At 47.0% G+C, this 57,671-nt stretch carries 51 protein-coding genes, 1 tRNA gene, 1 other RNA gene and 1 pseudogene (1 of these 54 running past the window's edge); 32 read left to right on the top strand and 22 right to left on the bottom strand.

Annotated features, from left to right (window positions below; genetic code table 11):
• From gmtZ to LSG37_RS04335, 3 genes are all read right to left on the bottom strand, one after another.
• Positions 1-1,413, bottom strand: a 1,413-nt coding sequence (gene gmtZ / locus LSG37_RS04325; RefSeq protein WP_233078709.1) for a gamma-mobile-trio integrase GmtZ, incomplete at its 3' end; no start/stop codon positions are given.
• Positions 1,410-2,885, bottom strand: a complete 1,476-nt coding sequence (gene gmtY / locus LSG37_RS04330; protein ID WP_233078710.1) for a gamma-mobile-trio recombinase GmtY — start codon at positions 2,883-2,885, stop codon at positions 1,410-1,412. The genes gmtZ and gmtY, both read right to left, overlap by 4 nt.
• Positions 2,886-3,083: 198 nt before the next feature.
• Positions 3,084-3,160: transfer RNA gene (locus tag LSG37_RS04335), tRNA-Arg, on the bottom strand.
• Positions 3,161-3,347: 187 nt separating this feature from the next.
• Between LSG37_RS04335 and ybaK the strand changes: the two genes are divergently transcribed.
• The gene (gene ybaK, locus LSG37_RS04340) at positions 3,348-3,824 is read left to right on the top strand and encodes a Cys-tRNA(Pro) deacylase (RefSeq protein WP_233078711.1); all 477 of its coding nucleotides are present in this window, start codon (positions 3,348-3,350) and stop codon (positions 3,822-3,824) included.
• A gap of 16 nt (positions 3,825-3,840) precedes the next feature.
• Here the strand turns inward: ybaK and LSG37_RS04345 are convergent, their stop codons facing one another.
• Positions 3,841-4,773 (bottom strand): ZIP family metal transporter, encoded by a 933-nt coding sequence (locus LSG37_RS04345; RefSeq protein WP_233078712.1) that lies wholly within the window; start codon positions 4,771-4,773, stop codon positions 3,841-3,843.
• A 276-nt stretch (positions 4,774-5,049) separates the two neighbouring features.
• Positions 5,050-5,565: an aldolase/citrate lyase/malate synthase family protein gene (locus LSG37_RS04350; RefSeq protein WP_233078713.1), complete on the bottom strand. Its 516-nt coding sequence runs from the start codon at positions 5,563-5,565 to the stop codon at positions 5,050-5,052.
• 145 nt (positions 5,566-5,710) lie between these two features.
• Between LSG37_RS04350 and LSG37_RS04355 the strand changes: the two genes are divergently transcribed.
• Complete coding sequence (locus LSG37_RS04355) at positions 5,711-7,219, top strand: DUF3612 domain-containing protein (RefSeq protein WP_269836467.1); 1,509 nt, start codon at positions 5,711-5,713, stop codon at positions 7,217-7,219.
• A 57-nt stretch (positions 7,220-7,276) separates the two neighbouring features.
• Here LSG37_RS04355 and pyrC read toward each other — a convergent pair whose 3' ends face one another.
• Positions 7,277-8,317, bottom strand: a complete 1,041-nt coding sequence (gene pyrC / locus LSG37_RS04360) for a dihydroorotase (protein WP_233078715.1) — start codon at positions 8,315-8,317, stop codon at positions 7,277-7,279.
• Between the two features lie 189 nt (positions 8,318-8,506).
• Between pyrC and LSG37_RS04365 the strand changes: the two genes are divergently transcribed.
• The gene (locus tag LSG37_RS04365) at positions 8,507-10,447 is read left to right on the top strand and encodes a sensor histidine kinase (protein ID WP_233078716.1); all 1,941 of its coding nucleotides are present in this window, start codon (positions 8,507-8,509) and stop codon (positions 10,445-10,447) included.
• 99 nt (positions 10,448-10,546) lie between these two features.
• Here LSG37_RS04365 and LSG37_RS04370 read toward each other — a convergent pair.
• Positions 10,547-11,499, bottom strand: a pseudogene (locus LSG37_RS04370) (porin).
• A 323-nt stretch (positions 11,500-11,822) separates the two neighbouring features.
• On the opposite strand from LSG37_RS04370, the gene LSG37_RS04380 reads away from it, so the two are divergent.
• Positions 11,823-13,463 (top strand): methyl-accepting chemotaxis protein, encoded by a 1,641-nt coding sequence (locus LSG37_RS04380; protein WP_233078718.1) that lies wholly within the window; start codon positions 11,823-11,825, stop codon positions 13,461-13,463.
• 39 nt (positions 13,464-13,502) lie between these two features.
• Here LSG37_RS04380 and dolP read toward each other — a convergent pair whose 3' ends face one another.
• The 4 genes from dolP to LSG37_RS04400 are packed head-to-tail and all read right to left on the bottom strand — an operon-like array spanning position 13,503 to position 16,881.
• Positions 13,503-14,069 carry a division/outer membrane stress-associated lipid-binding lipoprotein gene (dolP, locus tag LSG37_RS04385; RefSeq protein WP_233078719.1) on the bottom strand — a complete coding sequence of 189 codons (567 nt, stop codon included), beginning with the start codon at positions 14,067-14,069 and terminating at the stop codon, positions 13,503-13,505.
• Complete coding sequence (locus LSG37_RS04390) at positions 14,069-14,656, bottom strand: D-sedoheptulose-7-phosphate isomerase (RefSeq protein ID WP_233078720.1); 588 nt, start codon at positions 14,654-14,656, stop codon at positions 14,069-14,071. Before LSG37_RS04390 ends, dolP begins: the two co-directional genes overlap by 1 nt.
• Positions 14,656-15,006: a YraN family protein gene (locus LSG37_RS04395; protein WP_233078721.1), complete on the bottom strand. Its 351-nt coding sequence runs from the start codon at positions 15,004-15,006 to the stop codon at positions 14,656-14,658. The genes LSG37_RS04390 and LSG37_RS04395 overlap by 1 nt, the downstream gene beginning before the upstream one ends.
• The gene (locus LSG37_RS04400; protein ID WP_233078722.1) at positions 15,007-16,881 is read right to left on the bottom strand and encodes a penicillin-binding protein activator; all 1,875 of its coding nucleotides are present in this window, start codon (positions 16,879-16,881) and stop codon (positions 15,007-15,009) included.
• 80 nt (positions 16,882-16,961) lie between these two features.
• Between LSG37_RS04400 and rsmI the strand changes: the two genes are divergently transcribed.
• From rsmI to lpxC, 20 genes are all read left to right on the top strand, one after another.
• Positions 16,962-17,810, top strand: coding sequence for a 16S rRNA (cytidine(1402)-2'-O)-methyltransferase (rsmI, locus tag LSG37_RS04405; RefSeq protein WP_233078723.1), 849 nt, complete (start codon positions 16,962-16,964; stop codon positions 17,808-17,810).
• Positions 17,811-18,007: 197 nt separating this feature from the next.
• An RNA gene (gene rnpB / locus LSG37_RS04410) (RNase P RNA component class A) lies at positions 18,008-18,367 on the top strand.
• A gap of 77 nt (positions 18,368-18,444) precedes the next feature.
• On the top strand, positions 18,445-19,788 hold the full coding sequence (chrA, locus tag LSG37_RS04415) for a chromate efflux transporter (protein ID WP_233078724.1): 1,344 nt from the start codon (positions 18,445-18,447) through the stop codon (positions 19,786-19,788).
• Entirely contained in the window at positions 19,788-20,414 is a 627-nt protein-coding gene (locus tag LSG37_RS04420) for a flavin reductase family protein (RefSeq protein ID WP_233078725.1), read from the top strand. The genes chrA and LSG37_RS04420 overlap by 1 nt, the downstream gene beginning before the upstream one ends.
• 570 nt (positions 20,415-20,984) lie before the next feature.
• Positions 20,985-21,449, top strand: coding sequence for a division/cell wall cluster transcriptional repressor MraZ (gene mraZ, locus LSG37_RS04425; protein ID WP_233078726.1), 465 nt, complete (start codon positions 20,985-20,987; stop codon positions 21,447-21,449).
• Positions 21,449-22,387 carry a 16S rRNA (cytosine(1402)-N(4))-methyltransferase RsmH gene (gene rsmH, locus LSG37_RS04430; RefSeq protein ID WP_233078727.1) on the top strand — a complete coding sequence of 313 codons (939 nt, stop codon included), beginning with the start codon at positions 21,449-21,451 and terminating at the stop codon, positions 22,385-22,387. The genes mraZ and rsmH overlap by 1 nt, the downstream gene beginning before the upstream one ends.
• Positions 22,384-22,692, top strand: a complete 309-nt coding sequence (ftsL, locus tag LSG37_RS04435) for a cell division protein FtsL (RefSeq protein ID WP_233078728.1) — start codon at positions 22,384-22,386, stop codon at positions 22,690-22,692. Before rsmH ends, ftsL begins: the two co-directional genes overlap by 4 nt.
• Positions 22,689-24,443, top strand: coding sequence for a penicillin-binding transpeptidase domain-containing protein (locus tag LSG37_RS04440; RefSeq protein ID WP_233078729.1), 1,755 nt, complete (start codon positions 22,689-22,691; stop codon positions 24,441-24,443). Before ftsL ends, LSG37_RS04440 begins: the two co-directional genes overlap by 4 nt.
• The gene (locus LSG37_RS04445; protein WP_233078730.1) at positions 24,433-25,902 is read left to right on the top strand and encodes a UDP-N-acetylmuramoyl-L-alanyl-D-glutamate--2,6-diaminopimelate ligase; all 1,470 of its coding nucleotides are present in this window, start codon (positions 24,433-24,435) and stop codon (positions 25,900-25,902) included. Before LSG37_RS04440 ends, LSG37_RS04445 begins: the two co-directional genes overlap by 11 nt.
• Positions 25,899-27,275: a UDP-N-acetylmuramoyl-tripeptide--D-alanyl-D-alanine ligase gene (locus LSG37_RS04450; RefSeq protein WP_233078731.1), complete on the top strand. Its 1,377-nt coding sequence runs from the start codon at positions 25,899-25,901 to the stop codon at positions 27,273-27,275. Before LSG37_RS04445 ends, LSG37_RS04450 begins: the two co-directional genes overlap by 4 nt.
• The gene (mraY, locus tag LSG37_RS04455; RefSeq protein ID WP_233078732.1) at positions 27,269-28,351 is read left to right on the top strand and encodes a phospho-N-acetylmuramoyl-pentapeptide-transferase; all 1,083 of its coding nucleotides are present in this window, start codon (positions 27,269-27,271) and stop codon (positions 28,349-28,351) included. The genes LSG37_RS04450 and mraY overlap by 7 nt, the downstream gene beginning before the upstream one ends.
• A 3-nt stretch (positions 28,352-28,354) precedes the next feature.
• Positions 28,355-29,680, top strand: coding sequence for a UDP-N-acetylmuramoyl-L-alanine--D-glutamate ligase (gene murD / locus LSG37_RS04460; RefSeq protein ID WP_233078733.1), 1,326 nt, complete (start codon positions 28,355-28,357; stop codon positions 29,678-29,680).
• Between the two features lie 20 nt (positions 29,681-29,700).
• The gene (gene ftsW, locus LSG37_RS04465) at positions 29,701-30,876 is read left to right on the top strand and encodes a putative lipid II flippase FtsW (protein WP_436286415.1); all 1,176 of its coding nucleotides are present in this window, start codon (positions 29,701-29,703) and stop codon (positions 30,874-30,876) included.
• A complete protein-coding gene (gene murG, locus LSG37_RS04470) occupies positions 30,869-31,984 on the top strand; it encodes an undecaprenyldiphospho-muramoylpentapeptide beta-N-acetylglucosaminyltransferase (RefSeq protein ID WP_233078735.1) in 1,116 nt (371 codons plus the stop codon). The genes ftsW and murG overlap by 8 nt, the downstream gene beginning before the upstream one ends.
• Entirely contained in the window at positions 31,981-33,429 is a 1,449-nt protein-coding gene (murC, locus tag LSG37_RS04475) for a UDP-N-acetylmuramate--L-alanine ligase (protein WP_233078736.1), read from the top strand. The genes murG and murC overlap by 4 nt, the downstream gene beginning before the upstream one ends.
• A 3-nt stretch (positions 33,430-33,432) precedes the next feature.
• Positions 33,433-34,347, top strand: a complete 915-nt coding sequence (locus LSG37_RS04480) for a D-alanine--D-alanine ligase (protein WP_233078737.1) — start codon at positions 33,433-33,435, stop codon at positions 34,345-34,347.
• Positions 34,344-35,120: a cell division protein FtsQ/DivIB gene (locus LSG37_RS04485; RefSeq protein ID WP_233078738.1), complete on the top strand. Its 777-nt coding sequence runs from the start codon at positions 34,344-34,346 to the stop codon at positions 35,118-35,120. The genes LSG37_RS04480 and LSG37_RS04485 overlap by 4 nt, the downstream gene beginning before the upstream one ends.
• Positions 35,098-36,333 (top strand): cell division protein FtsA, encoded by a 1,236-nt coding sequence (gene ftsA, locus LSG37_RS04490; RefSeq protein WP_053424145.1) that lies wholly within the window; start codon positions 35,098-35,100, stop codon positions 36,331-36,333. The genes LSG37_RS04485 and ftsA overlap by 23 nt, the downstream gene beginning before the upstream one ends.
• 37 nt (positions 36,334-36,370) lie before the next feature.
• Complete coding sequence (ftsZ, locus tag LSG37_RS04495) at positions 36,371-37,558, top strand: cell division protein FtsZ (protein ID WP_233078739.1); 1,188 nt, start codon at positions 36,371-36,373, stop codon at positions 37,556-37,558.
• Between the two features lie 103 nt (positions 37,559-37,661).
• Complete coding sequence (lpxC, locus tag LSG37_RS04500) at positions 37,662-38,573, top strand: UDP-3-O-acyl-N-acetylglucosamine deacetylase (RefSeq protein WP_233078740.1); 912 nt, start codon at positions 37,662-37,664, stop codon at positions 38,571-38,573.
• Here the strand turns inward: lpxC and LSG37_RS04505 are convergent.
• Positions 38,570-39,046 carry a DUF721 domain-containing protein gene (locus LSG37_RS04505; RefSeq protein WP_233078741.1) on the bottom strand — a complete coding sequence of 159 codons (477 nt, stop codon included), beginning with the start codon at positions 39,044-39,046 and terminating at the stop codon, positions 38,570-38,572. The genes lpxC and LSG37_RS04505 overlap by 4 nt on opposite strands.
• A gap of 29 nt (positions 39,047-39,075) precedes the next feature.
• Between LSG37_RS04505 and LSG37_RS04510 the strand changes: the two genes are divergently transcribed.
• The 3 genes from LSG37_RS04510 to mutT all read left to right on the top strand — a co-directional run bounded on the left by LSG37_RS04510 (position 39,076) and on the right by mutT (position 43,210).
• Positions 39,076-39,990 carry a M23 family metallopeptidase gene (locus LSG37_RS04510; RefSeq protein WP_233078742.1) on the top strand — a complete coding sequence of 305 codons (915 nt, stop codon included), beginning with the start codon at positions 39,076-39,078 and terminating at the stop codon, positions 39,988-39,990.
• Positions 39,991-40,090: 100 nt separating this feature from the next.
• A complete protein-coding gene (gene secA / locus LSG37_RS04515; RefSeq protein ID WP_233078743.1) occupies positions 40,091-42,802 on the top strand; it encodes a preprotein translocase subunit SecA in 2,712 nt (903 codons plus the stop codon).
• Between the two features lie 3 nt (positions 42,803-42,805).
• Complete coding sequence (gene mutT / locus LSG37_RS04520) at positions 42,806-43,210, top strand: 8-oxo-dGTP diphosphatase MutT (protein WP_233078744.1); 405 nt, start codon at positions 42,806-42,808, stop codon at positions 43,208-43,210.
• A 68-nt stretch (positions 43,211-43,278) separates the two neighbouring features.
• Here mutT and yacG read toward each other — a convergent pair whose 3' ends face one another.
• The 10 genes from yacG to LSG37_RS04570 form a co-directional block, all read right to left on the bottom strand.
• Complete coding sequence (yacG, locus tag LSG37_RS04525; RefSeq protein WP_233078745.1) at positions 43,279-43,509, bottom strand: DNA gyrase inhibitor YacG; 231 nt, start codon at positions 43,507-43,509, stop codon at positions 43,279-43,281.
• Positions 43,510-43,679: 170 nt separating this feature from the next.
• A complete protein-coding gene (zapD, locus tag LSG37_RS04530; protein ID WP_233078746.1) occupies positions 43,680-44,426 on the bottom strand; it encodes a cell division protein ZapD in 747 nt (248 codons plus the stop codon).
• 38 nt (positions 44,427-44,464) lie between these two features.
• A complete protein-coding gene (coaE, locus tag LSG37_RS04535; protein ID WP_233078747.1) occupies positions 44,465-45,088 on the bottom strand; it encodes a dephospho-CoA kinase in 624 nt (207 codons plus the stop codon).
• Between the two features lie 18 nt (positions 45,089-45,106).
• Positions 45,107-45,988, bottom strand: a complete 882-nt coding sequence (locus tag LSG37_RS04540) for a prepilin peptidase (RefSeq protein ID WP_233078748.1) — start codon at positions 45,986-45,988, stop codon at positions 45,107-45,109.
• On the bottom strand, positions 45,988-47,208 hold the full coding sequence (locus tag LSG37_RS04545) for a type II secretion system F family protein (RefSeq protein ID WP_233078749.1): 1,221 nt from the start codon (positions 47,206-47,208) through the stop codon (positions 45,988-45,990). Before LSG37_RS04545 ends, LSG37_RS04540 begins: the two co-directional genes overlap by 1 nt.
• 31 nt (positions 47,209-47,239) lie before the next feature.
• Positions 47,240-48,937 (bottom strand): type IV-A pilus assembly ATPase PilB, encoded by a 1,698-nt coding sequence (gene pilB / locus LSG37_RS04550; protein ID WP_233078750.1) that lies wholly within the window; start codon positions 48,935-48,937, stop codon positions 47,240-47,242.
• A 97-nt stretch (positions 48,938-49,034) separates the two neighbouring features.
• Complete coding sequence (locus LSG37_RS04555) at positions 49,035-49,409, bottom strand: pilin (protein WP_233078751.1); 375 nt, start codon at positions 49,407-49,409, stop codon at positions 49,035-49,037.
• A 172-nt stretch (positions 49,410-49,581) separates the two neighbouring features.
• A complete protein-coding gene (locus LSG37_RS04560; RefSeq protein WP_233078752.1) occupies positions 49,582-50,244 on the bottom strand; it encodes a DUF1294 domain-containing protein in 663 nt (220 codons plus the stop codon).
• A 116-nt stretch (positions 50,245-50,360) separates the two neighbouring features.
• Positions 50,361-51,230, bottom strand: a complete 870-nt coding sequence (nadC, locus tag LSG37_RS04565) for a carboxylating nicotinate-nucleotide diphosphorylase (protein ID WP_233078753.1) — start codon at positions 51,228-51,230, stop codon at positions 50,361-50,363.
• 49 nt (positions 51,231-51,279) lie between these two features.
• Positions 51,280-51,798, bottom strand: coding sequence for a retropepsin-like aspartic protease family protein (locus LSG37_RS04570; protein WP_233078754.1), 519 nt, complete (start codon positions 51,796-51,798; stop codon positions 51,280-51,282).
• A gap of 77 nt (positions 51,799-51,875) precedes the next feature.
• Here LSG37_RS04570 and ampD point away from each other — a divergent pair, with 77 nt between their 5' ends.
• From ampD to aceF, 5 genes are all read left to right on the top strand, one after another.
• The gene (gene ampD / locus LSG37_RS04575) at positions 51,876-52,430 is read left to right on the top strand and encodes a 1,6-anhydro-N-acetylmuramyl-L-alanine amidase AmpD (protein ID WP_233078755.1); all 555 of its coding nucleotides are present in this window, start codon (positions 51,876-51,878) and stop codon (positions 52,428-52,430) included.
• Positions 52,431-53,321: a beta-lactamase regulator AmpE gene (gene ampE / locus LSG37_RS04580; RefSeq protein ID WP_233078756.1), complete on the top strand. Its 891-nt coding sequence runs from the start codon at positions 52,431-52,433 to the stop codon at positions 53,319-53,321.
• Between the two features lie 344 nt (positions 53,322-53,665).
• Entirely contained in the window at positions 53,666-54,427 is a 762-nt protein-coding gene (pdhR, locus tag LSG37_RS04585; protein WP_233078757.1) for a pyruvate dehydrogenase complex transcriptional repressor PdhR, read from the top strand.
• Positions 54,428-54,495: 68 nt separating this feature from the next.
• A complete protein-coding gene (aceE, locus tag LSG37_RS04590) occupies positions 54,496-57,162 on the top strand; it encodes a pyruvate dehydrogenase (acetyl-transferring), homodimeric type (protein WP_233078758.1) in 2,667 nt (888 codons plus the stop codon).
• Positions 57,163-57,173: 11 nt separating this feature from the next.
• A protein-coding gene (gene aceF / locus LSG37_RS04595) for a pyruvate dehydrogenase complex dihydrolipoyllysine-residue acetyltransferase (RefSeq protein ID WP_233078759.1) crosses the window boundary here: on the top strand, positions 57,174-57,671 show its start. It continues 1,122 nt past the right edge of the window; only the first 498 of its 1,620 coding nucleotides appear in the window; it begins with the start codon at positions 57,174-57,176; its stop codon lies beyond the right edge, outside the window.

Raw genomic sequence — 57,671 nt, forward strand, 5'->3', positions numbered from 1 at the left:
TAGCAGCTTAGATAAAACTGGAGTGGGTATTTCCCCCTCTATCGTATAGCAGGTGATTAAAGAAACCCTCAATGAGTGCAGGGGAAAAAGCGTTTTTCGGGGATTAATAGGATCAACGAAAAGCACTTTGCGTCCATCAGATAAACGGTGACCTTTTTCATAGACGTCACTTTCCAATTGTCCCATTAACTCCGCCCAGAGCGTGTGTAAAAAACCTGTGGTCACAGGCATTGCTCGATCACTGCGAGTAGGTGCAGCCGCATGTCGAAAGAGGAAACATATATCGCCAATCTCATTACGTTGAGTCTTCGTTTTTGTGCTGCCAAAGTGCTTGAAATCTAATTCATAGATCGATGTTGGCTTGGAGATAGGATTGTATTTTTCCTGCCAGTTCCTTAGCTTCTCTAGCCAGTACAATACGAGTTCATGCTGCCATGGAATAATGTACCCGCGTGTTAACTCGTCTTTGTTCCTGTCCGCTGTTTTGTTAGTATTGATGTAAAGTCCAGTCATCAAGTCACCAATATCTGGTGTTGTAATACGGCGAAATACTCCCTTTTGCCAAGGTCTTTTCTCGTTACCTTCGACAAAGCTGTTAACTGTGTTTTTAACCCATCTACTTTGGTGATACCGCCATGTATCTGCTTCACCCGAATCAAGCATTCTGACCTGGAATGTACGTAAAGGTAATTGAAGCTTGATATAAAGTGCCATAGCCCGCACTGGTGACCAGATGACAAAAACACTATCTCCTGCTTTATAGGACTTAAGCACGCCGTTGATTCTAATGTAGCGTCCACTTTCTAATTTTATTTCCCGCCAAACACAGTCAGGGTCCGCTTTGTTAATAAAGTCTTCATCAACCACAATCCAATCTCTTGAATGACGGCCATTCTCCATAAATACATCACACCGCTTAATGGCCCATTGCCAGTCAGAGAAATGACCTCGATCAACCGGACATAGCGTGTTTCGAAGCTGTTTGATGTAAGTATAAGGGAGTGCGTTATAGACCGTTTCTTGCTCTTTAATAGGGTTAATACCCTTCTCAAAGGGATTTCGAAACATAGCGACCATATTGCCGTTATCGTCAGGTTGGGAGTAGTAAGTTCCAATCACCCAGTCAATGAAATTACATACTTCATTATTTTGTCGGACACGATATGCCTCAGATAAGTTAAGTGTACTGAGGAATTGCTCATAATCCTGTTTCTCAGTTTCAAATAGCTCTACAGGGTCAGTAATAAAGTGGCTGACCAAATATTTATCCAGAAATCGGTTTAAGGCATTACGTTTGTGATCGATCCCATAGTCTGTTTGCTTCAACCATGTTGCAGCAAGTTCGCGCCATGTGTCCCAGCCGGAACCATTCTTCTTTGTAAACCAAAGAAACTCATAATCTGTCGATTTCATAATGATGGCTTCCTGAACCTTGGAGAACGTCCAGAAAACAAACCGTCAGGGTCAATATCTTCAAACCCTCGCTCCATGATGGCACTCCAGCTTAGCTCGACATCTTCACGAAATGCGGTGTGATGGTTTCCTTCAAGATTTTTGGTTGCACGCTCACAAGCTAATGAGACTTCACGAACACTTGGTTGGGTATACACGGTTTGAGACAGAAGAGATGAATGGTGAAGAGCCTTTTTAATAAATCTGGGGTCAATGCCAGCGTTTGCCATACGTCTCCCATAAGCGTGTCGGTGGCCATGAGGTGATCTACCTTCAGACTTTGATACTACGTGGTTGACTCTCGCTAAAGCAGATTTATAGCTCTGGTTGAAAGCATTCAGAGTTAATGGCTTACCTAAAGATTCCTTAGAAAATGACACAAATGCATAAGGATGGTTTCGTTCCAGAGGTAATAGATACAATAGATATTGCCTCCATAGGTATGCAAAAATCTCTCCGTAATAAGATGGAAACCAGTGCAATTGAATATAGTTATCATCGTGATCGACAACCCGTGTTTTCCAACCTACCCGCGATGTACCTGTTAGCCTGTTTCTTGGGATCAAATGATATTTTTCAGCAAGATAAGCTGCGCGTGTACTCTGTTTTTTTCTGCCAATCCACTTATTGGGTGCTTTACCATCTTCAGGATGGTATAGCCGAACAATGACGCTTTCACTGTTCATTGGGTCTTCAAACACATCATCGACCCATAGATGCAGAGTATCGCTTTCACGAGTGCCTGCTCCATGCATTAACAGCAGAATTAGTTGTTCTCTTATTGCAATACGACGGTCTTTCGCACGACCAATCCCATCAATGAAAAATGTCTTAAATAACTGTTCTGGAAAAGAAATAGCATCGCTATCAACTTTTATGACATCCTTTTTCCCTCGGACTTTCCGAGCCTTTCGCATTAAGTCTGACAGACCTTGAGGTTTGATATGACCAAGAAAGTTGTACTGGTTTTTCTTATGCCAAGAAGCATAGTTAAGGCGCTCTTGATGAGAGGATACTTCTTCAAATGGGTTTAAAGTTTCTGTTTTGTTATGTCTTACTAACCAGTCTGTTAAACCGTTTAATGAGGAAAGGATCTGATTTACGTTTGATGCTTTTCGTGGCAACCAAAACAGACCGGAAGGATCATAACCAAACTCATCAATGGTGCCATTAGACAAACGCTGTACAAAATATTGGAAAAGTAGGCTGGGTTCAGAAAACAAACCCCGATTAGCTTCCATGTACTCAAGTAACAACTGACATGAAAAGACTACCCGATTCATCCAGGGAAGGCTACGGTTGTTGAATTGGCTAATAATGTAGTCAAGTAAAGGCTCAAAGACACCATGCTCAGTGAGCAATACTGGCACATTCAACAATGCCCCAGTATTATCAACTCTGATTTTTGCCTGAGTCTTAAGCAACGTGATCATCTTGCACCATGCCTAACCAGTGGTAATTAGTAGATATAGTGCAAATTCTGCTATTGATCTAGTTTGTAAGATTATTGAAGTAATGACTAATTAGGGCAGTAATGTTTAGTATTGGTATAGCTTTTAGAGCTATAGATATAACTTATGCTTAAAACGACAAACACAAAAACCACCTAAAAAGGTGGTTTTAATGTTTTGTGGTGCACCCGCCGCGATTCGAACGCGGGACCTCTGCCTCCGGAGGGCAGCGCTCTATCCAGCTGAGCTACGGGTGCGCAACGGCGGCCATTTTATGGGGCTTTGTGATTATTGTCCAGCCAGCATTTGGCCTAATTCTGTTGCTGGGGTTTAACGGCACAAAAATTGACCAATAGTATAAGTTGCGGCGAAAAAACGCTGGTTGTTTGTGTGTGCATTTCGTAGATTAATGAACGAACTATAAGGGTTGTACCGGAGAAATTGATGACTCCCGCTGTTTTGCTGCTGAAAAAACTCAAAGTGCCGCATCAGGTGCTGGAGTATCAGCACGACCCTCACGCTGAATCTTATGGTCTGGAAGCTGCGACTAAATTGGGTTTGGCTCCGGCTCACGTCTTTAAAACCTTAGTGGCGGCTTTGGATGGCAAAGAACTTGTTACCGCCATAGTGCCAGTTGATCAACTGCTGAATATGAAACAGCTGGCCAAAGCTGCGGGTGCCAAAAAGGCTGCTATGGCTGCAGCTGCTGATGTCGAGCGCAGTAGTGGTTATGTGTTGGGTGGTGTCAGTCCGCTTGGGCAAAAAAAGCTGTTACGCAGTTTCATTGATCAGTCGGCTGCGGCTTTTGAAACTATTTATGTCAGTGCTGGTAAAAGAGGGCTGGAGATAGGGCTGAAGCCTGCGGATCTGCAGGCTTGCCTGAAAGCTAAGCTGGTGAGCTTATGTCAACACGACGGTTAAGAGTTAAGCCTAAGTCTTAACCGAGCGTGGTATCTAACACCATCATCACTGCAAAGCCGACCATTAAGCCTAAAGTGGCTGCAGTTTGATGACCGTTGCGGTGAGTCTCAGGGATCACTTCGTGAGACACCACAAAAATCATAGCGCCTGCGGCCAAGCCTAAACCCATAGGGTAAGCTATGGCAAAGCCGCTGGATAAACCTACGCCTATTAAAGCCCCTATAGGCTCTAAAATACCGCTTGCTGCTGCAACAAAAACGGCAAAACCTGGTTTAAAACCTGCAGCTCGCAAGGATAAAGCCACAGCTAAACCTTCTGGAATATCCTGCAGCGCTATGGCTGTGGCCAGCGGTAAGCCAACCGACATATCACCATTGGCGAAGCTTACGCCTACCGCCATACCTTCGGGTAAGTTATGTAGGGCTATGGCAAATACGAATAACCAGATACGGTCACAGGCTTGGAAACCCGGACCACAAGGGCCGGTTTTGTCGTGTTCGTGTGGGGTGAAAGCGTCAAGGCCCAGCATCAGCAATACGCCTAACGACATGCCAAAAACTACCACCAAAGCGCCTAAAGTGTCGCTTTGAAATAACTCGGTGCCTGCTTCAATACCGGGTAATAACAAGGAAAAAGCACTGGCAGCCAGCATCATGCCGGCTGCTATGCCTAATAAACTGTCTTCCATGGCCTGAGGCAAACTGCGTAAAAACAAAGCGGGTAAAGCACCTAAAGTGGTGGCAACAAAACCTGCAGTGCCGCCCAGTAGGGCCATTTGTAAATTGTCGGATGAGGGGGAGTTGGACAAGTGCACTATGCTCTGCGCCAGCAGCACCAATACGGCGAATAAACCTAAAGCTAAACCCACAGCGGCCAACTTGTGTTCGCTGGCATGTTGTTTGAGTTCACTTAGCCAGTCTGAACTTATGGATAAGGTTTTTTCGTTCATGCTCTGCCCTTTAGTGAATTAGTGTCTTAGTTAATCAAGTTCGGTTTTAAACTGCAATAAGACTTTGTTCAGAGTATGGTTTCGGACTTAAGTTGCTGCTGTGCTTAAAGAAAAATAAAAAAGGCCAGCGATTTGCTGGCCTTTTTCTCCCCGTCGACGTCTATCGTCCCCTGTTGTTTTTATTCGTTTTGCCCCTGATTTTTATCAGGTTTGGCAAATTTGCATACCCGTAAGGCAAGCTGCCCAGAGTTTAAAAATCAACTGTGTTAGTTATAACTAATTTAAGCGGTAATCGCCACCATCTTTTGCACGAAAACATGGACTATTTTGTGTACTGGCTACACAAGGCTGAGCCTGAGCATTACCGCGGATCATGCTGAACCAGCCAGCCTGCTCACCTGTCAGCTGCAACTGAATATCTTCAATACCAGCTTTATCCAGGGAACCATGAGCTCCTTTATGGCAAAACAATAATTCGACATGGCGTTCGCCATCTTTTAACAGCAAGGACTGAGGCTGCTCTGGATGACCACCAAAAGCGACAAACTGCGCTGGTGTTTTTAAACCGCTGTTGCTGCCGTCGGCAAAAAACGCCAATACATGCTGGTAATACACCACATAACTGCAAACGTCTTTGTGAGAGCCGCGGTCTAGTGGAAAAACTTTATCAAGGAAGGCTTTGGAGTAATCCATGATCTGACGGACATGACTCTGGTTCAGCCCGGCGATGTAGCTGATCTCTTCCCGGATATCATGGTCCTGGTGTGAGTTTTGGGTTGCTGTCATGTTCATGATTTCTGTCCTGTTGTTTGTTGCTTTTAATAAGTTCTTAAGGCTGTAGGGCCAGTAAAGCAGCATTGATGTTGCTTGATATTTAGTCTATGTTAGTTTTCTGAATAATTTCACAATAAAAACTTCACAGTGTGAATTTTACAAAATGACAGCTAATAAAAGTTTACTCAGAAAGTCGCATTTCCTTGGTACTAAGATCAGAAACTTGCGGAAACGGAATAATTTAACAATGGAAGACTTGTCGACCCGTTGCATCAGAGTGAACTCTGAGTACGCGCCGTCTGTGTCTTATTTGTCGATGATTGAGCGCGGAAAACGGGTTCCAAGCTTGGATATGTTGCAGGTGATTGCCGAAGTGTTTCAAAAAGAAGTCGAATGGTTTCTGGATGGCGAAGAGCAGCAACTGGATATCACACCACAAAAAGGTAGCAGGGGCGGCGTATCTGGTATGGCGCTGGAGCCTGGCTTTTTGTTTTCCAATGACATTCTGCAAATTGCTATTCCGGAGATGTTGTCCCAAACCGGCATCAGTGGTCGCCAGTTTGCCCAGCTGCTTATTCGCGCGCATCAGGAGCATCATCAAAACCATTTCCCTGAGCTGGAAAGGGCTGCTGAAGAAGTAGGGCTGAAACGAATGCCTTTGTCGGTAGAAGATTTAATGCAGATAGTGCAGCAACTTGGTTTGAAGGTGTGCTGGTTTGAGCAAACGCCAAAAGAAGTACTGGATGAGCTGGGTGTCTTGTCGAAAAACGTACCCACTTCGTATTTCTTACCGCCCGCAACTTTGCATTTAAATAAGTTGCTGCAGCAGTGGCCTACCCGGCTGAAGTACGAGCTGGCCGTGCATATTGGTCATGCGGTGTTGCATAACAAAGATGGTGTGAAAAGCGGCATGATGGTAGGTGGTGCTTTTGAATCCGTGCCAACGGACGATAGCGCCGTAGCACCACAGGATATTTTGCATGCCTGGCGTGACTTTGAATCAAGCTTTTTTGCTGGTGCTTTGTTGTGTCCTAAAATGCCGTTTCGCCAGTTGCTGGATAAACAAGGCTATGAAATCAGTTCACATCATTTAGCTGGTGTGTCTGCCTCTGTTGCTATGCGTCGTATGACGGCGGTGTCACCTTATAGTCATTGGCATTATTTTGATGCTTATACACCGGGTAAATTGAAGGCAGTGTACCGTGGTAATGGAATTCCGCTGCCTTGGGGCAATATGCGGCAGGTGGAAGATCCTTGTCAGCACTGGGCAGTATTTCGCATGTTTGAGGCGGCTGAGTCGGCGCATTCAGCACAGTTGTCTATTTTGGACGTACAGGGTCAACCGAGGATTTATTGTTGCGAATCAACCAAAGTGTCGGATTTAGCGGGCAATGCCCATGTACTTTGTGCCGGTATAGATTTAAATCCGGCTATTGAAGCTCAGGGTATGGATGTGGACACTATGGCGCAGGAGTTAAAACAATTGTGCCGCAGTCAGGGAGGATCTGCTGTGGTGCCTAAAGCTATTCGGTCTACTTTAACTACAGTGTCGAATATTTTGAATATTAACTGGGTGGCCCGCAGTTTAGATAAACCAGCCCAGCTGATTTGCTCACGCGGCAATCACTGCCCACGCGAACCTGGCTGTTATCAGCACTGCTCTGCGAAATAAAACCTAGAAAAAAGTAAGTGAGCAGAAAAAAGGGGCCAAACTGGCCCCTTGATAAGTTTATAAACCTTTCTTCAACTGCCAGCTTAATTGCTGCTCAGCGAAAAACGGCACTATAGGGCTGCCATCAGGTAAGGTGATTTCCGCTGGCACTGTCCAGTCTTGTTTCACTAAGGTGATGGTACCGCTGTTGCGTGGCAGGTTGTAAAAGTCCGGGCCATAGTGGCTGGCGAAACCTTCTAACTTGTCTAGGCAACCTAAGTCTTCAAATACCTGAGCGTACAGCTCAATGGCACTCCAGGCGCTATAACAACCGGCACAACCACAAGCAGCTTCTTTACGGTGTTTGGCGTGTGGGGCTGAATCTGTGCCTAAGAAAAATTTGCTGTTGCCACTGGCAACCACAGCACGTAAAGCTTCCTGATGCGTGCGGCGTTTGAGTACCGGCAGGCAGTAGTTATGCGGCCGTACACCACCCACTAACATATCGTTGCGGTTTAGTAATAAATGCTGAGGCGTAATGGTGGCTGCAACACGATCTGGCGCTGCTTTAACAAACTCAACCGCATCGGCTGTGGTGATATGTTCAAACACCACTTTTAAGCCAGGAATGGTGTTTATCAGCTGAGTTAAATGCTGATCGATAAAGACTTTTTCACGGTCAAAAATATCGATATGGCTATCTGTCACTTCACCGTGCACCAATAACAGCATTTGTTGTTCTGCCATCACTTCCAGCACAGGATAAAGTTTGCTTAAACTGCTGACACCAGAATGAGAATTGGTTGTCGCGCCTGCCGGATACAATTTAGCAGCCACTACACCTGCAGCTTTGGCGGCTTTGATGTCTTCAGCTGACGTTTGGTCTGTTAAATACAACACCATCAGCGGCTCAAAACTGCTGCCTGCAGGGCGGGCGGCCAGAATACGTTCTTTGTAGGCTAAGGCTTCAGAGGCATTGGTTACTGGAGGCACAAGGTTTGGCATCACTATAGCGCGTTTGAAACAACGGGCAGTGGCTGCCACTGTCTCTTTAAGCATATCGCCATCGCGAAAATGTAGGTGCCAGTCGTCCGGGGTTTGCAGAATTAATTCAGTCACAGCGCTCTCCTCTACTGATGCAGTGTCATGCCGTCAGGGCGTGGCAGTTTAACACGGCTCTGCGGGATACTCAGCACAGCAGGCTAAACTTTTATTCTGTTGTTCTCTGTGATTGAGGCATAGAGTAATAGTTGCTGTATGGGTTATAGTCACTGACGATAACAGAAGATGTTCAACAGGTTACGAACCATGGAACAGAGCAATGCATTAAAACAACAATCTCACTGGCTGCTGCCATGGCAATGGGTAGTGCCGCTTTTTTGTTTGTTTTGTGCCGCAATTATTACCGAGTATCAGGCCCGGCAACTGGTGGAACAGCGGCAAAATCAGGCGCTGCAGCAATTAGTTGGCTTATCAGGTCAGCTCCGTTCTTTTGTCGAATCTGAATTAAATACCTCGCTGTATATGAGCCTTGGTTTGGCCTCTCATATCCGGGCCAGTGACGGCAAGCTGGCCGAGAAAGAAATGTTATTTTTGCTGCAAAGTTTGCTGGAGCAGGGCAAGCACATCCGCAACATAGGTTTGGCTCCTGGTAATGTGTTAACCCTGATTTATCCGGTGCAGGGCAATGAAAGAGCTTTGGGCCTGAACTACCAGAATTTAACGCAACAATGGCCTGACATTAAACAACTAATAGACGCCAAAGAACCCAGATTAGTTGGTCCTGTAGCTCTTGTTCAGGGCGGGGATGGTTATGTGTACCGACTGCCGTTATTTCTGAACGATGGAAGTTACTGGGGCATTATCAGTACAGTATTGGATTTATCTGCTTTTAATCAGATGCTGCTACAGCAAGCCAACAGTTATCAGGTTCAGGTGGGGATCCGGGAAAAAAGCGCTGGCTCTGGTCAGGCGTTATTTGGTTATTCGGATTTATTCAGTGAAGAAGCGCTGATCCTGGATTTAAATATCAAAGGCGCACAATGGCAAATTGCGGTGCGCTTTATGGATGAAGCTACAGGTTGGGGCTTGTGGCAATGGCGTTTATCAGGGGCATCGCTGTCCATCGTGTTTTGTCTGATGCTGGCCTGGTTACTGCACTCTTACCGGCGCAGTGCTTTATTCGCCGATGCCTTACAAGACAATGAAATGTACTCTCGCCGAATTATGAACAGTGTATTGGATGTCATAGTGACCACTGATCTGGATGGCACTATAGATAGGGTCAACAGCGCTGTCAGCACTGTGTTTGGTTATTTACCTCAGCAACTAACCGGGCAACCTTTTAGTATGCTGTTAGCGCCCGGACAAGCCGGGGTATTGGCAACTCTCAGTCCGGGCGAAGGTGCTGCAGTGGAATTGCAGGGGCTACGTTACAGCGGTGAGATTTTCGCTATGGACTTATCACGTAACAGCACCGAACATCAGGGAAAATCACGTTATGTCTGGCTTATTCGTGATATTTCGGAGCGAAAAAAAGTAGAACAGTTAAAAAACGATTTTGTCTCTACCGTCAGCCACGAATTGCGCACCCCCTTGACCGCCATCAGTGGGGCTTTAGGTTTGGCTGTAGGTGGCGCTTTAGGGGCGCTGAATGACAAGCAGCTGCATATGCTGACTCTGGCACAGCAAAACAGTCAACGATTAGGCAAACTTATCAACGATTTGCTGGATATCGAAAAACTTGCCGTCAACAAAATGCAGTTTAAGTTAAGGCTCTGGCCTTTGGCTGCATTACTCAGGCAAGCTATAGAGTTGAACCAGCCAGTCGCCTTTCAGCGCCAGGTCGAACTGAAGTTGTTGTCTGCTGAGCAAGATGATTTATGGGTGGAAGTGGACGAAGTCAGAGTGCAGCAAGTCATGGCCAATTTACTGGCTAATGCGATTCGGCATTCACCTGCAGGCGCTTCGGTGCAGGTGACTATGGAGTTGTCTGCCAAAACAGTCAGAGTCTCTGTCATTGATCAGGGGCCTGGTGTTTCTGAAAGCTTTGAACCCAGATTATTTGAGAAGTTTTCTCAGGCCGATTCATCGGATCGCAGGCAAGTGGCAGGTACCGGACTTGGCCTGGCTATTTGCAAAGATCTGATTAAAGCCATGCGGGGGGATATTGGTTACCAGCGTGCTAATTCCGGTGGCGCTTGTTTTTATTTTACCTTACCGCTGGCCACAGAATTGTCTCTGGAATAACAGTTGTACTTCTGATTTTTCTCTATGTGATGGCTTATAAAAAAGCATGTATGACGGTTGTCAAACATGCTTTTTTAAACTGGGGGAGCGAACAGGGTTTTAAAAATGATACTTAAAGCCTAAAGCGGCAGAGCTATCATTTTCCGATTCAAAATCAAGGGCTGATATCATGGTGTAAACCGTCAGCTCCTTGCTCCATGCGAAGTCTAAACCAGCGCTGACCAAAGTGCCTGTCTCGGGATGACGTAGTTTGCTGTCATCACGTTGCCACTGCAGTTTATAAGTCATAGCCTCAAGCTGGTAAGCCAGTTGCGCCATAATCGCATCTCCTTCAACATTGCGGGTGACGTGTTCAGTGCGCTGTAATAATAAACCTGCGGACAATTTACCATTATTCAATTCGGCAATTTTGCCATTGATCAGAACTCGCTGTGCATCCAGATTGTTGAGTTCATGTGTCTGGCTATAGGCAATGTAATAAGGATAGTTTTTGAAGCTGGCATCACCATAACTCAGGGTCCAGTCATAACCACCAGCTATTTCATCACTGACTCCTGTCTGGTAAGTGGCAGACCACTGAAAGCCATTGATCACCGGACTCTGATAACCAATGATGTTTTCCAGCCGGTCCTGACCCGCAGTTAATTGCCCTATGTCATTTAAGGTTTCATTAAATAAATCAATTTTGCCTTCGGACTTTTTAAAGCGGGTATCATTTTTACCAAAAACCAGCTCCCCCAGTTACCTGCGACGCCGATATAAGTATTACGACTACCGAGTCTGTGATCTTTGTTGGCGTCATCCAGGCCATTGACCTGCCATTCGTACACCATAATCAGTTTCAGGTTGTCGGTTAGATCATGGCTGGCTTTAAATCCAAGCCGGGTAAAGGGAGCTTCAAGTTGTAGGCCTTGATCTGAGTAGCGATACAAGCCTTCATCAACATATAAAGCCTGGAGATCAAGCTTGCCATAAACATCCCATTCAAAAGCCTGGGTATTGTGACTGAGCAGCAATAAACAACTAATAGCACTGTAATGTTTTATGTTCACAATTCGTCTCCAAAATCACTTTGTTTTTATAGGTTAGGCAGGTCTGATGCGGCCTGAATCAAAAAATGTATAAGTTACCCTGTTACCTGTAAAAGTGAATAGCTTTATAGGGTTCTAGCGGATAAAACGAACTACGTCAAAGTTTTGCAGTTTTTTTCAATAAAATAGATAAATAGCGGATACGAATTTATATTGTCCAACTTTATGTTCTATATTTCCAATACTTTACCATTCTTTGTGCCTGCCCAGCGTCAGGCTATACAGCTCAATGATAGTTATTCAGTGCAAAAATCTTTTTGTGTTTAACGGTTTTACTCACAGTTATGGGATCCAAAATTTTCAAAAATATATCTTTAAAAAACATTATCTTATCTATTCTTCTTCTGTTCACTGTAGGTCTGGTTGTCTTGAGTTTTTACTCATGGAATAGTGCGAAAGCCAGTGAAAAAGGTATGGTTGATTTATATGAACTTTCAGCATTGCAGGTCAACCCTATCAGCGATGTGTATGGTTTGATTTTACGCAGCAGGTTAGCCTTGGCTGGTGGCTTTATTGAAAAAGAAGGTGGCCAAAACGACAAGGCTCAGGTTAGTGCGCAGCGCGCTGAAAAGTTTCTGAAAGAAGCGGTTGATAAGTTCAATACATTTGCAGAGTTAGGTTTAAAAGGCGAGAAAAAAGAGCTGGTCAGAGAAATGCAAAGCGCTTTTGCTATCTATTTCGCTAGTGTGGAAAAAACCGCAAAAGAACTGCAAACCGGTACCAGCGAAAGCTATGTGATAGCCAATCTGGAGGCCAGAGATGCCAATGTGAAAGCTCAGGAGCTGGTTGCTCAGTTTGTGGAAAGGGCAAACACGATGAACAGTAATCTGATGAATGTTGCATCACAGCGATACACTGCGACTGCTGTGCTTTGTGCAGTGTTTCTTGTGCTGTCACTGATTGCATTAGTGATGAGTTGGTATCTTGTTAAAACCATGTTGATACAACCGCTTGAACAGGCAGGTGTGCATTTCCAGCGTATGGCGCAGGGTGATTTAAGCAGCCAGATTGTCGTAGAAAGTACCAATGAAATAGGTGTGTTGTTTTCCGGCTTACAGTTTTTGCAGCAGAGTCAAAAAGACACCATCGGTCAGATCAACAACACTGCCACTCAGCTTGCATCAGCTGCTGAGGAACTAAGTATAGTCACGTCACAAAGCACCGAAGGGCTGGATTTACAAAGTGCCGAGTTGCAACAGGCAGCTACTGCAGTCAACGAAATGACAGTTGCGGTGGAAGATGTAGCACAAAATGCGTTGTCCACTTCTGATGCTTCCAGAGCTTCAAATGAACTGGCAAGTCGCAGCCTTGACGAAATGAAGCAAACCATAGCTCAGACTCGTAATATGGCAACAGAAATGAAAACCTCAGCTGTACTGGTGCAGGAACTGGCAGTGCAGGCTGGCAATATAGGCACAGTGCTGGATGTGATCCGGGCCGTTGCAGAGCAGACAAATTTACTGGCATTAAATGCTGCGATAGAAGCAGCCAGAGCAGGAGATGCAGGTCGCGGCTTTGCAGTAGTGGCTGATGAAGTAAGGGCTTTGGCACATCGTACTCAAAACTCAACTCAGGAAATTGAACAACTGATTAGTCAAATCCGTCAGGGCACTGCGAAGGCTGTGCACTCTATCGAAGCCAGCACAGGTTTGGCTGACAATACGGTCGAGATGGCCAATAAAGCGGGTTTAGCTTTTGAGCAGATTTGTAGTTCTATCAGCCATATCAACGAACGTAATATGTTGATTGCTACTGCATCAGAAGAGCAGGCACACGTGGCCCGTGATGTAGACCGCAGTCTGGTGGCTATTAAAGATTTGGCTGTGCAAACCTCTGCAGGCGCCAATCAGACCAATGCCGCCAGTCAGGAGTTGGCAGGTATGGCGTCACGTTTGATGGATCTGGTCAGACGCTTTAAAGTTTAAGTGCTTAACAATGGGGGGGATTTTTCACCCCCCATTTAATTAGTCTTTGTATTCAAAAGCTTTTATAACACGAGCTACGCCGTCGACGTTACGTGCTAAGTTGACTGCTCTGTCCGCTTCTTGCTGACTGACTAAACCCATTAAAAACACTTCACCGTTTTCCGTCACGACTTTGATATTTAAACCACTGACATTTTTATCAGCCAAAAATTTGCTTTTAATACGGGTGGTGAGCCAGCTGTCTTTGCTGCCTGTACCAAAGCTGATTTCGCTGCCAACACGCAGTTGGTTATGCACGTCTTTCACACCTTCCACTCTGGATATCTCGGCTGCCACTTCACGCACACGTTCATTGGGCACCTGACCTGTTAACAGCACTATGCCGTTATAACTGGTCATATTGATATTGCCTTTGTCCTTGGTCTCCGCGTTTTCACTCAGTAAGCGGCTTACTTTGATTTGAATACTTTTATCGTCAATTTGGCTGCCCAGGGTGCGTGGATCGCCTGCTGATTTAACGGCTGTAGCTCCGCCTGCCAATACTGCAGCAGCACAACCTTGTAATAACCAGCTCGTTAGTAACACCAGCATTATTTTATTCAACATCAGAGATCTCCTTGTTGCGGAAACAGAGTTATGTCGATAAGTTCGCATAACGCATGCAGTAAAAAGGTATAACACTCAAACACCCGGGCCGGTCTGTGTGCCGGCACCTTCAATTCAGTATCCTGATTGCCCAGCAAACCAGACAATTCCCCACTGTTATCTACAGTTAAAGCCACCACTGTCATATCTTTGGTTAAGGCGGCTTCAACAGCTTTGATCAGATTATGTTCTTCACCTGTCATTGAAATAGCCACCAGCACATCGCCGGCCTGGCCTAAAGCCCTGACCTGCCTGGCCAAATGATCAGGGTTCTCCTGATTACCAGGTTGTAAGCTGGAATTATTAGTTAACAAGGCAAAAGCCGGTAAACAAGGCCGTTCTGCTTCAAACTGATCCAATAACAGCTGAGCAAAATGCGTGGCTAAAGCTGCAGACGCACCTTCACCACAACAAATCACTTTGCCGCCATTGATCAGGCAGTTCACCAGACTGACGGCGGCGTTTTCGATAGGGGCAGACAAAGCTTCGCCTGTCGCTATCATGGTTTGAATATTTTCAGTAAAAAGTTGCCTGATATGGTCTTGCATTAGTTAGCTGTTCCTGCAAAAGCGTTTTTAATCCAGCGAATATCTGCTGGCTGTTCGGTAATGGCCACTACATCAAAACGACAATGCTGCTGGCCATTACTTTGTAAATAACATAAAGCGGTGCGGCTCAATTTTTGCTGTTTGGCTGAAGTGACGGCTGCTGCTGCACCACCAAAGTGGGTGCTGCGCCTGAATTTCACTTCAACAAATACCAGCGTCTGTTGTTCTCGCATCACTAAATCAATTTCACCAAAGCGACAACTGTAGTTTTGCTGCACCAGCTGTAAGCCTTGTTGCTCTAAAAACACTAAGGCTTGTTGTTCATAAAACTGCCCTGTGCTTTTGCTCATTTAAGGCGTCCGTGGGGTCAGCAAACCATCCTTACTGTATTTACCCCAGGTTAACTGTCGCTGAACCTGTCCGCCTGTAGACAAGGCCAGATTCCCCGTTAAGCCCTGATAACGCAGAGCCGGAAATTGTTGCTGCTGCTTTAAACGGTACACTAAGTGGTAGGCGTCGTAACCCATAGCAAATAAACGTTGCAGGGTTTCATCCTGTTGTGGAAACAGCTGTTCAAATTGCTGACGAAACTCTTGTTGTTGGCCTGTACTGAGCATCCATGGCATTTCGGTAAAAGTTAAACCCTGTAAGTCGCGCCTATCGGTAAACTCTGCCGATTTCTGATGACTGCGTGAACTGGCGTAAACCGGCAAAGTCACCTTGGTTGGCGCTACAGACACGTCGATATAAGGTTTCAGCAAACGGGTTTGCGCCGGGTCGGCCAGCAAATAAATGGCATCTATATCCTGACGGCTATGAGGTTCAGCTTTGACACTTTCGCCAGCAAGTTTACTGATGTCACGAATACGTTGCTCGCTGGCTGCTGTTTCCAGTAACTGCTTTATGGTGCTTTCAATGCCAGCCTGATCGGCAAACCAATAGGTTTCAGGTTCTTTACCTGCTATTTGTTTCCAGTCACGGCTGAATTGTTCGGCCATACGCTGACTTAACGGGTTACGGGAAGCCATCAGAACAGGCTGTTTATAATTTTTCTGTTTAAACAGCATCGCCATTTGGTGCGCTTCATCTTCCACACTTAAGGAAAAATAAAACTTATCGGCAGATTGTTGCACCAAATCGGTTTTACCATTTAAAAACAGCGTAGGGATGGTCCAGTCCGCTTGCTGTGAAATGGCATCCACTTGCTCTCTGAGCAAAGGCCCTATGACAAAATCCACTTGTTCAGCCGCCAGTTGTTGCTGCAGTGCTGCAGTATCTGTCTGGCTGTCGATAAAAATTAAACGGGCTTGCTGGTTGGCAGATGCGGCCAGAATACCTTGTTGAATAGCTTCGGCGTGCTGGCGGAAGTTGCTGCTAAAAGGCAGCAGGACTGCAATAGTTTTAGGTGAAAAGGCATCTACTGCACTTAATTGCTGAATGTCATCTGGTAACTGCTGCAGAGACGGCAGGTTTGGGTATTGCTGCTGCCAGTCGCTAATCGCCTGAGTTAAAGCTGCTCTGTTGCCCAAATGCTGTTGATGCAATTGCAATAACTTAGCCCAGCCTTGTGTGGTGTTATCACCGCTTTGGCTCAGACTTTGTAATTGATCCGGTGTCAGCATACCCAGCTGTTGCCACAATGCACTTTGATACGAACTTTGTTCAGGTTGCAAAACCAGCAACTGCAGATAGGTTTTTACCGCATTCTCCGGCTCTCTTCTGCTGCTTTGATACTGCGCCAGACTTTGTAAATAAGCAGTTTTATCTGCAGCTCTGAATGAGTTTACCGCATACTGATTGCTGAATTTCTGAATATCTTCATGATTATCAGCTGCGATCAGGCCCTGAAAAAAAGGCAACAAATTGGCTTGTTGCACTTCAGCAGTGGCTTGTTGCGCCAGCACACGGCTTATCGCTAAGGCCTGTTCAATTTCACCTTGTTGCAAATGCGCTTTGGCCGCTTCAAGCAATTGCCATTGCTGCTCTGAACCTTGTTGCTGGCCGGCTTGTTCAATAAAGTCAGCACCGGACAAAGGCCGTTCGATTTTAACGATTTCCACGTCATCTTCTGCCTCAACCGCAGGCTGGACTACTGGAGAACGTTTTACCGGAGCAGTCTGCTCTGGTGTGGAAGAACAACTGGCTAACGCTATGGCGCTGCCCAAAAGAATAAGTGGCTTCAGTTTGCTGGATTTCACAATGCACAGGTACAATGAAGGAAACATGCAGGTATCTTACTCAGTGCCGTGCCTAAGCTCAATGAATTCCAGCCAAAGTAATTCAAGTACAACGGAATAAGCGCCATATGACTGCACAAAGCGGAAATTTATATATAGTAGCCACGCCCATAGGTAATTTAGACGACATCAGTCAACGCGCTATTAAAACCTTAAGCACTGTGGCCTGGGTGGCAGCGGAAGATACCAGACACAGTGGTAAGTTGCTCAGCCACTTAGGTATTTCAGCCAAAATGCTGGCGCTGCATGATCACAACGAAAAGCAACGTGCCGCCACTTTATTGCAAAAACTGCAGGCCGGTGAAGATGTTGCTTTGATTTCAGATGCAGGCACACCGCTGATCAGCGACCCAGGTTACAGCCTGGTGCGGTTATGCCGTGACGCCGGTGTTCGTGTTGTGCCTATCCCTGGTCCTTGTGCTTTGATCAGCGCCTTGTGCTGCGCTGGTTTACCTACAGATAAATTCCACTTTATTGGCTTTTTACCGGCGAAAAGTCAGCAACGCCAAAATGTGCTAAGCGCCATTCCACAAGGTGTTGGCACTTTAATTTGTTATGAAACGGCACGTCGTATCAAAGACTGTTTAGAAGATGTAGTGAAGGTGTTTGGTGCAGAACGTGAGCTGGTTCTGGCCAAAGAGCTGACTAAAACCTTTGAAAACTTTGTCTATGGCACAGCTGCAGAGATCACAGCCTGGTTAGATGAAGACCCGGCCCGTTGTCAGGGCGAAATGGTGTTAATGATAGCGCCAACTTTAGCTGCCGAAGAAGAAATTAACCCGGCAGCTCAGCAAACTCTGAAGCTGCTGATGAGTGAGTTACCACTGAAAAAAGCAGCGGCTTTAACAGCAGAGATCCACGGTGAAAAGAAAAATGCCTTGTATAAATTGGGGTTGAGTTGGGGCGCTGAAGACTAATTTTTTGGCTTTGGAATTAATGCCGGGCGATTAAACCTTATTCCCCTTTAGCCAAATTCATCGGAGTTGCAACGCGACGGTTTTGTAGGGGCGTGGGCTTGTCCCCGCCCGTGCCGGTGATTATATCTACACCCGTATAGTCATAACGCAGCCAACAACCTTGCAGCTTCGGGGAAGAAGGGTATAATGCGCGCCGTGAGTTGGCCCAGACAATCGCTGCCTGCGCAAGCAGGGGGAGGAAAGTCCGGGCTCCATAGGGCAGAGTGCCAGGTAACGCCTGGGCGGCGCGAGCCGACGACTAGTGCAACAGAGAGCAAACCGCCGATGGCCCTTGCGCAAGCAAGGGATCAGGTAAGGGTGAAAGGGTGCGGTAAGAGCGCACCGCGCGGCTGGTAACAGTTCGTGGCACGGTAAACTCCACTCGGAGCAAGACCAAATAGGCCCCCTTTGGCGCGGCCCGCGTTGGGGGCGGGTAGGTTGCTTGAGGCGTGCGGTGACGTACGTCCTAGAGGAATGATTGTCCACGACAGAACCCGGCTTAACGGGCCGACTCACACCTTCTTTTTAATCAGACTAGCAAGCCTTTCGCAAAGTTTGCTAGTCTGGACGCCTTACTTCTTTAGTTCTGATTGTTATGTCCCCTATAAATTCAGCTTCACCGAATGCCATCCCTTTCTGGCAAGCCTTTTGGTTTTGGCTCAAGTTGGGTTGTATCAGTTTTGGTGGGCCTGCCGGGCAGATTGCCCTGATGCATACTGAGCTGGTGGAAAAACGCCGTTGGATCAGTGAAGGCCGGTTTTTGCATGCGCTGAATTATTGCATGTTGTTGCCCGGGCCTGAGGCGCAGCAACTGGCAACTTATTTAGGCTGGCTGATGCACCGCACTTTAGGTGGTGTGGTGGCGGGGTTGTTGTTTATTCTGCCGTCTTTGCTGTTGTTGGTGCTGCTTTCCTGGGGTTATCTGGTGTACGGCGAGCACCCTTGGGTGGCTGCTTTGTTTTATGGGATTAAACCTGCCATAGCCGCCATAGTGCTGCATGCCGCCTGGCGTATCGGCGGGCGGGTGATGAAACACCCGTTGTTATGGGCTATAGCTGTTGCCGCTTTTGTCGCTATTTTTGCCTTTCAACTGCCATTCCCGCTTATTGTTTTGTCTGCTGCTTTGATTGGTTTTATCGGCAGCAAAGTTGCACCTGTAGTGTTTTCATCTGGCGGTCATACTGCTTCCCAAAAAAGTTATGGTCCGGCTTTGATTGACGATACAACGCCCACTCCTGACCATGCGTTGTTTCGTTGGAGCCGCTTTGTGGTTGTGGTGGCTTGCGGTTTAGTGCTTTGGATTGTGCCTATGCTGGCATTGACCTTCAGTTTGGGCTGGCAACATCAACTTACCCAAATGAGCTGGTTTTTTACCAAAGCAGCCTTACTGACTTTTGGTGGTGCTTATGCTGTTTTGCCTTATGTCTATCAGGGCGCTGTGGATAAATTTGGCTGGCTAACACCTGGGCAAATGATGGACGGTTTGGCTTTAGGGGAAACTACGCCTGGTCCGCTAATTATGGTGGTGGTTTTTGTCGCTTTTGTTGGTGCTTATGTACAGGCCAGTTTTGGGCCTGATTTAATGCTTGCAGCAGGGGTGATAGCTGCGCTTTTGGTCAGTTGGTTTACTTTTTTACCTTCCTTTATTTTTATTCTTGCAGGCGGCCCGCTGGTGGAATCTACCCAAGGCAAGTTGCAGCTGACTGCGCCATTAACGGCAATAAGTGCTTCAGTGGTCGGTGTTATCGTCAATTTAGCGCTGTTTTTTGCCTACCATGTGTTATGGCCTACAGGTTTTGCTGGTGCTATCGACTGGCAAGCCGTGTTTATTACCATACTGGCTGCGCTGGCTTTGTTTGTGGCGAAGCAGGGATTGATGCGGGTTATCGCCGGAGCTGCCATTTTGGGCTTCATCTTGTCTTTTTGGAGTAGTTATTAATGTGGATTGATCTGCAGCAGCTGGACCCTTCAGCTGCCTATAAGCTGTTAACCAGCACTATTACCCCTCGTCCTATTGCCTGGGTATCGAGCTTGTCCGCAGAGGGAGTGCTGAATTTAGCGCCTTTTAGTTTTTTTCAGATGGTGACGGATCAGCCGCCGACCTTGATGATTTCCACTCAACATAAAGCAGATGGCAGTCGAAAAGATACCAGCCTGAATATTGAAGCTACCCGGGATTTTGTGGTGAATCTGGTACCTCATGCGCTGGCGAATGAAATGAATATCAGCGCAGCCGCAGTGCCTGCTAATGAAAGTGAATTTGACTTAGCAAGGCTGGAGCAGGCCGCGTCCAGCCAAATTAAAGTGCCCCGGGTGGCGTTGGCTCCTGTAGCTTTGGAATGCCGGCTGGCAAAGTTGCAACCTTATCCGCCGGAAAACCCAAGCTGCGAAGTGATTTTTGCAGAAGTGCTGGCTATCTATATCAATCCCTCTGTGTTGGATGTCAATGGCATGCCTGATCCTTACAAAATGGATTTAATCAGTCGTATTGGTGGTTCAGGTTACAGCAGGGTTGCTGCTGATATATTTCAGTTAGCCCGACCTGCTTCGGCAGTCCGTCGCTAAACTCCCTGTTTCGCCCTGAATGCGCTCTCGTGCTCAGGGCTTTTTTAATGCCTGTTGTGAGCGCTTGCTTACCTTGTGTCGCTTTATTTTATTGATATTGCCTTGTGTTTAGTAGCCTGTTTCTCTGCTTTTCTCACCTCCTTCTGAAAGCGATAAGCTTTTGCAGTTATTATCGTTTATAACTACCTTTGCTGACGTCTCTGCGCGAGATATCAATTTATATTATTAAAAATCATAGAGTTATTAAGATCCTTTGGCCGAAAAAATCGCTGTCACAGCTTTGGTAACAGCAGCTTGGTCGCGTGCGGCTGGCTGTTAGTCTGAATCATTGGGTTATGCGTAACTAAATAAAAAATTTCAAACTATTTTATGGTTTTTTTCTTCCACTTTTTCCCACAGAAATCAGGATCTTCGCGCTAAGCCTTGTTTTTACTGGATCTGTCATGATCAAACAAAGGGGTTTTCACCTTGACAAGCTTTCTTCTGCGGCCCTAAACTGTACATCAGTGGGAAATTGTGGGTATTTGTGGATCAAATATCAGGATCAAACAACAATGAAGTGGGATTAATATGTTCCGTGGGTCGTTTTCTTTAACATTGGATGATAAGGGTCGGTTAGCGCTGCCAACGCGTTACCGCGATACCTTATTTGCTGATGCAGAAGGCGCCATGGTTTGTACTATTCACACCAAAGATCCTTGTTTACTGCTGTATCCACTGCCTGAATGGGAAGAGGTTGCAGAACAATTGCAGCGTTTATCCAATCAGAACCCACAAGAGCTGCGCTTTAAACGTTTATTGATAGGCCACGCGTCAGATTGTGACATGGATAAAAGCGGCCGCATTCTATTACCTGCGCCACTAAGAAGCCATGCCAGCCTGACAAAAAACATCCGCTTAGTCGGACAACTTAACAAATTCGAGATCTGGGACGAAGATACGTGGAATAAACGTGTTGCCGAAGATATGGCAATTGAACGTGATATGTCCGTCGACGCCGAGATCTCAGAGCGGCTGCAGGATTTTGTACTCTAATGGATCAAAGCGCCCATATCTCTGTCTTATTGGCTGAAACCATAGACGGATTAGCCATCAAACCCGACGGGATTTATCTCGACGGTACTTTTGGCCGCGGTGGTCACAGCAGAGTGATCTTATCTAAACTAGGCGAACAAGGCCGTTTATACGGTATTGATCGCGACCCTGCTGCTATTGCCGCAGCCCAGCCTTTATTAGCTGACCCACGTTTTTCTATTACCCATAGTCCTTTTGCTGCTTTAGCCCAAATCGCTGAAGACCACGGCATTACCGGCAAGGTTGACGGTATATTGCTGGATTTAGGTGTGTCTTCACCGCAACTGGATGATGCTGAACGTGGTTTCAGCTTTATGCGTGATGGCCCGCTGGATATGCGGATGGATCCAACTTCTGGTATTTCAGCTGCCGACTGGCTGGCGAAAGCAGATGTCGAAGACATTACTTTTGTATTACGTGAATACGGTGAAGAAAAATCAGCCTGGCGTATTGCCAATGCGATAGTAGATAGCCGTAGTGAGCAACCACTGACCCGCACAGCTCAGCTGGCCAGCTTAATCAGCACAGTAGTACCAAAAAGCCACAAAGAGAAAAAACACCCTGCGACTCGTAGCTTTCAGGGCATACGTATTTACATCAATAGTGAACTGGATCAGATCAAAACTGCGCTGGACGCTGCTGTTCATGTATTAAAACCTGGTGGCCGTTTAACTGTGATTAGCTTCCACTCGCTGGAAGATCGGATGGTAAAGCAGTTTATGCGTTTAAAAAGCAAAGGCGCTGCCATTCCTAAAGGTTTACCCCTGACGCAAGATCAACTGAATTTGTACACGCCATTAAAACTGATTGGCAAAGCTATTATGCCGTCTGATGCAGAACTGGAAAACAACGTCAGAGCCCGTAGCGCTGTATTACGTATAGCGGAGAAAACCGCATGAGCGCTATTAAACTGAACCGTCTAATCATCAGCGATATCTGGCAGCACAAGTTTCTGCTGGTGCTGATGCTGTGCTGTTTAGGTTCAGCTTTGGCCGTGGTGGAATTCACTCATATGAACCGCCAGTTGACTATGTACGAAGATAAAATACTGCAACATCGCGACACCCTGGAAATGGAGTGGCGCAATTTGTTGCTGGAGCAAAGGGCTTTGTCCGAGCACAGCAGGGTTGAAGAGCTGGCAGCGACCAAACTCAATATGGTCAGGCCCAGCGGCCCGCAAGATGTGGTGGTGCAGGAACCATGATAAAGAAACCAGCAGCACCTAAAAAGCAGGCGAAAAAGAATCAACAGCCGACTGTCATCAGTTGGCGTTTTGCTTTTGTAATTGTGTCCTTATTGGCGGTATTCAGCGCACTGATTATCCGTGCAGCTTATTTGCAGGTGTTAGAACCTGAAATGCTGCTGGAACAAGGCGATATGCGAACGCTGCGGGTGAAATCTGACGCTGCGATGCGTGGCATGATTTTAGACCGTAATGGCGAAGAGCTGGCGGTCAGCGTACCTGTTCAATCGATTTGGGCGGATCCACAGCTGGTGCTGCGCAGCAGACATAAAATTGATGAACGTCGCTGGCATGCGCTGGCGGATATGCTGCAAATCAGCCCGCAGCAATTATCGGACAAAATTGGTGCCGACGACTCCAAACGTTTTGTTTATCTGCAACGTCAGGCCAGTCCTGCCACAGTGGATTACATTAGACAGTTAAAAATTCCTGGTATTGCTTTTCAGCAAGAATCCCGCCGCTATTATCCGGCCGGTGAAGTTACTGCGCATCTGTTAGGTTTTACCAATGTGGACGATCAGGGCATGGAAGGGATAGAACGTCAGTTTAACGACGTTTTAACCGGCAAACCTGCGTTAAAAACCATTCGCAAAGATGCCAAAGGCCGTGAAGTTGAAGTCTTGTCACAAACTGATGGTCAGGCGTCCAATAATATCCAGCTGAGTATCGACCAGCGTATTCAGGCAGTCGCTTACCGTGAACTGAAAAAAGCTGTGATGCAGTTTGGTGCGACTTCAGGCTCTGTAGTGGTGGTTGACGTACACAACGGTGAAGTACTGGCACTGGCCAACGCACCTTCGTACAACCCAAACAACAGAAAGAATGCCGACAGCAACAGATACCGTAACCGTGCTATCACAGATACCTTTGAACCCGGTTCTACCATTAAACCATTGCCTGTTTTGGCCGCCTTGGAAAATGGCACTGCCACTATGGATACGGTGATTTCTACGGGTTATGGTCCTGTACGTATTGGTGGTCGTTTAGTGCGTGATGTCAATGGTTATGGAGATCTGGACCTGACCGGCATTATGCGCAAGTCCAGTAATATAGGGGTTACGCGCTTAGCTTTAGGCATGCCAACGGATAAATTCCTTGATATGTATTACAAGATGGGCGTGGGCTCAGAAACAGGTTTAGGTCTGACTGGCGAAACGTCTGGAGTATTGCGTGAACAAAGGCGTTGGGGCGAACACGCTTTAGCTACAGTTTCCTTTGGTTATAGCTTTACGGTGAATGCGGTGCAATTGGCCCGCATTTACGCCACTATAGCTAACGGTGGTGTGTCTTACCCTTTGTCTATTTTCAAAAGCACCAAAAAACCTCAAGGTGAACGTGTGATCAGCGAACAACATGCCGACAATATGGTGGCGATGTTAGAAGCTGTGGTGGGACCTGGTGGTAGTGCAAAAAAAGCGGCTGTGCCTGGTTATAGAGTAGGTGGAAAAACAGGGACTGCGAAAAAAGCCGGTATCCGTGGTTACAGCGATGACTATATCGGATCTTTTGCTGGCGTAGCTCCTATTTCTGACCCTCGTATTGCAGTTGTGGTCATTATCAACGAACCAAGCGGCGATTATTATTACGGCGGCGAAGTTGCTGCTCCTGTGTTCTCTGCTGTGTCGGGTGCTGCCATGCAGTTACTCAATATTGCACCTGATGCCAACGACAGCCGTATCAGCAAGATCAGTGAGGTGCCCAATGCCGGCTAACTCACTTCAGCTATGGCTGACACCTTTTGCAATTCAGTTGCCCACTGCTGTGGCGGCTTTGCCGTTACAGAATTTACGTATCAGCAGCGCGGAAGTACAAAGTGGTGATGTTTTTTTAGCTTTGCCTGGTACCAAAACGCATGGCAATCAGTTTATTGAAAAGGCTTTAGCTGCTGGTGCTGTGTTGGTATTAACCGATACTCAGAGCGCGCTTAATGATCAGCGCATTGTGGTTGTAACTGATTTGGTTCAATTGTTGCCAGCCTTGGCTGCCGCTTTTTATCCACATCAGGCGCAGCAACTTGTGGGTATTACTGGCACTAACGGCAAATCCAGCACTGCAATTTTTGTCAATCAACTGGCTGTGCTGTTAGAGCAACAAGCCGCTGTGATTGGCACTTTGGGGTATGGCGATTATCGCAGTTTGACTGCACTGAATAACACTACGCCTCATCTGGTGGATATTCACCGTATTCTTGCTTCCGAAGCAGCCAAAGGCAAAGCGCTGGTGGCGATGGAAGTATCGTCTCATGCGTTAGTGCAACAACGTGTGGCTGGTTTGCAGTTTGAAGTGGCTCTGTTTACCAATTTAACCCGCGATCATCTGGATTATCACGGCACTATGCAAGCGTACGGCGAAGCCAAGGCTTTGTTATTTAAGCCAGATTTAGCCAAAAAAGCTGTGATTCATGTTTCCGATGAGTTTGGCCGCCAGTTAGCGGCTGACTGCACTCTTCCTGTGCTGGCTTATGGGCAGTTGAAAGATTGCCAGGGCTATAGCGAGTATTTGGCTTACGACCAACTGGAAATCACCCCGCTGGGTTATCAGTTCCGCTTAACCAGTCATCTGGGTCAGCAACAATTACAGCTGAAAGTGCTGGGTGAATTTAATATTCAAAACGTTTTGGCCGCTTTCGGCGCTATGTTGCAGCTGGGTCATAGCTTTGACACTTTAGTTGTGGCTGTGCAGCAACTATGTAGTGTGCCGGGTCGTATCGAACAGTTTTATCAGCCAAGCCGTAAGGTAATGGCTGTGGTGGATTATGCCCATACGCCTGATGCGCTGGAGCAAACTTTAATCGCGGTTCGTAACCATTGTCAGGGCCAGCTTTGGGTGGTCTTTGGTTGTGGTGGCGATAGAGATAAAGGTAAACGGCCTTTAATGGGTGCTATTGCAGAACGTTTAGCGGACCAACTGATTATTACTGCGGACAATCCACGCACTGAAGATGTCATGGCGATTTGCCTGGATATAGCGGCAGGCTGTACTGCAGGCCAGTATCAGTTGATCACCGATCGTAAAACGGCCATACGCAGCGCATTAGAACAAGCCAAAGCTGGTGATCTGGTACTGATCGCCGGTAAAGGCCATGAAGATTATCAAATCATTGGCCATGAAGTTTTGCCTTATGACGAACGCGCTTTTGTTCGACAACTGGTGACGGAGACTGCTTTATGATCCCTTTACAAACAAAAGAAATAGCACAACTAGTGCAGGGACAACTGGTTGGTGCTGATATTCAGATCAACAGCGTCAGCACAGACAGCCGCAATATTACTCAAGGCGATTTGTTTATTGCTTTAAAAGGTCCGAATTTTGATGGTCATCAGTTTGCCGCTGATGTGATCAGTAAAGGTGCAGTCGCTTTAATTGTTGATCAGCAGCTGGATGTCGCAGTGCCGCAGATTATTGTCGCCGACACCCGTTTAGCGTTAGGCGCTTTGGGTGCTGCAGTGAAGCAAAAGGTCAATCCTAAATCTGTGGCTGTGACTGGCAGTGTGGGTAAAACCACGGTCAAAGAGATGATGGCAGCCATTTTGGATCGTATTGGTAATGTGCTGGCGACTGCCGGCAACTTTAACAACGATATTGGTGCGCCTTTAACCTTATTACGTTTAACAGAGCAGCATCAGTACGCTGTGATGGAGCTGGGTGCCAATCATTTAGGTGAAATCGCTTACACCTCTTCGTTGGTGAAACCTGAAGTGTCCATTATCACCAATGTGGCTGCTGCCCATTTGGAAGGTTTTGGCGATTTGTTTGGTGTGGCTCGTGCCAAAGGCGAAATTTATGGCTCTTTAGGCCCTGCTGGTGTTGCCATAGTGCCGCTGGACAGCGAATTTTCTGATTACTGGTTAAAGCGGTTACAGAATAAAACTGTGTTGACCTTTAGCAGCACTCAGGCAGCCGATTTTACCGCTGAACATGTAGTGCTGAATGAACAAGGTTGTGCCAGCTTTGATTTGGTTTGCCCGCAAGGCCGCATTTTTATTCAATTGGTGTTACCTGGCAAACATAACGTGGCTAATGCGCTGGCTGCAGCAGCTGCTACTTTGGCCTTAGGTGCCAGCCTGACCGATGTGCAGTTAGGTTTGGCGGCGATGACGCCGGTCAAAGGCCGGATTAATGTCACACAAGCCAGCGACAAATTACGTCTGATTGACGATACCTATAATGCGAATTCTGAATCCACTAAGGCCGCCATCGACTTGTTGGCTACTTATCCTGGTTTCAGAGTATTAGTCTTTGGCGATATGGGTGAACTGGGCGCTGATGCCCGTTTGTACCATGAAGAAGTCGGTTTATACGCCAAACAAAAGGGAATTAATCTGTTATTCACCTTGGGTGTGTTATCACAGAGCGCCAGTGATTTATTTAACGGCCAAGGGGCCCATTTTAGTTCCCGTCAGCAACTGATCCAAAAGTTAGGCCCGATCCTTGATGAACAGTCGAGTAGCACCGTACTGGTCAAAGGTTCGCGCAGCGCCAAAATGGAATTGGTCGTGCAGGACTTGCTAGAAAGATGTCAGCAGGAGATCAGCTCATGTTAGTGTGGTTAGCCGAGTATTTAACTCAATATATCAATGCCTTTAACGTATTCAGTTACCTGACTTTCAGGTCTATTCTGGGTATTTTAACCGCCTTAATGCTGAGCCTGTATTTTGGCCCCAAGCTAATAGCTAAGCTACAACAACTGCAAATCGGTCAAACCGTACGGGATGATGGCCCACAAAGCCATTTCTCGAAAAAAGGCACTCCGACTATGGGCGGTTTGCTGATTTTAGCTTCAGTGTTGGCCAGCATTCTGCTGTGGGCAGACCTTGGCAATAAATACGTCTGGGTGGTGATTTTTACGCTGGTAAGCTTTGGCTGGATTGGCTTTATTGATGACTATCGCAAAGTGGTGCGTAAAGATCCAAAAGGCCTGATCGCCAAATGGAAATACTTCTGGCAGTCCCTGTTTGCCATCGCTATCGCCTTTTTCCTCTATGCCACGGCAGAACGCCCGGCTGAAACCAGTTTAGTAGTGCCATTTATTAAAGATGTGCTGCCACAGCTGGGTTTTATCTACATTGCTTTGTGTTATTTCGTTATTGTGGGTACCAGCAATGCGGTGAATTTAACCGATGGTTTAGACGGTTTAGCCATAGTGCCAACCATTATGGTGGCCTTTGCGTTTGCCATTATCGCCTACGCCAGCGGTAACGTGAATTTCGCCAACTACCTGAATATTCCTTATCTGCCTCATGCCAGTGAACTGGTGGTGGTCTGTGCTGCCTTGGTCGGCGCAGGCCTGGGTTTCCTTTGGTTTAATACCTATCCTGCTCAGGTTTTTATGGGCGATGTGGGGTCTTTAGCTTTAGGTGCAGTGCTGGGCGTGATTGCCATTTTAGTCCGTCAGGAAATAGTGCTGTTTATTATGGGCGGTGTTTTTGTGATGGAAACCGTGTCGGTAATTTTGCAGGTCGGTTCTTACAAATTACGCGGCCAGCGGATTTTCCGCATGGCGCCTATTCACCATCATTACGAATTAAAAGGCTGGCCTGAGCCTCGCGTTATTGTGCGGTTCTGGATTTTGTCAGTCATTTTTGTGCTGATTGGTTTAGCTACTTTAAAACTGAGATAAAAGATGAACGCTAAGTTGTTCCAGGGAAAACGTGTTGCTGTGATAGGACTAGGCCTTTCAGGTCTGGCCACAGTGCGCTTTTTGCTGAAACAAGGCGTGAAACCTGTCCTGATGGATACCCGCTTAAAAGTGTCCGGGTTGGATCAAATTCCGGCCGACAAAGTGGACGGTATTTATTTAGGTGAACTGGACGCCAACCGTTTAGCTCATATGGATGTGTTGGTTGTCAGCCCCGGCTTAGACCCTAAACATCCGGCTATACGTTTTGCTTTGGCACAAGGTGCTCATCTGATTGGTGATGTTGAGCTGTTTGCACTGCAAAACCAGAAGCCTGTGCTGGCTATTACCGGCGCCAATGGTAAATCCACTGTCACCAGCTTAACTGCTCATATGCTGCAGTGCTCTGGCTTACGAGCTGTAGCTGCGGGCAATATTGGTTTGCCTATTCTGGATGCGCTGCAAAGCGATGCTGAAGTGTTTGTACTGGAGCTATCAAGCTTCCAACTGGACACCACGCATTCCTTACAAAGCAAAGCCGCCTGTATTTTAAATGTGACTGAAGATCATATGGACAGATACGGCACTATGGCCGCTTATGCTGCTTCCAAACAACGGGTGTATCAGGGTACAGATTTGGCGATTTACAATAAAGCCGATGAGTTAACGACGCCAAAGACTTCGGTTCCTTCTTTGGCTTTAGATTTAGCAGGTACAGACTACGGCGTGGTTCAACATCAGGCCGAAAGCTGGTTGTTGGTTGCGGGCGAGCCTTTAATGCCAGTGCGCGATATGACCATTGTCGGTTTGCATAATCAGTTTAATGCCTTGGCCAGCTGCGCTTTAGCTTTAGCTGCTGGTGCAAGCCGCGAAGGCTTAGTCAAAGCGCTGCAGACCTTTACCTCATTGCCGCACCGTTGCCAGTTAGTGCTGGACCATAAAGCTGTGCGTTGGGTCAACGACTCCAAAGCCACTAATGTGGGCGCTACTTTGGCGGCTATTGCTGGTTTACGTCCTGAAGTTCACGGCAAGCTGATTTTAATAGCAGGTGGTGATGGCAAAGGCGCTGATTTCAGTGAATTGGCAACAGTGCTAAATAGTGACGTCGATCACTTAATTACTTTAGGTCAGGATGGTCCTGCTATTGCAGCACTTAAAGCAGGCAGCTTTGAAGTGAAAGATTTAATGGCCGCAGTAAAAACTGCAGCTCAGCTGGCCACTGCAAATGATTTGGTGTTGTTATCACCAGCCTGTGCCAGCTTAGATATGTTTAAAAATTACGAGGACCGTGGCCAGCAGTTTGCTGCCGCTGTACAGAAGGTGTGGTTATGAAGCAAATGCTGATGAACCTTATGCCTTCACCCAGCGAAGCAATAGCTTTGTGGTGGCAACGTGATGAAGCCAACAGCTACGACAAGCTGTTTCTGGTGTTGCTGGCTTTGGTGATTGGTGTGGGCATTATTATGGTCACCAGCGCCTCAGTGCCTGTGGCAGAACGTTTGTATGGTAATCCGATGCATTTCACTATCCGGCATTTGGTGTATCTGGTGATAGGTTTAGCTGCGTCCTATGTGGTGTTGAACGTGCCTGTGTCCTGGTGGCATAACACCAATATCTTATTACTGATGTTGGCTTTGGTACTGTTGATCGCCGTGTTGTTGTTTGGCCGTAACGTCAATGGTTCAACCCGTTGGTTGGCGCTTGGTCCTATTAATATTCAGGCGGCAGAACCTGCCAAATTATTCTTTTTTGTTTATCTGGCCAGTTACCTGGTACGCCGCCATGAAGAAGTGCGGGAAAATCTGAAAGGCTTTATCAAACCTTTGATTATCCTGTTTATTCTGGCTGTGCTTTTGCTGATGCAACCAGATCTGGGCACAGTGATAGTGATGTTTGCCACTTCTGTGGTGTTGCTGTTTTTGGCTGGTGCTAAGTTATGGCAGTTTTTCTGTTTAATTTTCACAGGTTTAGCCGCTATTGGTGTGTTGATTGTGTACAGCGAATACCGCTGGCGTCGTGTGACCTCCTTTTTAGATCCATGGGCCGATCCTTTTGGTAACGGCTACCAGTTGACCCAATCGCTGATGGCTTTTGGCCGTGGTAGCTGGTTTGGCCAGGGCTTGGGCAACAGTGTGCAAAAACTGGAGTACTTACCAGAAGCTCATACCGACTTTATTTTTGCTGTGATTGCAGAAGAAACCGGCCTTATAGGTGTGTTTGTCATTCTAAGCTTACTGTTTTTACTGGTTAGCCGCGCTTTATGGATTGGTAACAAAGCCTTGTTTAAAGGCATGAGCTTTCATGGCTTTTTAGCTTATGCGCTGGCGATTTGGATTGGTTTTCAAACCTGCGTCAATGTAGGTGTTGCCAGCGGCGTGCTGCCAACGAAAGGCTTAACTTTGCCTTTTATAAGCTCAGGTGGCAGTAGCTTAATTATTATGATGGTGGCTGCAGCTTTGTTATTGCGCATTGATTTTGAAGTCCGACTGAAAGGTCGACATGCCATTAGCGGAGGTCCTCATGCCTGAGCTGATGCAAACTCCTGATCAAAAGCAAAAAACAGCGCTGATTATGGCGGGTGGCACTGGTGGTCATATTTTCCCGGCCAAAGCTGTAGCTGAACTTTTGAAGCAACAAGGCTGGAACATTCATTGGCTGGGTACAGCCGATCGAATGGAAGCGACTTTGGTACCGCAGTTTGGTTTCCCATTTCATAGCATTGCTGTGGCTGGTTTACGTGGTAAGGGTATCAAAAGCTTAGTCAAAGCACCGCTGATGTTATGGCGTTCCATTAGTCAGGCCCGTGCTTTAGTCAAACAACTGAACCCTGAACTGGTATTAGGTTTTGGTGGTTATGCCAGTGGACCAGGTGGGTTGGCTGCATGGTTAGCGGGTAAGCCTTTAATAGTACATGAACAAAATGCAGTAGCTGGCACCACCAACAGATTATTGGCCCGTATTGCCAAAAAAGTATTAGTGGCGTTTCCGCAAGCTTTTGCTGATCGCAAAGACAGATTGGTGGTGGGTAACCCTGTGCGTGCTGAAGTGCTGGCTGTGTCTGGTCAAAAGCAACTGCAGGCGGCAACACAAAGTTTAAAAGTATTAGTGGTTGGCGGCAGTTTAGGTGCGCAAGTGTTTAATCAGCAATTGCCTGCTTTGTTTGCACAAGCCTCTCAGACTGGTGCGCTGGAAATACGGCATCAGACGGGTAAGGCGATGGAACAGCAAGTGCAGCAAGCCTATGCCGCTTTGCCTGAGTTAAAAGCCAGTGCCAGTGCTTTTATTGAAGATATGGCTGCTGCTTACACCTGGGCTGATTTAGTGATTTGCCGCGCTGGTGCTCTAACAGTCTCTGAAGTGGCTTGTGCCGGAGTAGCAGCAGTTTTTGTGCCTTTGCCATCCGCCATTGATGATCATCAGACGGCCAACGCCAGCTGGTTAGTGCAAAAGCAAGGGGCAGTGTTACTGCCACAAAGTGAATTCAGTAAAGGTGCTTTGTTGCCTTTGCTCCAGTCCTGGTTACAGGACAAAAGTGCGCTGCGTCATTTGGCAAATAATGCCCGCAGAACAGCAATAGATGATGCCGCAGAACAAGTTGTAAGAGTCTGTGGTGAAGTAACAGGTAAGGCTAAATGAGCAATACAAAACAACAAAAGAAAAATGCTATGCGCAGAGTAGAGCGGATCCACTTCGTGGGGATCGGCGGCGCTGGTATGGGTGGTATTGCCGAAGTATTAGTCAATGAAGGTTATAAAGTTTCAGGCTCAGATATAGCGCCAAATCCTGTGGTTGACCGCCTAGCGTCCTTAGGTGCTTGTATTGTGATTGGTCATAAGGCAGAAAATATCGAAGGTGCCAGCGTAGTTGTAGTCTCCAGCGCTATTAAAACCGATAACCCGGAAGTGGCGGCTGCTATTGAACACCGTATTCCGGTGGTGCGCCGTGCTGAAATGCTGGCTGAATTAATGCGTTTCCGTCATGGTATTGCTATTGCCGGTACCCACGGTAAAACCACCACCACCAGCTTAATCGCTTCTATTTTTGCCGAAGCTGGCACTGACCCTACTTTTGTCATTGGTGGTTTACTGAATTCTGCAGGCACCAATGCTCGTCTTGGCGCTGGCCGCTATTTAATTGCCGAAGCGGATGAGAGCGACGCTTCTTTCCTGCATTTACAGCCTATGGCGTCAGTGATCACTAATATCGAACCTGATCATATGGAAACTTATCAGGGTGACTTTGAAAAAATGAAAGCCACCTACCTGGAGTTTTGCCATAACCTGCCATTTTATGGTGTGGCCGTAATGTGTATCGACGATGCTGTAGTGCGTGAGTTGATCCCACAAATTGGCCGTTTTGTCATTACTTATGGCTTTAGTGAAGATGCGGATTATGTCATCAGCGACTTCAGCCAAACCGGCACTCAAAGCCATTTTGTTATTACCGATAAAGACGGTGTTGCCAGCCAGATTGAGCTGAATTTAGCCGGCCGTCACAATGCATTAAATGCGACCGCAGCTTTTGCCGTAGCCAAAGATGAAGGCATAGCCACGGATTCCATTTTAGCCGCACTGAAGAAGTTTGAAGGCATAGGCCGTCGCTTTGAACAGTACGGCGAGTTTGATACAGGCCGTGGCAAAGTGCTGCTGGTCGATGACTATGGTCACCATCCAAGTGAAGTCGCTGCCACTTTAGCTGCGGCACGTAACGCCTGGCCAGAGCGCCGTATCGTGATGGCCTATCAGCCACACCGTTACACCAGAACCCGTGATTTATACGAAGATTTCGCCAAAGTGCTGTCTTCTGTCGATTTATTGTTATTGCTTGAAGTATACGCCGCAGGCGAAGCCGCTATTCCTGGTGCAGATAGCCGCAGTTTATGCCGCTCTATCCGCGCCCGTGGTCAGCTGGATCCTATTTATGTGGCAACCCCTGCCGACTTGCCTGCAGCTTTAGCTGATGTGTTGCAGGACGGTGATGTGCTGCTGACTCAGGGTGCTGGCAATATAGGCGCGCTGGCCAAACAACTGGCGGCAACTAAATTAGCAATTTCTGCATTAAAACCAAACGAGGGAGCTTGAAGTATGAGCAGCAAATTTGGCAAAGTGGCTGTGATGTTGGGTGGAACCTCGGCAGAGCGCGAAGTGTCGCTGCGTTCTGGTGCCGCTGTGCTGGCCGCTTTGCAAAAGCAAGGTGTTGACGCCCATGCTTTTGACCCTAAAGAGCAGCCTTTAAGTGCTTTGACTGCAGCTGGTTTTGACCGCGTATTTATCGTACTGCATGGCCGTGGTGGTGAAGACGGTACTATGCAGGGCGCTTTACAGTTAATGGGTCTGCCTTATACAGGCAGTCGTGTTTTAGGTTCAGCTTTGGCGATGGATAAAATCCGTTGCAAGTGGCTGTTTCAGGCTCAAGGCTTGCCTACGGCCAAGTTCTTGGTAGCTGAAGCTGGGAAGCAACTGAATTATCAGGATATTTTGCAACAGTTAGCTGGTAAAGTGATGGTGAAACCAGCCAATGAGGGCTCCAGTATCGGCATGAGTGCAGCAAGCACTGCGCAAGAGCTGGAACAGGCATTGGCTGTGGCATCTAAATACGATGCTGATGTACTGGTTGAACAGTGGATCCAGGGCCGCGAATTTACTGTGACTGTATTAAACGGTAAGGCTTTGCCCATTGTTGAAATGCGTACTCCCCGCTCTTTTTATGACTATGAAGCCAAGTATCAGTCCAACAGCACTGAATACCTTTGTCCTGCGCCTTTAACAGCCGACCAGACCGCGTTTTTACAGCAAGCCGCTGCTGCAGCTTTTACTGCTGTGGGCGCATCAGGCTGGGGCCGTGTTGATGCAATGCTGGACGAACAGGGTAATTTTTATCTGCTGGAAGTGAACACTGTGCCTGGCATGACAGAGAAGTCATTGGTGCCTATGGCGGCCAAAGCAGCGGGTTTGAGTTTTGAGCAGTTAGTTATACAGATTTTAGAACAGACCTTATGACTAAAAACGGCAAGACAGTAGCAACACCTATCAACAAAGCCTTTTGGGCTGGTGTGGCCTTTTTCTGTTTTGCTATTTGGTTTGTTTGTTGGATGGGGTATCAGATCTGGCTTTGGAGCCAGGATCAGCAAAGTGCTCCTATTCAGCAAGTGAAGGTTTATGGCGATTTTTCTCAGATTGAAGCTGCAGGGTTAAACCAAAAGCTGCAACAACAGTATCTGGGCAACTTTTTTAATTTGAACGTGGATCAGGTGCAGCTGTTTCTGCAGCAACAACCCTGGGTCGCTCAGGCAGCCGTGCGCAAACAATGGCCTGATACGCTCGTGGTGGTGGTGACTGAACATAAGCCAGTGGCGGTATGGAATGACCAATATTTACTCAATCAACAAGGTCAACTCTTTGTCGCTCCTGTGGCTGAACTAAAACAGTCATTGCCAAAGTTACAAGGTCCGGACGGGGCCGAGCAGGATGCACTGACCATGTTCAATCAATTGAATCAGATGCTGACCGTCCATCAGCATATGGCAACAGGGTTAACAGTGTCAGCCCGTCAGGCCTGGCAACTGAATTTAGCAGAGGGCATTCAATTGACTCTTGGCCGGGAAGATACGGCAAAGCGGGTGCAGCGGTTTATCGATTTGTACCCTGTGATTAGTAAACATAAAACTCAGGCAGTCGCCGAAGTTGATTTGCGTTATGACACAGGCGTCGCTGTACGTTGGGTCGAAGCGCCAGAACAAAGAGAACAAGATGACAAAGTCGACAGAACGTGATCTTATCGTTGGCTTAGATATAGGCACAGCACAGGTTAAAGCCTTAGTGGGCGAAATTACCGCTGACAATCAGTTAAGTATTGTTGGTGTGGGTACTCATGTGGCCCGTGGTATGGACAAAGGTGGTGTCAACGATCTGAACCTGGTGGTGCAGTCTGTGCGCCGCGCCGTGGAAGAAGCCGAACTGATGGCCGATTGCCGCGTGTCTTCTGTGTATTTAGGTATTACTGGTAAACATATTCGTTGTCAGAACGAAAGTGGCATGGTGCCTATTAATGACGCCGAAGTGACAGCTGAAGATGTGATCAACGTCATTCACGCCGCCAAGTCAGTGCCTATTTCGGCCGAACGTCGCATGTTGCATGTACTGCCACAGGAATTTTCAGTCGACATGCAGGAAGGCATTAAAAGCCCGATCGGCATGTCAGGGGTGCGGATGGAAGCCAAGGCTCACATCATCACCTGTGCCAATGATATGGCAAAAAATATCGAAAAATGTGCTGAGCGCTGCGAGCTGCATGTCGACCAGCTAATTTTCTCTTCCCTGGCATCAAGCTATGCAGTGCTGACGGATGATGAAAAAGAGCTGGGTGTCTGCGTCGTCGATATGGGCGGCGGCACTATCGACATTTCGGTGTTTACCAATGGCGCTTTGCGCCATACCGCAGTGATCCCTGTGGCCGGTAATCAGGTTACCAGCGATATTGCCAAAATCTTCCGCACGCCTTTAGGCCACGCCGAAGATATTAAAGTGCAATACGCCTGTGCACTGCGCAGCATGGTAGGTAAAGAAGAAAACATTGAAGTGCCAAGCGTGGGTGGTCGTCCTGCCCGAAGCATGTCACGTCATACCCTGGCAGAAGTGGTTGAACCCCGCTATCAGGAATTGTTTGAACTGGTGCTGGAAGAAATCCGCAGCAGTGGTCTGGAAGAGCAAATTGCCGCAGGCATAGTGCTGACAGGTGGTACCGCCAAAATGGAAGGTGCCATAGAGTTTGCTGAAGATGTGTTTCAGATGCCGGTGCGATTGGGTTACCCCATTGGCATTACAGGTTTAAGAGAATATGTACAGGACCCGGCCTACGCCAGCGTAGTGGGTTTACTGATTTATGGAAAAGACATGCGGACCCAGCAGAAAAAAGCTGTCGCTGCCCGCGAGTCAGTCGGCGGCATGGTGAAACGACTCACCAGCTGGTTTAAAGGCGAATTTTAACTTTTTTGAGTAAGCGTACTAAAACGGAGAGAGAGCTATGTTTGAGTTAATGGAAAACCACAGCGAAGAAGCTGTCATTAAAGTAATAGGTGTTGGTGGTGGTGGCGGTAACGCTGTTGAGTATATGGTTGCAAGCAACATCGAAGGTGTTGAGTTTATTGCTGCCAATACCGACGCGCAGGCGCTGCGTAACTCGTCTGCCCATATGACCCTGCAACTGGGTGCTGGTGTGACTAAAGGTTTAGGCGCTGGTGCTAACCCTGATGTTGGCCGTCGTTCTGCAGAAGAAGACCGTGAAACTATTAAGAAAACGCTGCAAGGCGCGGACATGATCTTTATCGCTGCCGGTATGGGCGGTGGTACTGGTACTGGTGCTGCTCCAATAGTGGCTGAAGTAGCCCGTGAGATGGGTATTCTGACTGTGGCTGTGGTGACTAAGCCATTCCCGTTCGAAGGCAAAAAGCGTTTAGCTTATGCGGACGAAGGTATTGCTGAGCTGGCAAAACATGTCGACTCATTAATCACTATCCCTAACGACAAGTTATTAAAAGTCTTAGGTAAAGGCACCAGCCTGCTGGATGCGTTTAAAGCGGCGAACAACGTATTGTTAGGTGCGGTGCAAGGTATTGCAGAGCTTATCACTCGTCCTGGTCTGATTAACGTCGACTTTGCCGACGTGCGTACAGTAATGTCAGAAATGGGTACTGCGATGATGGGTACTGGCCGTGCTTCAGGTCCGGACCGTGCTGAAGAAGCGGCTGAACAAGCGATTTCCAGCCCGTTACTGGAAGATATCGATTTATCAGGTGCTAAGGGTATTCTGGTGAATATCACTGCAGGCCTTGATATCAGCATTGAAGAGTTTGAAACTGTAGGTAATGCAGTGAAAGCTTTTGCTTCAGAAAATGCGACTGTGGTCGTAGGTGCTGTTATTGATCCTGATATGTCTGATGAACTTCGTGTCACTGTGGTTGCCACAGGTATAGGTGCAGAGCGTAAGCCTGATATCAGCCTGGTGCCAAATCACCGTCATGAACCAGTTCGTTCAGCGCACGTTTATGGCAATGCTGGTACAAGCTATGCTCATCATCAGGGTAACGCCGCCCGTGATATGTCACAGGCACCGTTAGAAGTACCAAATGTGCAAAGTAAGCCAGTAGCGGAGAAACAAGCGAACATCGATATTTTCGATATTCCGGCGTTTTTACGTAAACAAGCTGACTGATTTTCAGTCAGCTTACAAAAGGCCCAAAGGTTGGCATAGCTGGTCAGCTATGTTATGCTTCGCCGCCATTTTGGATTTGTTCAATATTTGAACAGGAAAAAATATGATTAAACAACGTACCATTGCAAAATCAATCAGCTCGATCGGGGTAGGTTTACACAAGGGAGAAAAGGTTACGCTTACTCTCCGGCCTGCTCCTGATAATACCGGTATTGTATTCCGGCGTGTCGATCTGAACCCGATCGTTGATTTTAAAGTCAGCCCTGAATTAGTGGGCGACACTGTGATGTGTACATGTTTGATCAACGACGACGGCGTACGCCTGTCCACCACTGAGCATTTAATGGCTGCAGTGGCTGGCTTAGGCATCGATAACCTGTTTATCGAAGTAGACTCTGCTGAAATTCCTATTATGGACGGCAGTGCCAACCCTTTTGTTTACCTGTTGCTGGAAGCTGGCGTCAGTGAGCAGAAAAAAGCCAAAAAGTTTATCCGCATTAAGCAAAAAGTACGGGTTGAAGACGGTGATAAGTGGGCTGAGTTTGTGCCACACCACGGTTTCCGTATGGATTTTGCGATCGACTTTGATCACCCTGTGATTTCAGAAACCAAACAGCGCATGAAGCTCGACTTCTCAGCTGCGTCTTTTATTAAAGACATCAGCCGTGCCCGTACTTTTGGTTTCCTACAGGATATTGAATATTTACGCGCCAATAATCTGGCGTTAGGCGGCAGTTTTGATAACGCCGTGGTGTTGGACGAGTTCCGGGTATTAAACCAGGATGGTCTGCGCTATGAAGACGAATTTATTAAACATAAAATTCTGGATGCAATCGGTGATTTATATATGGCCGGTTACAGCATTCTGGGCGAGTTCCGTTCTTATAAAACGGGCCACGCTTTAAACAACCAGTTATTGTCTGCAGTACTTGCTGATCAGGCGAACTGGGAATTTGTTAGCTTCGACAAAGAAGCGCAAATGCCAATATCGTACTTAGCGCCACAGCTGGCCTAAGTTTTGGGGGCAGAGCCAGGCTTTTGAGCCAGCTCTGCTAGCCTTTGTAGTTTCTGCTTTAACTCACCTTCACTGTTTTGTGCTAAAGCCAGTAAATACACCGCAGCTTGTTCAGAGATTTTAGGTCCTTCAGTTTTGATTTCTTCCGCTTTGACATACTGCAGCTGGGTATTGGGTGACACTTCAATGTCGATTCCTGCTAAATCCGGCAAGATTTTCTGGCGGAAATTGTCTAGAATGGCCTCTCTTTGCATTTTCAGCCGGGTTGCCCAGGCAGGCGATTGGCATAAAATTACTAAGCGACCAGCTTTTATGGTACTAATTTTGCAAAAACCGGATGGATCCAGTTGCAGAAACTGCGCTAATTCGGTATTAAGTTGGCGCAACAGATCGGCGTGCTGCATAGTCGACAACAAAGAGCTTTGTTGCAGCAACTGACTTAGATCCACTGGTTTCTGAGAATAGCGCGCCATCTTAACTTATGAATTTATACTGAGGTTGCATGAGTGTAACAGTTTTCTATCGTGGCCGACATCGCCACTTCAGCTTTGGCAGTACGCCATCGCAACTGACAGTCACGGCCGTCTTACTTTTTTGTATTGCGTCTGGTGCAGGAGCAGCTTTTGCAAATCTGTTTCAGAAAGGTAATGCTGAACTTGAAAAAGTCCAGCTGAGCCGTGCCGCTGAAACAGAGGAAATTGCTGATATTCGCCGTCGCGCTGAAAATCAGCTGGCTGCGTTGACGTCCAAAGTGGCAACACTGCAGGCGCAGGTGAACCGACTGAATATGGTCGGTGAACGGTTAATTGACGCCGCCAATTTATCGACTGAAGAGTTTAACCTACATCAGGATCCCGCCATGGGCGGACCTGCGCAAACCTCTACTGAAATCAGTCTGGCTGAATTGAACGCCGTATTGTTACAGCTCAATGAGTTAGAACAAAACCTGCAATCAGAACAAACCCGTTTTGCGATGCTTGAATCTCTGGATTTGAATCACCATATAGGAAAAAGCGTTCAGTTATCGGGCCGCCCTGTATTAAGTGGTTATTTATCGTCGAGTTTTGGTGTGCGCAGTGATCCCTTTAGCGGAGAACCCGCAGTGCACCGTGGCGTAGATTTTGCTGGCAGGGAAGGTGATTCTATTTTCGCTACAGCAGGTGGTATAGTCACTTGGGCTGGCGAACGTTTTGGTTACGGTAAAATGGTAGAAATTGAGCATAGCGATGGCTATCGCACCCGCTATGCTCACGCCAAAGAGACCACTGTTCAGGTAGGGCAGATGGTAACCAAAGGTCAGGAAGTTGCCATTATGGGCAGCACTGGTCGTTCAACCGGCCCCCATGTGCATTACGAAGTACTGAAAAATGGTCAGCAAATTGACCCTATGATGTTTGTTAATCGCCGTATTCAATAATACATACCCAGTTTCCTGAAGCAGGAGTTTCAGGGATGTGGGTAATAATGGCTCAGGCCGGACTCGGAGCGAGTCTCAACCAAGAAGTGGTATTTATAAAATGTTTGGAAAATTTTTCGCCAAATTAATCGGTAGTCGTAATGATCGTTATTTAAAAAAGCTGAAAAAAACGGTTGATCTGATTAATAGCCTTGAACCTTCTTTTGTTGCCCTGACCGACGAACAACTCAAATTAAAAACTGCTGAATTTAAACAGCGTGTTGCAGATGGCGCCACACTGGATGATTTATTACCAGAGGCTTTTGCCACAGTGCGCGAAGCCAGTAAACGTGTGTTCAAGATGCGTCATTTCGATGTGCAGCTGATTGGTGGCATAGTGCTGCATCAGGGCAAAATCTCAGAAATGCGTACAGGTGAAGGTAAAACCTTAACTGCTACTTTGCCAGCTTACTTAAATGCTTTAGGTGGTCAGGCTGTACACGTTATTACGGTCAACGACTACTTAGCTCGTCGTGATGCACAAACCAACGCGCCTTTATTTGATTTCTTAGGCTTAACTGTAGGTGTCAACGTGCCTGGTATGGGGCATTTGGATAAACAAGCCGCTTACAGTGCTGATATCACTTATGGTACCAACAACGAATTTGGTTTTGACTATCTGCGCGACAATATGGCGTTTTCTGCTGTAGAGCGGGTTCAGCGCCATTTAGCTTACGCCATTATCGATGAAGTGGATTCGATCTTAATAGATGAAGCCCGTACTCCACTGATTATTTCTGGTCAGGCGGAAGACAGCTCAGAACTGTATCGTGTGATTAACACTGTAGTGCCTCAGCTGGTTAAGCAGGAAAAAGAAGACGAAGAAGGCGCTATGGGTGATGGTCACTTCACCATAGACGAAAAAGCCAAACAAATTTATCTGACGGAGCTGGGTCAAATTCGTGTCGAAGAAATTCTGCAGGAACTGGGCTTAATTCAGCCGGGCGACTCTTTATTCTCAGCCGCTAATATTACCCTGTTGCATCACACCTATGCCGCTCTACGCGCGCACAACCTGTTTAAGAAAGACGTGGACTATGTGATCAAGGATAACGAGATTGTTATTGTTGATGAGCATACAGGCCGTACTATGGAAGGCCGTCGCTGGTCTGAAGGTTTGCACCAGGCCATTGAAGCCAAAGAAGGGGTTCGTATTAACCACGAAAACCAGACTTTAGCTTCTATCACTTTCCAGAACCTGTTCCGTTTATACGACAAACTGGCGGGTATGACAGGTACAGCTGACACTGAAGCTTTTGAATTCCAATCTATTTATGGTTTAGAAACTATAGTAGTTCCAACCAACAGACCTATGGTTCGTAAAGATATGCCTGACTTGGTCTATCTGACCGTAGAAGAAAAGTATCAGGCTATTATCAAAGACGTTGAAGAAAACCGTGCTCTGCTGCGCCCTATTTTGGTGGGTACGGCCTCTATTGAAAGTTCTGAATACCTGTCGAAATTGTTGCATGACGCAAAAATCCCGCATCAGGTATTAAACGCCAAATTCCATGCTAACGAAGCACAAATTATTGCTCAGGCTGGTCAGCCAGGCACTGTCACTATCGCCACTAACATGGCTGGTCGTGGTACGGATATAGTGCTGGGTGGTAATTTACAGGCTGAACTGGCTGCTTTAGGTGAAGTCAGTGCAGAACAAATTGAACAAGTGAAACAAGAGTGGCAAAAACGCCATGACGCTGTGATTGAGTCTGGTGGTTTGCATATCATTGGTACTGAACGTCATGAATCTCGCCGTATCGACAACCAGTTACGTGGTCGTTCAGGTCGTCAGGGCGATCCGGGTTCTTCACGTTTTTACCTGTCATTGGACGATGCCTTAATGCGTATTTTTGCTTCAGACCGTATGGCAGGCATGATGCGTAAATTGGGTATGGAACCTGGTGAAGCTATTGAGCACCCATGGGTCAGCCGCGCCATTGAAAACGCCCAACGCAAAGTTGAAGCCCGTAACTTTGATATCCGTAAGCAATTACTGGAATTTGATGACGTAGCAAACGACCAGCGTAAAGTGGTGTATGAGCAACGTAATGAGCTGATGGATACTGCTGATATCTCTGAGACTATCAATGCCATTCGCCACGATGTGGTTGCCTCTGTGCTGGACCAATACATTCCACCTCAGTCTCTGGACGAAATGTGGGATATTCCGGGCTTAGAAGCGCGTTTCCGCGCTGATTTCTCCATCGACATGCCTATTGCCAAATGGTTAGCGGATGATAAAAAACTGTTTGAAGAGAAGCTGCGTGAGCAAATCCACGAAGTCGTGGATAAATCTTACGAGCTGAAAGAGCATATGGTTGGCCCTGCAGTACTGCGTCAGTTTGAAAAGTCAGTGATGCTGCAAAGCTTAGACACGCACTGGAAAGAACACTTAGCGGCAATGGATCATCTGCGTCAGGGTATTAACCTGCGTGGTTACGCACAGAAAAACCCGAAGCAGGAATACAAGCGTGAAGCTTTTGAGTTGTTCTCTACTATGCTGGACAACCTGAAGCTGGACGTTATTGGTGTATTATCACGGGTACAAATTCGCGCTGCTGAAGACGTGGATGCTGTAGAAGAGCAACGTCGTAAAGCGGAAAGCACCGATATGCAATTCCAGCACGAGGAAATGGAACAAGTGGCGACTGAAGTGCCGCAAACCAGCCCTTCTGCCGTGTTTCGTGATGCGGAAAAAGTAGGACGTAACGATCCGTGCCCTTGTGGCTCTGGCAAAAAATACAAACAGTGTCACGGTAAGTTGGTTTAAAGCATGACGCTCAAACTGGTTCATGTGGCTGTTGGTGTGATTTTAAAGGATCAACAGGTGTTGTTAGCGCTGCGCCCTGACAAATTACACCAGGGCGGCCGCTGGGAGTTTCCTGGTGGCAAAGTGGAAGCCGGTGAAACCACCAGTCAGGCTTTAGCGCGTGAACTGAAAGAAGAAGTCGATCTCGATATTGCAGCTTCAAGCCCTTGGTTTGAACTGCAGTATGCCTACCCTGAAAAAACAGTGTTGCTGGATATTCATCTCGTAAAAGACTTTGCAGGCGAAGCAAAAGGTCTGGAAGGGCAACCAGTGCGCTGGGTGCCTTTGTCGGAGCTGAGCCAGTATCAGTTCCCTGATGCCAATCAGCCGATATTAGATAAACTGCTTACTGAATTTGGGCAGCCGTAACGGCCGTTTGGGATCGGTTTGAACGGGTAGGTGGGCGACCATAAAGGTCGCCCCTACAATTGAACCATTTATTTAAAAAACTCGTTATCCTGTTCTAGCAACTCATTTTCTAACTGCTCTAATTGCTCCTCAGAAAGAGGCAAGTCAGCACGGCCTTTATCCGGTATTTTATGTTCTTCATTGGCCCATGCGCCTAAATCTATTAAACGACAACGGTCAGAACAAAAAGGCCGGAAAGCGGATTCAGGACCCCAGACGACATCTTTCTGGCAGGTCGGGCATTTGACGATAGTGGCCATAAGGCGTACTCCGGAAGCAAATTCAAAGTGCGATAGTGTACCTCAGTCAGCAGATTTCAAGCGAGCAAATAGTAGGGGCGGTGGTTTATCCCCGCCCGTCCAGAATTCCAATTAAATCTAAGATTGGTTTATCCCCGCCCGTCTCGAATGACAAGTCTTCAGTTGATGGACTAACAGCAGGCTAACTTAAAAGGAATCGCTTTATCCATAGTGGTGCGGCCTAAGCTGTCGCAAAGCTGCATAAAGCGTATCGCATAGCGATATCTGTTACCGCTGATGGTAGGGTAACTCTGGTATTCCATGGAGTACTCAATGCGCAGTAATTCAAACTGCTCGGTGTTACTTTGGAAAAAACCATTTTCAGCGGTTAACTCTTTAAACTGACCGCGCTCCCGAATAAAGGTCAATACATAAGAAATGGCAGTTTCAACCAGAGAGAGTTGGTCCAGCCATTCCGCCGCCGCTTTTTTACGTTGAGCTAAAGGCTGAGAAAACCAGTATTGCAGTTGAGGTAAATCAAAATAACAGGTGCCACCGGGAATAAAAAAACGTTGGCGCAGTGGGGCGAGGAATTTATCTTCTTTTAAGCTATTGGCGAATTTTCCGCAACGCAATAAGTCACTTTGTAACCGCACCGCTTTTTGTAACATGCTTTGCAGCATATCATCTGAAATCGCAGGATGACGTGACCAATTGACCAAAGCTGATTCGCAACGCTCCACATCTTTAATCAGATCAGGGCGAACATCATTACGTTCCAATACTTCAATCAACGAAAATAGCGAGGTAAAAAAGCCCTGCTGTTGCCATTCTGTTTCCAGTGGTAGCAACTTAGTGACTTGCTGAAACAAGTACTCAACCCGCAAATAGGTGCGCACTTTTTCGTTCAGCGGATGTTCGTAGATGATTGAAGTCATAACTGAAACATTTGTTAACAATGTTCATTACCATAAACCTAAGTAGAGCTTTTTGCTAGTTTTTCCTTGGCAAACTGCTGATAACGCTGATGTAGTTGCAGTATTTGGGGGTGAAGCTGTGAAACAGGAACTGTATTGAGCAGAACGTCATCTGCACGTTGCAAACGTTCAGGCCGTGATATCTGACTGTTCAGAATGTTTTGTACTTGTTCTGCAGGCACCTGATCTCGTTGTATGGTGCGGCTGAGTTGCAGCTCTTCTGGCACATCCACAACCAGCACCCGGTCCGTATAAGTTTGCAGGTTGTTTTCCAGCAGTAAAGGGGCAATCAGCAAGGCGTAATCCGATGTACAGGCGGCTAATTGTTGCAGCAAGCGTTGGCGGATCAGCGGATGTAATAAGTGATTCAGCCAGTGTTTTTCGGCTTCATCGGCGAAAATCCGGGCTCTGAGCGCAGCGCGATCCAACTGGCCATCGCTTTGCAAAACGCTCTGGCCAAAATGCATCACTATCGCCGCCAAAGCGGGTTCGCCCGGCATTACCACATCGCGTGCCACTAAATCGGCGTCGACACTTTGTATTCCTAAATCATGAAATAAATTGGCAACAGTGGTTTTACCGCTGCCGATACCGCCGGTCAGGCCTACAACGTATCCAGACATGCTTAAAGCCCCAATTCTTTAAAGGCCCATGGTGCCAAGATACCAGGCCGTTATATCTTTACCCCATAAAATAGCAATCCAGCCCGCAGCGGCTATATAAGGTCCAAAGGGGATGGGAGTTGCTTTGCCTTTGCCCTGAATAAGCAGCATCAGTGATCCAAACACAGCACCTACTACAGAGGATAATAAAATAATCAGTGGTAACAGCTGCCAGCCAAGCAGGGCACCAAAAATGGCCAGCAGTTTAAAATCACCATAACCCATGCCTTCTTTGCCGGTCACCAGCTTAAAGAGCCAGAACACAGACCATAAACTTAAGTAACCTGCAGCAGCACCAATCAGCGAGTCAGTGGGGGAGACGGTAAAACCTGTCACGCTAAGTAATAAAGCAAACCATAGCAGTGGCTGCGTGATTTGATCGGGCAACAGCATTTTGTCGATGTCGATGAAAGACAAAGCGATCAGGCACCAGGTGACTAGCAAATAAATCAGCGTTTGTTCTGTTACACCAAAATGTATAGCCACCATTAAAGACAGTAAGCCAGTGAAAGCTTCAATAGCCGGATAGCGCACGCTGATAGGCGCTTTGCAATAACGGCATTTGGCTTTGAGTATTAGCCAACTAACAAGAGGAATATTGTCCAGAGCTGACAGCTGATGCTGACACTTAGGGCAATGTGAATGCGGTAAAGCCAGATTAAATCGGGTTTTTGTTTGCTCGGCGTTTTGATCAAAGTACTGTTGGTAGTCCTGTTGCCAGGCCAGTTCCATCATTTTCGGTAAACGGTAGATCACTACATTCAGAAAACTGCCTACAGCCAGACTAAACAGCACCACAACTACATAAAAGGTTACAGCTGATTGTTCAAACACTTGCACCAAAGGAGAGAAAAAATCCATTACACAATACTGCCCAGTTGGAAGATCGGAAGATACATCGCGATAATAAGTCCGCCTATTAAGACACCTAATACAGCCATAATCAAGGGTTCCAGTAAGGCAGTTAATCCATCGACCGCATCGTCTACCTCCTGCTCATAAATTGAAGCCACTTTCGCCAGCATACTGTCCAAGGCGCCAGACTCTTCGCCTATCGACACCATTTGATTCACCATCTCTGGAAAAGCTGCGGTATTTTTCATTGCCAGATGCATCTGATTACCAGCGGCTACCTCTTCGCGTACTGACAAAATAGCGGCTCTGTATTTTTCGTTGCCAGCAGCCCCTGCAGCAGACTCCAAAGCTTCAATCAAAGGCACGCCAGCGGCGAAGGTAGTGGATAAAGTCCGGGCGTATCGTGCCACCGCAGCTTTATTTAAAATCATGCCCATAATAGGCATCTTTAAAATGGCGTGGTCTGCTGCGACTTTAAAACTCTGGCTGGTTTTGTAGGATTTAGACAAGATAAATATCGCCGCTATGATGGCACCCAATACTATGTACCAGTAGCTTTGCATAAAATCAGAAATACCTAAGACAAATAAGGTAAAAGCCGGGAGTTCAGCACCCATGCTGCCAAAAATTTCGGCAAATTGGGGTACGACAAAAATTAATAAAATCGAGGTGACTATGCCTGCCACCACAATAACGGCTATAGGGTAAAACATGGCTTTTTTAATCTTGGACTTCAGCGCTTCGGCTTTTTCTTTATAAACGGCAATGCGGTCAAAAATTCTGTCCAAAGCACCGGACTGCTCACCGGATTTAACTAAATCACAGTAGAGTTCATCAAAATAGTCTTTGTGTTCACGCAGCACCTCAGACAGAGGCGTTCCTCCTTGTACTTTTACAGAAATTTTTGCCATCAACTGGCGTAAGGTTTCATTGCTGGCACCGCTGGCAATCAAATCGATACTTTGTACTAAAGGCACACCAGCGCCCAACATAGTGGCAATTTGCCGGGTGACTACCGAAATGTCAGAAGATTTTATGCTGGGCTGAGTAAAGGACAGAGGTTTGCTTTTTTTCTTCACAGACGAAGGGGTAAAACCTTGTTGGCGTAATAAAGCTTTGGCTTCGGCCACGGAGCCAGCTCTGATTTCACCATTGCTGGTTTTACCCCGTCTGTTAATGCCTTTCCACAAGAAGATATCCAGCTGCTTTACTTTTACTTCGGCCATGATTCTAATCCTTGCTGCTCAGTTGATCGGCTTAGGCGTTAGTCACCCGGTTCACTTCTGCCAGGCTGGTGAGTCCTGCAGCTGCTTTTTTCAAGGCTGATTGGCGCAGGTTTGGAAAACCTTCGGTCTTAGCCTGGGCGGCAATATCCAGCGAATTAGCGCCTGCCATAATTTTAGCGGCAATTTGAGCTGTAATAGGCATGACTTCATAGATGCCCAAACGGCCTTTGTAGCCGCCAGTGCAGTGATCACAGCCCACAGGCTTGAAGAGTTTGAGCTGGCTGAGCTGTGCTGCCAAAAAACCTTGTTTTAAGGCTTCCTGCTCGGGTAGTTGTTCGGCGGCTTTACAGTGATTGCATAAGCGTCGTGCCAAACGCTGCGCGATGATCAGCGTGACTGAGCTTGCCACGTTATAAGCCGGCACTCCCATATTCAGTAAACGGGTTAAGGTTTCAGGTGCTGAGTTGGTGTGTAAGGTACTGAGCACCAAATGGCCGGTTTGAGCGGCCTTAATAGCGATTTCTGCGGTTTCCAGATCACGTATTTCCCCAACCATAATCACATCAGGGTCCTGGCGTAAAAATGCCTTTAAAGCTGAAGGGAAGGTTAAGCCTGCTCTTGGATTCACCTGCACCTGGTTAATACCAGGCAGGTTAATTTCAACCGGATCTTCAGCTGTAGAAATATTGGTTTCTTCGGTATTAAGAATATTTAGCCCTGTATACAAAGACACAGTTTTGCCTGAACCTGTGGGGCCTGTGACTAAAATCATGCCTTGTGGTTGAGACAAAGCATCCAGATACAACTGCTTCTGTTCCGCCTCGTACCCCAAAATATCAATACCCAGCATAGCGCTGTCGGAGTCGAGGATACGCATCACTACTTTTTCGCCCCACAAGGTGGGCAAAGTACTGACCCGAAAGTCGATCGACTTTTTCTGCGACAGCTTAAGTTTAATGCGGCCATCCTGAGGCACACGTTTTTCAGCTATGTCTAATCTCGACATCACTTTTAAGCGGGCTGATAGACGCGTTGACAGAGCAACAGGGGGCGATGCAACTTCGTGCAAAATACCGTCAATACGAAAACGGATACGATAGCTTTTTTCATAAGGCTCAAAATGCAGATCGGAAGCACCTTTGCGAATAGCGTCGTGCAGCATTTTGTTGATAAAAGAAATAATGGGCTGATCTTCACTGTCTGAACCTACAGTTTTTGTTTCTTCTTCATCACCGCCCGCCAAGCCCATTTTGGCCAAATCCCATTGGGTGTCGGTAAAACTGTCGGTGGCTGTAGTATCAAACAACTTGTCGATAGCTTTGTGCAGCTTATCAAACTCCACCACTATCATTTCGGCGTTCAGGCCGGTATTAAATTCAAAGTCTTCCACTGACGTCATGTCAGTAGGGTCGACCACAGCCAGAAATAAGGTTTTGTGTCTTTTACTCAGCGGCAGAATATGGTGTTTGCGAATAAGCTTTTCGTTGCGTAACTGTTCCGGGATGGCATTGATATCAAAAAAATCTAAATCCAAAGCGCTGTGCAGAGTAAAAGCAGCGGCGGCTTCCGCCAGAGCCTTCGACTGGATCAGCTTTTCGCCAATCAGCAAATCAGCAATAGTCTGATACTGATGGCTTTTTTCCTGCAGCAGTTTAGAGGTGTGCTGAGGATCAACTAAATTAGCTTGTTGTAAACGTTTTAATAATATCGAGTTTGGATTTAATGCCATACAGATTCCCGGTGCTGGAGCTTGGCCTGTCTGGTCGTGCTTTATCCTGAGAAAAACGGCCCTGAACGGGCCGTTTCTGATGCGCAGGGCTTAAAAATTAAATACCACAACCTTTAATTGGAACTGCACCAGTACCTGTTAAGGCGCATGCCCAGGTAATATTCTGGCCCGCAGCAGCTGGCACTGCAGGGGTCATGGTGGCGGTAATACCATCATATGCAAGCGACAACACGCCGGCACCAGTACAGTTTGGAATAGCTACGCCTGAAGAGTCAGTGCAACCTAAAGACCCACTGGTGGCATAAGCTTCGGCGACTTTAATTTTTTGACCACCTAATGAAGCTACTGCGTTTGAGCCGCGGGCTTTGGCTGTGTAGTCCTGATAAGCAGGTAAAGCAATGGCAGCCAAAATACCGATGATCGCAACAACTATCATTAATTCAATAAGGGTAAAACCTTGATTACGTTTCATGGAACATCTCCTGATTGGTATGCCCACTGTTGGGGCTACTTAATTCTGGTTAATATTTGTTATTAAGCAAGCTTTGCTCTGATGTTTAATTTCAGTTGCAAACAGAGCGGATAAAAAAAGTGAATTGTTGGTTAAATTACTGATTTTTATAGGCTCTCTCACTGAGTTTTTGTTAAAGCAAAGCCACTTTCTGCAAAAATGCAGAGCCGGAGTCAGATAATAGCCAAAGTAAAAAACAACTATTGCCATAAATAACAAAACGAAACTCGCGCTGAAAAGGCGCTTTATGTACTTTATGGTGCAAACGTTTTTGCGCAAGCCAGGCACCGGGCCAACCGCCAATTAAGCTGAACATCTGCAAACTTTCTTCAGGTAAACGGCTCTGTTGTCCGTTGCACGCCAGTTTTTTATCAATTTGATACAGCCAATAGGTAAACAAACTGGCTTCGAGATAAAACAGTGGCATGGTAAAGACAAAAGATCCGGCCAATAAAGACAAGAGTAACAACACAAAAAACAAGTAACGGAAACACCAGGCCCGATGTTGGATCTGATAAATAGCTGGCGCTGTGTTGCTAGGGGTTTTGGTTGATGGGGTGATCACAGGATCTTTGACTGAGACAAGTTGCAATGCCAAAGCGCAAGGACGATGCTGTTTATCCTGCCCCAATTGAAAACAGAGCTGATCGCCTTGCTGTGGCCTGTGCTGGGGGGCTGTTGCAAAATCCCGGATATGAAAAAACAGCCGCTCGCCCGAGTCCGTGCTAATAAACCCAAAACCTTTGTCATCACGCCAGTAACAGACAGTGCCATGCAAGAGTGGACTAGGATTCATAAGGATCACAGCGCTGCGGAAACACTGATTAAAGTGTATCAGCCTTTTACCACTTTGCTGTTTGCTGCGACGAATGACCTGGGCTGTGCTGTAGGACACAGCCCTCTGTAGGGGGATCAGATACTGCGTAAACGCATTGATAAATCAATGGCTTGCACGTTTTTAGTTAAAGCTCCGCTGGAGATGTAATCCACACCAGTGCTGCTTAAAGAACGTAAAGCTTCTGCGGTAATATTGCCTGACACTTCCAGTTTGGCCTGACCTTTATTCAGGCTGACCGCTTGCTGGATGTCGGCAATATGGAAATTGTCGAGCATCACAATGTCAGCACCGGCTTTGAGGGCTTGCTCAAATTCAATCAAATCTTCCACTTCCACTTCGACAGGTTTCCCTGGGAAATTCTGCCGCGCTATGCTGACGGCCTTGTCGATAGAACCAGCCGCTGCAATATGATTTTCTTTAATCAAAAACGCATCATATAAACCCAGCCGGTGGTTTTTACCGCCGCCACATGCCACAGCGTACTTTTGCGCTAAACGCATACCAGGTAAGGTTTTACGGGTATCGAGTAAACGGGTGGCGCTGCCTTCCAATAAAGACACATACAAAGCCGTAGTGGTGGCCGTGCCGCTTAAACTCTGGATAAAGTTAAGTGCGGTACGCTCACCCGTTAATAAAATTCGGGCTGGGCCTGTCAGCTCACACAATACGGAGTTGGCGGTAACCTTCTCACCATCCTGGACAAACCATTCCACCTGAACTTCTTTGGATAACTGACGGAAAACTTCCGTCAGCCAGGCGCTGCCACAAAACACACAGTCTTCACGGCTGATAATAGTGGCTTTGGCTTGTTGGGTGGCGGGGATCAAGGAGGCGGTAATATCGCCTTGTTCCAGTGGTAAATGGCCTAAATCCTCAGCCAGAGCCTGACGAACAGTCAGTTCAATATCCCGTTGCAAATCAGTAAGGTAAGGGACGTTAATCATCTGTATTTATAATTCCGATAAAATAACAGGCTCTTTGCCCTGTTAAAAGTTAGCGTTGGATTAGCTTCAGCTCATCCTGTTGTTGGCTGAATTCTAATTGTTTTAACGCACTCATGCCTAACAAAATATCTGTGCCATGCAAGCCTGGGGTAATACTGGCGCGTATTTCTGTCAGCACAATATCACCCAGTTGCAGGCTATTCAGTCTGCTGTCGTACGCTGCAGCCAGTCCGTTGGCTGTACTGACCTGATAACGCTGGCCTTTAGGCATGCCTAACTTTAGTGCTGCCTGCTCTGACACTGCGACAACTGTAGCGCCTGTATCGAGCATAAACTCCATAGGCACACCGTTAAATAAGGCGGTGCCTACATAATGGCCAGCCTTGTTACGCTTTAATATGGTGACTTTTTCACCACTGCTGCCAATCTGACTTTGCAGCTGCTGATTTGGATTTATTTGTAACGAAATCTGATCTTCAAAAAACCAATACAGCAAGGCAAGCAACAGCAGCCAACTGATCCAGCTAAATAACCGACCTAATTTAGTTGTATTGTCATGTGCTTGCATTCCAAAGTCTCAGGGTTGACAATAAAGGCTCCAGCTTAACCGAGCATGAAGCGCATTTGCAAAACGGGATTGACACTGTGGCGTTAAATCAACTGCAAGTTCCGCTTGAACTTGAACAGCGTGCCAGTCCGCATTGGAACAGACGACCACAAGACTGTGATATCAGTTTGTTGGTGATCCATTGCATCAGCTTGCCTGCTGGTCAGTTTGGCAACAGTTACATTGATGATTTATTTATGGGTGTATTGGACACCAGTGCCGATAACAGTTTTGCTGATTTAGCTGGAGTGCGGGTCTCTGCACATTGCGTTGTTTTTAGGGACGGGCTGATCAGGCAATATGTGCCTTTCCAGTACAGAGCCTGGCATGCAGGCGTATCGGAATACGACGGACGACAAAACTGTAACGACTTTTCGATAGGAATAGAGTTAGAAGGTACTGAGTATCAGCCTTATACCGATGCGCAGTATCAAAGTCTGGTGTTGTTAACCAGACAACTGATGCAAGACTTTCCGGCTATTAGTCTGGAACGTATTGTGGGACATCAGCAGATTGCACCGGGTCGGAAAACCGATCCAGGCCCGTCATTTGACTGGAGCCGTTATCAATCTGCGTTAAAGGAGAATAGATAAATGACCTTGATCAGTATGCTTATCGCCTTAATCATTGAACGACTGGCGGTTCGCAGTGAGGCCTGGCAGTTTTCGTTTTATGCCAAAAAGTACCAGTCTCTGAGCCACAGTTCTGGCTTATCTAAACTGTCAGATGACAGCAAAGGTCAATACCTGTGGCTGCTGTTACCCGGTATTCTGTATGCTCTGGTGCTGTGGCTGATTGGCAGCAGTCTGGTAAGCCTGGTGCTGAACACCTTGGTGCTGCTGGTGTGTATTGGTTGCTGGCACTACCGCCAACTCTACAAGCAGTATTTAAATGCCAGTGAAAGGGCTGATAACGAAGCAGCTTTTTTAACAATGCAGCAGTTAAGTAAGGACGCAGGTTTAACAGATGCTGAGTTGAGTTATGGTCAACGTCTGGTGTGGCTGAACTTTCGTTATTATGCCGCTGTATTGTTTTGGTTCGCTCTTTTAGGTGGAGCTGGCGCTATTACTTATGCTTTGTTGCGTCAACTGAATGAACCTGTCAGTTGGGATAAACCAGTGATACTTGCAGAAGGTGAAGACGCAGAAACAGCTGAATTTGTTGAAACAGCTCCTGATATTCCTGCTGCATTCCAGCAGGTCATGTTCTGGGCCGACTGGGTACCAGCCCGTTTATTTGGTGTAGGTTTAGCTTTGGTAGGGCATTTCTCCCGAGCATCCGCTGCGCTGCTGACGTTTTTAGGTGATTTCAGTACGCCGTCCACTACTGTGATTACCAGTGTCGCTAAAGCGGCCGAGCCTTTGCCTGATGATGCTTACAACTGTGCTGAAGAAACCGCCTGTATGGTGCAACTAGCTAAGCGTAATGTGCTGTTTTTCCTTGCTTTAATCGCAGTGCTAACTCTGTCAGGCTGGCTGGGTTAAGCAGAACAAATAAAGGAAAGCAGCTTCGGCTGCTTTTTTTATGTCCATGGAAGGACGGTATGTCGAAAATGCAGGAGCATATTTTCGACGATGTCCATGGAAGGACGGTATGTCTTCAGTATTAATGGTCAGACCAATTTTCTTGCTGCATTTCTCGCCCTTTAGTTCAGAGCTTTTACTCTAATTATTTACCCGCTTTGGTCGCATAGTTCCGCAGTTTAATTTACAGTTTGAATCCTTTCTGCTAAGTTATGCCGCATTAAATTGAATTGGTAAGACCAATTTACAAGTGGTCAACTTAAAATAGCCAAAACAATAACCAGAGACTTAACATCAAGGTGGCAATGTCCAGTCTGAGAATCAAACCTGCCAAATTGTCCGATCAAATAGTCCAGCAACTGGAACATATGCTGCTGGAAGGTACTTTTACGCCCGGACAAAAGTTACCGCCTGAACGTGAACTTGCGTTGCAATTTGATGTCTCCCGTCCATCCTTACGTGAAGCTATTCAGAAGCTCGAAGCCAAAGGCTTAGTCAATCGCCGTCAGGGTGGTGGCACTTATGTCTGTGAAAATCTTGCTGTGGGTTTAACCGATCCGTTATTTGCTCTGATTGGTCGTCACCCAGAATCGCAATTTGATTTACTGGAGTTTCGTCATGCTTTAGAAGGCATTTGTGCTTATTACGCTGCGCTGCGTGGTACACAAGCTGACTATGAGTTGATTAAACAACGTTACGAAGAAATTTGTGCTGCCCAGCAGCAACAGGATTTAGACGCTGAAGCGCGGTCGGTAGGCCAGTTTTATTCGGCGGTTGCAGAGGCATCGCATAATGTGGTGCTTTTGCATTTGGTGCGCGGCTTAACGCCGCTGGTAGAGCAAAACATCAAGTTAAACCTTGAAGTTTTGCGGGAAAAAGAAGGCATAGTGAGCCAGCTGAATTCGCACAGGCATCGCCTGATGCAAGCGGTGATCAATGGCGAGCCGGAGCAAGCCCGGCAAGCCAGCAACAGCCATTTAGCCTTTATCGAAGAGGCATTGCTGGAAGCTGACCGGGAGCGCTCACGCATTGAACGCTCGCTCAGACGTTCTCAACAGAGCGAATGAGCGTAAGCATACTTTTTAACTGTTAATGTTCCGCTCTCTGGCGTGGAACTGATTAAGGAAACTTTGATATGTCTGAAGTCAATAAGACTGACATCGACGCGCTCGAAACCAAAGAATGGTTAGAGGCTCTTGAATCTGTAGTTCGCACCGAAGGTGTAGAGCGCGCTCAGTTCCTGTTAGAACAAGTGCTGGAACAGGCTCGTCTGGAAGGCGTGGATATGCCAACAGGCATTACCACCAATTACATCAATACCATTCCGCCACAGCAGGAACCTGCTTATCCGGGTGATGTAAATCTGGAAAAACGTATCCGTTCAGTGATCCGCTGGAACGCTATTATGATCGTTTTACGCGCTTCGAAAAAGGAGCTGGATTTAGGCGGCCACATGGCCTCTTACCAGTCTTCAGCTGCGTTTTACGAAACTTGTTTTAACCACTTCTTCCGTGCGCCTAATGAAAAAGATGGTGGCGATTTGGTGTATTACCAGGGCCATATTTCTCCGGGTATCTACGCCCGTGCTTTTGTTGAAGGCCGTTTAACAGCTGATCAGCTGGACAACTTCCGTCAGGAAGTTGGTGGTGAAGGTTTATCCTCTTACCCACACCCTAAATTAATGCCTGAATTCTGGCAGTTCCCTACTGTTTCTATGGGCTTAGGCCCTATTACGTCTATCTATCAGGCCCGTTTCCTGAAGTATTTAGATGGTCGTGGCATGAAAGATACCAGCCAGCAACGTGTCTATGCCTTCTTAGGTGACGGCGAGATGGATGAGCCGGAAAGCCGTGGTTCTTTATCTTTTGCTGCCCGTGAAAAGCTGGATAACCTGTGTTTCCTGGTGAACTGTAACCTGCAACGTTTAGATGGTCCTGTGATGGGCAACGGTAAAATCATCCAGGAACTGGAAGGTTTATTCCGCGGCGCCGGTTGGAACGTAATTAAAGTGGTATGGGGCAGTGGCTGGGACAAGCTGTTGGCCAAAGACACCACAGGCAAGTTACTGCAGTTGATGAACGAAACTGTAGACGGTGACTACCAGACTTACAAAGCCAAAGACGGTGCTTATGTGCGTCAGCATTTTTTCGGACGTTACCCTGAAACTGCAGCTTTAGTGGCTGATATGACAGACGAAGAAATCTTCGCGTTAAAACGCGGTGGTCATGAACCATCCAAGTTATACGCAGCCTTTAAATCTGCTCAGGAAACCAAAGGTCGCCCAACTGTGATCCTGGCCAAAACTATTAAAGGTTATGGCATGGGTGAAGCGGCTGAAGGCAAGAACATTGCGCACCAGGTCAAGAAAATGGATATGACTCATGTGCTGCAAATCCGTAAGCGTCTGAATCTGGAAGACTACATCAGCGAAGAAGATGTACAAAGCCTGCCTTATATTCAGCTGCCTGAAGGTTCACCTGAGCATCAGTATCTGCATGCCCGTCGTAACGCGTTAAATGGTTATACGCCAGTGCGTTTACCGAATTTCACTAAGGCTTTAACTCTGCCTGAGCTGAACGTGTTTGAGCCTCTTTTAGAAGAGCAAAAACGTGAAATTTCGACCACTATGGCTTTTGTGCGTTCATTAAACGTGCTGCTGAAAGATCCAAATATCGGCCAGCAAATTGTGCCTATTATTGCTGACGAAGCCCGTACTTTTGGTATGGAAGGTTTATTCCGTCAGATTGGTATTTATAACCCACGTGGCCAGACCTACACGCCGGAAGACCGCGCTGTGGTGTCTTACTACAAAGAAGAAACTTCAGGCCAGGTATTGCAGGAAGGCATTAACGAGCTGGGCGCTATGGCGTCATGGGTAGCCGCAGCTACCTCCTACAGCACCAACGATCTGCCGATGATCCCGTTTTATATTTACTACTCTATGTTTGGTTTCCAACGTGTTGGTGATATGGCCTGGTTAGCGGGCGATCAGCAAGCCCGTGGTTTCCTGTTAGGAGCTACTGCTGGCCGTACTACCTTAAATGGTGAAGGCTTACAGCACGAAGATGGTCACAGCCATATTCTGGCAGGCACAGTACCTAACTGTATTTCCTACGACCCGACTTACTCTTATGAGTTGGCGGTGATCATCCAGGATGGTATCCGTCGTATGTACGGTGCTGAACAGGAAAATATTTACTACTACATTACAGTGATGAACGAAAACTACCATCACCCTGCTATGCCAGCAGGTGCTGAAGAAGGTATTCGTCGTGGTATCTATAAACTGGAAAGCCATGTTGGTGAAAAAGCCAAGGTTCAACTGTTAGGCAGCGGCACTATCATGAATGAAGTGCGTAAAGCGGCTGAAATTTTAAGTGAAGACTACGGCGTGGGTTCAGATGTGTTCTCCGTGACTTCATTTAACGAGCTGGCTCGTGATGGCCAGGATTGTGAGCGTTACAACATGTTGCATCCTATGGCTGAAGAGAAAGTGCCTTATATTGCTCAGGTGTTAGGCACAGCTCCTGCTATTGCCGCCACAGATTATATTAAAAACTATGCCGATCAGGTGCGTTCATTTATGCCTTCGGTATCTTATAAAGTCTTGGGTACAGATGGTTTTGGCCGTTCTGACAGCCGTGAAAATCTGCGTCGTCACTTTGAAGTGAACGCCGGTTATGTAGTTCTGGCGTCGTTACGTGAACTGGCTAAACGTGGTGAAATCGATAAGCAGTTAGTGGCCGACGCCATTGCCCGTTTTGGTATCGACACCAACAAAACTAACCCACTGTACGCATAAGAGGATTTGTCATGACGATTGAAATTCATGTGCCGGACATAGGTGCGGATGAAGTTGAAGTCACCGAAGTACTGGTGAAAGTGGGCGACAAAGTTGCGCTGGACCAGTCATTGTTATCGGTAGAAGGCGACAAGGCTTCGATGGAAGTACCAGCTGCCCAAGCCGGTACTGTGAAAGAAATTAAAGTCAAAGCTGGCGATAAAGTAAAAACCGGCTCGCTGATTATGGTATTCGAAGCTGAAGGTGCTGCTGTCGCAGCGCCAGCAGCTCAGGCTCCTGCGGCTGAACCAGCCCCTGCTGCCGCAGCTCCGGCAGCGCCAGCCGCTGCAGAGTTAAAAGAAGTTCAGGTGCCTGATATTGGTGGCGACGCCGTTGAAGTGACTGAAGTGATGGTGAAAGTCGGTGACACTGTTGCCGCTGACCAGTCTCTGTTGTCGGTCGAAGGCGATAAAGCTTCAATGGAAGTGCCAGCGCCATTTGCCGGTACTGTCAAAGAAATCAAAGTGAAA

Origin of the sequence: Rheinheimera soli, from assembly GCF_021290985.1 — a bacterium.
In the GTDB taxonomy this organism is placed as follows: domain Bacteria; phylum Pseudomonadota; class Gammaproteobacteria; order Enterobacterales; family Alteromonadaceae; genus Pararheinheimera; species Pararheinheimera soli.

What these genes read in the sequence shown, in the direction of transcription:
- ftsA (WP_053424145.1), top strand. Translation starts at nt 35,098, where the DNA reads ATGACAAAGTCGACAGAACGTGATCTTATCGTTGGCTTAGATATAGGC.
- LSG37_RS04450 (WP_233078731.1), top strand. Translation starts at nt 25,899, where the DNA reads ATGATCCCTTTACAAACAAAAGAAATAGCACAACTAGTGCAGGGACAA.
- rsmI (WP_233078723.1), top strand. Translation starts at nt 16,962, where the DNA reads ATGACTGCACAAAGCGGAAATTTATATATAGTAGCCACGCCCATAGGT.
- LSG37_RS04480 (WP_233078737.1), top strand. Translation starts at nt 33,433, where the DNA reads ATGAGCAGCAAATTTGGCAAAGTGGCTGTGATGTTGGGTGGAACCTCG.
- pdhR (WP_233078757.1), top strand. Translation starts at nt 53,666, where the DNA reads ATGTCCAGTCTGAGAATCAAACCTGCCAAATTGTCCGATCAAATAGTC.
- lpxC (WP_233078740.1), top strand. Translation starts at nt 37,662, where the DNA reads ATGATTAAACAACGTACCATTGCAAAATCAATCAGCTCGATCGGGGTA.
- LSG37_RS04380 (WP_233078718.1), top strand. Translation starts at nt 11,823, where the DNA reads ATGGGATCCAAAATTTTCAAAAATATATCTTTAAAAAACATTATCTTA.
- LSG37_RS04510 (WP_233078742.1), top strand. Translation starts at nt 39,076, where the DNA reads ATGAGTGTAACAGTTTTCTATCGTGGCCGACATCGCCACTTCAGCTTT.
- yacG (WP_233078745.1), bottom strand. Translation starts at nt 43,509, where the DNA reads ATGGCCACTATCGTCAAATGCCCGACCTGCCAGAAAGATGTCGTCTGG.
- LSG37_RS04355 (WP_269836467.1), top strand. Translation starts at nt 5,711, where the DNA reads ATGACAGCTAATAAAAGTTTACTCAGAAAGTCGCATTTCCTTGGTACT.
- ampE (WP_233078756.1), top strand. Translation starts at nt 52,431, where the DNA reads ATGACCTTGATCAGTATGCTTATCGCCTTAATCATTGAACGACTGGCG.
- coaE (WP_233078747.1), bottom strand. Translation starts at nt 45,088, where the DNA reads ATGTCTGGATACGTTGTAGGCCTGACCGGCGGTATCGGCAGCGGTAAA.
- dolP (WP_233078719.1), bottom strand. Translation starts at nt 14,069, where the DNA reads ATGTTGAATAAAATAATGCTGGTGTTACTAACGAGCTGGTTATTACAA.
- LSG37_RS04350 (WP_233078713.1), bottom strand. Translation starts at nt 5,565, where the DNA reads ATGAACATGACAGCAACCCAAAACTCACACCAGGACCATGATATCCGG.
- LSG37_RS04540 (WP_233078748.1), bottom strand. Translation starts at nt 45,988, where the DNA reads ATGGATTTTTTCTCTCCTTTGGTGCAAGTGTTTGAACAATCAGCTGTA.
- LSG37_RS04365 (WP_233078716.1), top strand. Translation starts at nt 8,507, where the DNA reads ATGGAACAGAGCAATGCATTAAAACAACAATCTCACTGGCTGCTGCCA.
- mraZ (WP_233078726.1), top strand. Translation starts at nt 20,985, where the DNA reads ATGTTCCGTGGGTCGTTTTCTTTAACATTGGATGATAAGGGTCGGTTA.
- ftsL (WP_233078728.1), top strand. Translation starts at nt 22,384, where the DNA reads ATGAGCGCTATTAAACTGAACCGTCTAATCATCAGCGATATCTGGCAG.
- LSG37_RS04400 (WP_233078722.1), bottom strand. Translation starts at nt 16,881, where the DNA reads ATGTTTCCTTCATTGTACCTGTGCATTGTGAAATCCAGCAAACTGAAG.
- pilB (WP_233078750.1), bottom strand. Translation starts at nt 48,937, where the DNA reads ATGGCATTAAATCCAAACTCGATATTATTAAAACGTTTACAACAAGCT.
- gmtY (WP_233078710.1), bottom strand. Translation starts at nt 2,885, where the DNA reads ATGATCACGTTGCTTAAGACTCAGGCAAAAATCAGAGTTGATAATACT.
- chrA (WP_233078724.1), top strand. Translation starts at nt 18,445, where the DNA reads ATGTCCCCTATAAATTCAGCTTCACCGAATGCCATCCCTTTCTGGCAA.
- secA (WP_233078743.1), top strand. Translation starts at nt 40,091, where the DNA reads ATGTTTGGAAAATTTTTCGCCAAATTAATCGGTAGTCGTAATGATCGT.
- murG (WP_233078735.1), top strand. Translation starts at nt 30,869, where the DNA reads ATGCCTGAGCTGATGCAAACTCCTGATCAAAAGCAAAAAACAGCGCTG.
- LSG37_RS04395 (WP_233078721.1), bottom strand. Translation starts at nt 15,006, where the DNA reads ATGAGCAAAAGCACAGGGCAGTTTTATGAACAACAAGCCTTAGTGTTT.
- nadC (WP_233078753.1), bottom strand. Translation starts at nt 51,230, where the DNA reads ATGATTAACGTCCCTTACCTTACTGATTTGCAACGGGATATTGAACTG.
- rsmH (WP_233078727.1), top strand. Translation starts at nt 21,449, where the DNA reads ATGGATCAAAGCGCCCATATCTCTGTCTTATTGGCTGAAACCATAGAC.
- LSG37_RS04555 (WP_233078751.1), bottom strand. Translation starts at nt 49,409, where the DNA reads ATGAAACGTAATCAAGGTTTTACCCTTATTGAATTAATGATAGTTGTT.
- ftsZ (WP_233078739.1), top strand. Translation starts at nt 36,371, where the DNA reads ATGTTTGAGTTAATGGAAAACCACAGCGAAGAAGCTGTCATTAAAGTA.
- LSG37_RS04390 (WP_233078720.1), bottom strand. Translation starts at nt 14,656, where the DNA reads ATGCAAGACCATATCAGGCAACTTTTTACTGAAAATATTCAAACCATG.
- mraY (WP_233078732.1), top strand. Translation starts at nt 27,269, where the DNA reads ATGTTAGTGTGGTTAGCCGAGTATTTAACTCAATATATCAATGCCTTT.
- LSG37_RS04485 (WP_233078738.1), top strand. Translation starts at nt 34,344, where the DNA reads ATGACTAAAAACGGCAAGACAGTAGCAACACCTATCAACAAAGCCTTT.
- LSG37_RS04445 (WP_233078730.1), top strand. Translation starts at nt 24,433, where the DNA reads ATGCCGGCTAACTCACTTCAGCTATGGCTGACACCTTTTGCAATTCAG.
- LSG37_RS04560 (WP_233078752.1), bottom strand. Translation starts at nt 50,244, where the DNA reads ATGAATCCTAGTCCACTCTTGCATGGCACTGTCTGTTACTGGCGTGAT.
- LSG37_RS04420 (WP_233078725.1), top strand. Translation starts at nt 19,788, where the DNA reads ATGTGGATTGATCTGCAGCAGCTGGACCCTTCAGCTGCCTATAAGCTG.
- LSG37_RS04345 (WP_233078712.1), bottom strand. Translation starts at nt 4,773, where the DNA reads ATGAACGAAAAAACCTTATCCATAAGTTCAGACTGGCTAAGTGAACTC.
- mutT (WP_233078744.1), top strand. Translation starts at nt 42,806, where the DNA reads ATGACGCTCAAACTGGTTCATGTGGCTGTTGGTGTGATTTTAAAGGAT.
- murC (WP_233078736.1), top strand. Translation starts at nt 31,981, where the DNA reads ATGAGCAATACAAAACAACAAAAGAAAAATGCTATGCGCAGAGTAGAG.
- ftsW (WP_436286415.1), top strand. Translation starts at nt 29,701, where the DNA reads ATGCCTTCACCCAGCGAAGCAATAGCTTTGTGGTGGCAACGTGATGAA.
- LSG37_RS04570 (WP_233078754.1), bottom strand. Translation starts at nt 51,798, where the DNA reads ATGCAAGCACATGACAATACAACTAAATTAGGTCGGTTATTTAGCTGG.
- murD (WP_233078733.1), top strand. Translation starts at nt 28,355, where the DNA reads ATGAACGCTAAGTTGTTCCAGGGAAAACGTGTTGCTGTGATAGGACTA.
- zapD (WP_233078746.1), bottom strand. Translation starts at nt 44,426, where the DNA reads ATGACTTCAATCATCTACGAACATCCGCTGAACGAAAAAGTGCGCACC.
- LSG37_RS04545 (WP_233078749.1), bottom strand. Translation starts at nt 47,208, where the DNA reads ATGGCCGAAGTAAAAGTAAAGCAGCTGGATATCTTCTTGTGGAAAGGC.
- LSG37_RS04505 (WP_233078741.1), bottom strand. Translation starts at nt 39,046, where the DNA reads ATGGCGCGCTATTCTCAGAAACCAGTGGATCTAAGTCAGTTGCTGCAA.
- aceE (WP_233078758.1), top strand. Translation starts at nt 54,496, where the DNA reads ATGTCTGAAGTCAATAAGACTGACATCGACGCGCTCGAAACCAAAGAA.
- LSG37_RS04440 (WP_233078729.1), top strand. Translation starts at nt 22,689, where the DNA reads ATGATAAAGAAACCAGCAGCACCTAAAAAGCAGGCGAAAAAGAATCAA.
- ybaK (WP_233078711.1), top strand. Translation starts at nt 3,348, where the DNA reads ATGACTCCCGCTGTTTTGCTGCTGAAAAAACTCAAAGTGCCGCATCAG.